Below are 57,671 nucleotides of genomic sequence, written 5' to 3' on the forward strand. Positions count from 1 at the left end.
TGATGCCGGCCAGCACCGCGGGCTCGATCCCGAGCGCCGCGCCGAGCGCCATCGCCTCCGACACGCCCATCATCGAGATGCCGAGCAGCAGGTTGTTGCAGATCTTCGCGATCTGGCCGGTGCCGGTGCCGCCGCAGTGCACGACGTTCTTCCCCATGTCGAGCAGCACCGGGCGGACCTGCTCGAACAGCGCGGCGTGAGCGCCGACCATGAAGGTCAGCGTGCCGGCCTGCGCGCCCGCGGTGCCGCCGGACACGGGGGCGTCGGCGAGCGGATGGTTTTGCCGCGCGGCCGCGTCGGCAATCGCGCGCACCGTGCCGGGGTCGATCGTGCTGCAGTCGATCAGCGTCGCGCCGGCGCGCGCGCCCGCGAGCACGCCGTCGTCGCCGAGATAGACCTGCTGCACGTGTGTAGCGGCCGGCAGCATCGTGATCACGAGCGCGGCGCGCGCCGCCGCGTCGCGCGGCGAGCCGGCGGCCGTCGCGCCCGCGCGCACCGCGGCGTCGACCGCGTGCGCGTCGAGATCGAACACCGTCAGCGCGTGGCCGGCCTTGAGCAGGTTGGCGGCCATGGGGCCGCCCATGTTGCCGAGCCCGATGAATGCGATTTCCATGTTCCGGCTCCTCGCGTCAGCGCAGCGCGATCGTGGTGTTCACGCCGCCCGACGTCGCATCGTCGTCGAACCAGCGCGCGGTGACGGTCTTGGTCTGCGTGTAGAACTGCACGACCTGCTTGCCGTACGGGCCGAGATCGCCGAGCTTCGAGCCGCGCGAGCCCGTGAAGCTGAAGTAGGGCACCGGCACCGGGATCGGGATGTTGATGCCGACCTGGCCGACGTCGATTTCGCTCTGGAACTTGCGCGCGGCCGCGCCGCTCTGCGTGAACAGGCCGACGCCGTTGCCCATCGGGTTGCGGTTGACGAGCGCGATCGCGTCGTCGAGCGTGTCGGCTTCGAGCACGACCACCACCGGCCCGAAAATCTCTTCCTTGTAGATCGACATCTCGGTCGTCACGTTCGAGAAGAGCGTCGGGCCGACGAAATTGCCCTGCTCGTAGCCCGGCACCTTCACGCCGCGGCCGTCGAGCAGCAGCGTCGCGCCGGCCTTCACGCCTTCGTCGATCAGCCCGGTGATGCGCGCGAGCGCGGCCTTCGACACGACCGGGCCGACGTCGGTGCCGGCCTCGTGCCCCGCGCTGACCTTCAGCAGTTTCGCCTTCTCGACGAGCTCCGGCAGCCAGTCGCGCGCGGCGCCCACCAGCACGACCACCGACGTCGCCATGCAGCGCTGGCCGGCCGCGCCGAACCCGGCGCCGACGAGCGCGTTGATCGTCTGCTCGCGATGCGCATCGGGCAGCACGACCGCGTGGTTCTTCGCGCCCATCATCGACTGCACGCGCTTGCCGTGCTCGCTGCCGAGGTTGTACACGTGCGTGCCGACGCGCGTCGAGCCGACGAACGAGATCGCCTTCACGTCCGGATGCGTGCACAGCCGGTCGACCGCGACCTTGCCGCCGTGCACCACGTTCAGCACGCCAGGCGGCACGCCGGCCTCGATCGCGAGCTCGACGAGCTGCATCGTCGACAGCGGGTCCTGCTCCGACGGCTTCAGCACGAACGTGTTGCCGCACACGATCGCCATCGGGAACATCCACAGCGGGATCATCCCGGGGAAGTTGAACGGCGTGATGCCCGCGCACACGCCGATCGGCTGGCGCAGCGTGTAGGTATCGACGCCGCCCGCGACGTTCTCCGCGAACTCGCCGAGCTGCAGCGTGCCGATCGAGCACGCGTGCTCGACCACTTCGAGGCCGCGGAAGATGTCGCCCTGCGCGTCGGGCAGCGTCTTGCCCTGTTCGGCGGTCAGCGTCTTCGCGATGCGTTCGAGGTTGCGGCGCACGAGGTCCTGGAACTTCAGCATGATGCGCATGCGTGCGCCGATCGGCGTGGTCTTCCAGGTCTGGAACGCGCGCTGCGCGGACGCGATCGCGGCGTCGACCTCGTCGACGGTCGCATACGGCACGCGGCCGATCGTTTCCTGCGTCGCGGGGTTGACGATGTCGCCCCATTCGCGGGTGCGCGATTCGACGAACTGGCCGTCGATCAGCAGTTTGGCGGTGGGCAGCGCGACGGTGGCTTGAGGTACGGCGGCGTTCATGAACGATCTCCAAATGAAAAAGCGGCAATGCGAGGAAAGAAGGCGCCCGCGGCCGCCGCGCATGCGCGCCGGCCGGCAGGTCAACGAATGGGGAGCGGGGCGGGGCGCGCGGTCAGTCGCGCCCGCTGCGCATCAGCCCCGTGCAGATCAGCGCGAACACGCCGAGCCCGACGAGGTAGGCGATCACGTAATGCGGCTGGCCGCCGCCCGTCTTCAGCAGCGACGTCGCGATCATCGGCGCGAAGCCGCCGCCGAGCACGCCCGCGAGCTGCACCGACAGCGAGATCCCGCTGTAGCGGATCTCCGCCGGGAACTGCCTGGCGAACAGCAGCGACTCCGGCGCATACAGGATCGGGAACACCACGCCGAGGCCGAGCACGATCGCCCACCACGCGAGCGACGTCTGCCGCGTGCCGAGCATCATGAAGAACGGCGCGACGAACGCGCACATCAGCACGAGGCCGATCGCGAACATCCGGCGCTGGCCGATGCGGTCGCTCAGGTGGCCGCACAGCGGCATCGTCACGAGCGACAGCACCGCGCCCGCCGTGATCGCCTCCAGCATGGCGGCTTTCGGCAGGTGCAGCTGCTGCGTCGCATACGCGAGCGCGAACGTGACGACCATGTAGAACCACGTGTTCTCGGCGGCGCGCGCGCCGACGATCGTCAGCACCTCGCGCGGATGCCGGCGGATCGCTTCCAGCACCGGCGACTTCACCGCCTTGCCCTGGTGCTTCATCTTTTCGAAATCCGGCGATTCCGGCACCTTCGCGCGGATGAACGCGCCGAGACCGACCAGCGCGATGCTCGCGAGGAACGGGATGCGCCAGCCCCACGACAGCATGTCCGCGTCGGGCAGCGCCGCCACCGCGGTCATCGCGAGCGACGACAGGATCAGGCCGAGACCGACGCCCGTCTGCGGCAGGCTGCCGAACAGCCCCTTGCGGCCCTCGGGCGCGTGCTCGACCGCCATCAGCACCGCGCCGCCCCATTCGCCGCCGACCGCCATCCCCTGCAGGAAGCGCATCGCGATCAGCAGCGCGGCCGCCCAGTAGCCGATGCTGTCGTACGACGGGATCAGCCCGATGACCATGCTCGGCACGCCCATCAGCAGCAGCGTGACCATCAGCATCGACTTGCGGCCGATGCGGTCGCCGAAGTGGCCGAACACGATGCCGCCCATCGGCCGGCCGATGAAGCCGACCGCGAACGTGCCGAATGCGGCGAGCGTGCCGACCACCGGGTCGAGCGACGGGAAGAAGATGCGGTTGAAGACCAGCGCGGCGGCGGTGCCGTACAGGAAGAAGTCGTACCACTCGATCGTCGTGCCGGTCATGCTGGCCCAGCCGGCCAGCAGGTGGTCCTTCGCGGTTCGGGTGGGCGCGGGCGCGGCAAGCTCCGCGTGCTCGTCAAGGGTGGATCGGGTCTGCATGGCGTCTCCATCGTTATTTGCCCGCGGCTCGTGGTCCGTGGGTCACGGTCGAGTATAGTTATGCGCAGAATCCTGTAGTACCGACAAAGAATCCGGTTGGATGTGCAAATTTGCATATCGACGGCCGGCCTGAGACCCTCCCACCTGAACCCGCCTGCCGATGCGACACCACCCCGAGCCGGTATCCGGCAACCTGAACTGGGACGACCTGCGGTTTTTCCTGGAAGTGGCGCGCACGCAGCGCGCGAGCGGCGCCGCGAAGCGCCTGGGCGTCGACTACACGACCGTCGCCCGGCGCATCCGCACGCTGGAGGAGGCGATGGGCACGCTGCTGTTCGACAAGTCGCGCTCCGGCGGTTTCGTGCTGACCGCCGAAGGGCAGCGGCTCGTCGCGTATGCGGATGCGATGGAGACGACCGTGCAGTCGGCCTGCGACCAGGTCGCCAATACCGGGCATGCGCTGTCGGGGCACGTGCGGATCGGGTCGACGGAAGGCTTCGGGTGCTTTTTTCTGGCGCCGCAGCTTGCGCAGTTCCGCGCCGCGCATCCGCACGTGACGGTCGACCTGCTGCCGGTGCCGCATTTCGTCAGCCTGACGAAGCGCGAGGCCGATCTCGCGATCACGCTCGAGCGGCCCGAGCGCGGGCCTTATGTGTGCACGAAGCTGTGCGACTACCAGTTGCGGCTTTATGCGACGCGGGCGTATCTGGCGAGTCATGCGCCGATTGCGGGCGTGGGCGATCTCGCCGCGCACGCGTTCATCAGCTACGTCGACGATCTCGCGTTCAGCAGCGAGCTGCTGTATCTGGAACGCGCGGTGCCCGGAGCGACGGCCGGGCTGCGCACGACGAGCGTGATCGCGCAGTATTTCGCGGCGCTGCAGGGCGGGGGGCTGGCGATCCTGCCTTGCTTCATCGCCGCGCAGCAGCCGGCGCTCGTGCCGGTGCTGGCGGATGAGGTGGTCGTGACGCGGTGCTTCTGGCTGACTTGCCGGGAGGATTTGAGGAAATTGCGGCGGGTGACCGCGCTGTGGGATTACCTGCGGGCGGCGGCCGATGCGAATCGCGCATTGCTGGCGGGGGAATCGGGGGAGTTGCGGTTTGTTGGAGCGCCTGACATGCTGGCGGGATTCGCTTGATGCGAATCGCGGTATCGCCTTCGGTGATCGATTCAAAGAAGAACCCATTTTGGCGATAATCGACTTTCGCTAATGGGAGTGTGAATGTTCAATCGAATCATCGCGCGCAAGGCCGCTTCTGCTTGCCCCACATCGGAAGTGCATCACCGCGCTTCGCTGGCAAGCGTCGAACACAGAGTGCTCCGATGGTGAGTCGGCGCGACGTCCAAGAAAAATGGATGCAAGTAGAAAGACATGACGACAAGTGAAAGTGCGGTAGACGAAAGCGTGGCAGATCGCGTTGGCGACGTCGCAGGGTTTTGGCGCAGGACGGCGGCGTTTGCCATCGATTGCATCGTGCTTGGGCTGATTGGACTGGCGCTGGCCATTTTGTTCTTTGATCAGTTGGCCGCAATCGGACAGTGGGGGCGGTTGATTGGGTTTCTAATCGGCTCGACTTATTTCGGTTTGATGGAAGGCCATGCCGGACGGTGCCAGTCACTCGGAAAGCGGGCGTTAAAAATCAAGGTCATCAGATGTGACGCGGGCGGGATTGCAACGCTGGGCGTGACACAAGCGTGCCTGCGCTATGCAATCGTTGCCGTTCCGACCGTTCTCGGCGGTATCGCGTTTGTCGACCTCCCGGCGCTGAATGCGCCTCATGCAGCATGGGTCTCACGGGTCAATTCATTTGCCGTATTTCTGTGGGGCGCAGCGCTTGTATACCTGCTCGCGTTCAACCGGCCTAGCCGACAATCGTTGCAAGACCTGGCAGTCTCGAGTCTCGTCGTTCGAGTCTCCACGAAGCAGGCACGAGTTGTTCCGGTTCGCAGAAAGCACTGGATCGCGCTGGGCGCCTTCGCCGGCCTCATACTGCTCGCGAGTCCGTTCGTCAATCGATTTCTTGCGTCGAAGCTGACGGAACTGGAGCAAATCCAGCGTGCAACGTTGACGGTCCCTTCGGTCATGCGAAGCGGAGTCACGATGAGTAGCATCAGGCATGTCGGATCGTCGGGCGATGCGCCTCGCACGGTTACCACTATTTCCGTTGTAAGCGGCTCCCCGATGCTGCAAACCGAACAGGGTACGCATGCGATCGCGCGCGCTGCTTTCGGCGCGTGGCCGATGCTCGCAAACCAGGACGTCGTTACGATTGTTTCCGTTCGCGGCGCCGACCTCGGCATTGCCTCCTGGCGAACACAGTTTGTCGAAAGTTGGCCGGGCCGCCAATGGCCATCGAAGATGACGTCACCATGAGCGTTTCGTCGGTCGGTTGATGCGCTTTGCATGACACCCACGCCGTAGCCGATCTTCGCGCACCGTCGTCGGATGCAGTGCGGCCAGATGCGGTCACTGGTACTCGGTGTCGGAGGCCCAACACCTGAAGGAACTGGAGCAAGAGAACAGCAAGCTCAAACGGCTGTTGGCCGAATCGATGCATTGACAATGCCGCCCTCAAAAACTTGCTGTAGCGAAAGTAGCTAAATTGAATGGCCGCCTTCTGGGAGGCCGTTTGGCCGCAGGGAGGCGGTAGCGGGGGCTCACATCACCTCCGAGTTCATCGATGTTCGAGAGGCGTCGCGCGGGAGGGAGTGAGTTCCGACCGGATTTACTTCATGACGCGCGCGAAGACCTCGCTCAGTTCGGCATCTTCGACCACCGGCGCGATATCGAGCTCCATCAGGTCGCTCCACATGTACGCGAATTCGGTCAGCGTTTTCGCATCGTCGGTCTCGAGCAAATCGAACCCGCCGCTCAGATCCGCTCGCGTCCATCGGCCGAGCAGCTTGACGCCCGCCGGCGGAAGTCCGCCGGTCTTCTGGAACCGCTCGATGGCTTCCGCCCGGGATAGCGTGTCCGGGGCCCATGTGAACGTCAGCATGAATTTCATGGCTACCTCCCGACTGAACGAATTGGCTGAATTCATTTTAGGCAATCGAATTCATCCACTGCCAGGGGGACAGGCATCTGCAAGGGGGATTTCCGTAGCCGGGGTTTCGGCAAGATGTCACTTGATTCGAGCTGCCCGCGGTGTCCAATCAACCGGTGAATCGACGAAACGGGCGCTCGCTGGCCTGACCTGCGTTGCGCGCGTCGAGCGGCGTGCGGGGCCGTGCGAACCCGGTGGCGGGGCCGCCATGTTGTAAAGTTGCCTGTCGCATCAGCGACGTCCGGCAATCCGGCACGGAACCCCGAATCGATTCGAAGTTTCCACGACCACGACACATGCGTTCACTCCTTCCGTCTCCTGGCACCGTCCTCTTGCTGATCGACCTGCAGCGAGCGATCGACCATCCGAGCTGGGGGGAGCGAAACAACCCTCATGCGGAGTCGCAAGTTCGTCGATTGCTCGTCCATTGGCGCAGCCAGGGCTGGCCGGTATGGCACGTTCGGCACGACTCCACGAACCCGGAGTCTCACTACCGGCCGGGCCAGCCGGGACACGCATTCAAACCGGAGGCCACTCCGGTAGCCGGCGAACCCGTCATTCCGAAACAGACGAACAGCGCGTTCATCGGAACCGATCTGGAAGCCCGGCTTCGGGCCGGCGGCCACGACGCGCTGGTCGTGGCTGGCGTCATCACCAACAATTCGGTCGAGGCGACCGTTCGCATGGCCGGCAATCTCGGCTTTCGCACGTGGCTTGTGGCTGACGGCTGCTTCACGTTCGCCCGGCCCGACTGGAACGGAACGTACCGAAGCGCCGACGACGTTCACGCGATGTCGCTGGCCAATATGCATTCCGAATACTGCACGGTCGTTACCGCGGATGCGCTGCTAGGCACGTCCAGCCAGGCCGAGTGAATTCCGGAGGGCGGCATTCGCAGGTCGATCACACGTTGGCGTCGCAGCGCCATGCTACGATCGACCCGATCCGACTTCCACCCGGTGCGCAATGACGACGCTATACGAATTGCTTGGCGTGCACGAGGACGCCTCCGACGAGGAAATCAAGCGCGGCTACCGGAAGGCCGCGATGAAAGCGCATCCCGACCGCAACGTCGGACGCGAAGCGTTCGCGCATGCGCTGTTCCAGGAGATCAAGGAGGCTTACGCGATTCTCTCGGACCCCGCGCAGCGCCGTGTCTACGACACCGTCTATGCGGAGGAGATGCTTCGCCACGCGCGCGTGCGCGAAGAGGAAGAGCGGGCGCAGGCGGAGCGCGATGCGGAATACGCACGGTTCGTGATGCTGGCGATGCGCTTTGCCGAGCAGGGGCACAACCGCGACGTCGTGCTCGGTGTGTTGCTCGGCCGCGATTGCGAAGCGCCGCTCGCCGAGCGCATCGCCGGCAGCGTGGTCGAGCTGCATGCGTCGCGGCAGGCGGGGGCGTCACGGGATGCGGAGCACGATGAGCCGGTGCCGCAACACGACGAGAACGCGGCGCAGATGTCGTCGGCCCGGGACGAACGAGAGCCGGACGGAATGTCGCAACCCGCGCCGGAGCCAGCGTCGAAAGACGACATCCGAAAGAGCGACGAACGCGCGGCACACACGGATTTCTTCAGCGTGCTGTGGCACAGCATGTTCGGGCTGCGCCAGTGAATCCGCATGCGATCGATGCCGGTTTCTAAAAATCCCCTTTCCTCGAATCACGTCGCGCAATGACGGCTGCCGGCTGCCGGCCGGCCTGCGTTGCCGTAAACGTCTGGCGATTCCTCCCGCTCTCGGTCAAAGCACCGAGCCATTTTGGGCACACCGATTGCTGCCCTACGGACAGATGTAACCGGCTCTGACCGACCGGTTGTATCGAATCCTGTCCCGCTTCGGCTGCATTCGCATGGGCGCGTCCGATCCCGCAAGTTGCTCGTTATGGAGGGTCGCGCACCGTGATACGTGTGCTTACACGTCTCGACAGGTTTGCACGTCCGTCGCGGGTATTGTGAATTCATATTGCCCATAGCAAGGAGGCTGCGATGCAGATACGTTCAATCATCTCCCACGCCGCACTGGCGGCGGTCATGGCAGGCGGCGCCGCGCTGAGTGCGGGGACCGCGATTGCGCAGGAAGGCCCGGCGACCGGCCCGTCTAGTCAGGCGCACTTGATACCGGCCGGCGTCGACATCACGATCGGCATGCATGGCGACCGCTATTGGGATGGCCATCGATACTGGCGGCACGAGGAATGGGTGCATGAACATGCGCGCGAAGAACGCGACCCGTGGCGTCGTGACGAAGAGGAGCGGCACATGCGGCTTCGTGACGAAGAAGTGCATCGCGATTATTGATCGCGCATGAGTCGAAGGAGTCGAGGCAGGCGTCGCCGCGTTCGTTGACGGACGTCAAGCGCCGTCAGCCTCGATCGGAAGTCCACCGACCGCACGTCAGCACCGCTCCCGAATACGGGCGTTCGAAAACCATCTGCGCGGCGCGCACGCCGCGCCCTGAATCCGCGGCGACTGATCAAGTCGTCCGCCTGGAAATGTCTGTTCCTGATTGCGCATAAATGCGGCGGCTTTTTGGCCGTTAGTGCCGGAGCGACCTGCGCAAGCCATACCGAATCGGCCTGGCGCGCACGCGTCGCGATTTCGGATTCCGGCTCATGACAATCCTCACCATGATCAAGAACATAAGCATTCGGGTACGCCTTGCGCTGGCGATGAGTTTTCTTGGTGCACTGCTGGTCATCGGCGGCCTGATGGGTATCGCCGGCGTATCGATGAGCAACGACGACATGAAGGACATGTATGCCGGCCGGCTGGCTTCGTCCGAGGCTCTGGGGCAGGCAAACGTCGCCCTGTCGAGGACCCGTCTCTGGCTGTATCGCATCGCGCTCGATCCGACCGGCCCGGATGTCCCGCAGGAAACCCGGACGTCCCGTGACCTGCTCACCGCGTCGAAGCGGGCGTGGGACGCGTATCGTGCGCTGCCGGCCTCCAGCCCCGACGAAGCGCAGCGCGCGGCCGACGCGAATACGAAATTCGACGCATTCGTCAGGAACGGCCTCGAGCCGATGTTCAGCGCGATTGCCACGGGCGATGCGGCGAAGATCACCGAAGTGTGGCGGCACATACCGCCGGCGTTGTTCGCCGACGTGTCCGACGGCATGGATTCGCTTGACCACATTCAGGTCAATGCCGCGCGCGCAACGTACGATGCCGCGCAGGCCCGCTTCCACTGGTTCATTACGGTCGCCATTGCCGGTGCGCTGATCGCGCTCGGTGCGGCGGCGCTCGCATGGTGGTCGCTGCAGCGCGCGATCGGCATGCCGCTTGCCCAGGCGCTTGGCCATTTCAGGGCGATTGCCGACGGCGACCTGACGACGCGGGTCGAGGTCCGTTCAGGCGACGAGATGGGGCAATTGATGACGGGCCTGCAGGCGATGCAGCACAAACTGGTTCAGATGATGGGCGTGGTGCGCGAGGGCGTGCGGTCGATCAATGCCGCCACGCATGAAATCTCGGCCGGCAACGCGGACTTGTCGCAACGGACCGAAGATCAAGCGGCATCGCTGGAGGAAACCGCCGCCTCGATGGAGGAGCTGACGTCGACGGTTCGCCAGAATGCCGACAACGCGAAGCAGGCCAATCAGGTGGTGTGCAGTACGGCCGTGCTGACCGAGCGGGGCAATCAGGCGACGCGGGAAGCCGTACAGACGATGCGGGGCCTGTCCGAATCGTCCGGCAAGATATCCGAAATCATCGGTGTGATCGAAGGAATCGCGTTCCAGACCAATATCCTGTCGCTGAATGCGGCCGTCGAAGCAGCCCGGGCCGGCGAGCAGGGGCGCGGGTTCGCGGTGGTCGCCAGTGAAGTGCGCTCGCTGGCCCAGCGCAGCGCAACGGCTTCGAGAGAGATCAAGGATCTGATCACGGACTCGCTGAACCGCGTCGAAACCGGTGCGCGGCAAGTCAATCGCGCGACGGAGACGATGGCGGAAATTCTGGCTTCGGTGCGACAGGTCAGCGACCTGATGGGTGAAATTACCGCGGCGTCCCAAGAGCAGTCGAAGGGTATCGAGCAGGTCAATCAAGCGGTGGCCCAGATGGATCAGGTGACCCAGCAGAACGCGGCGCTGGTCGAGGAGGCGTCAGCGTCGGCGCTATCGCTGAAAGAGCAGGCAGGGCAACTGGAGGCCGCCATCTCGGTGTTTCGCGTCGGTGCCGCGTAGAACCCCGGGGCCGGGTTCGACCTGCCGCGTCTCGACGAGCCTGGTGCGATCGGTCCGCCTGCGATCGCACCGATCGCTGGGTTGATCGACGTCACGATCCACCCCATTGCTTGCCGCACCATCGTTTCGAAACATGCAACGATCGAACCGGTTGGTTTGACGGAAATCGCGCAAGCCAGAACCCCCAAACCCCTCCGATCCCGTGCAACTCCCTATGCATATGAATGCGCTGCCCGTCACGGATTGGTGCTTAAATGTACCGGTACTGCGGCATGACGCCCGCCGAGCCTCCGTCCGGCTTCGCCACTCATCGGTGTAAACCCGGATGCGGAAACCCGCGCGCCGTCACGATATAACGAATCAGACGTCCCAGACGCGACCAAGAACCACACGTCAGGTTTTCACCTTGAATACCGAACCGCAAAGCCCGCGCTACAGCCTCGGCCTCGCGGCCGAAGTGCTCGCGTCCGAGCAGAGCGTGCTGCGGCTGATCACGCGCAACACGCCGCTGCCCGAACTGCTGGCCGAAGTCTGCTGCCGCGCCGAGGCGCTGCTCGGCGCGGGCGCATCCTGCACGATCATGCTGCTCGACGACGACGGCGTGCACATCCGCGTCGGCGCCGCGCCGTCGCTGCCCGCCCATTACGGCGCGGCGATCGACGGCGTCGAGATCGGGCCCGTCGCGGGCTCGTGCGGCACGGCGATGTACGAACGCCGGATGGTCGCGGTCGAGGACATCGCAACGGACCCGCTGTGGGACGCCTACAAGGGCCTCGCGCTGCCGCTCGGCCTGCGCGCGTGCTGGTCGGTGCCGTTCCAGGACGAAGCGGGCGCGGTGCTGGGCGCGTTCGCGGTCTATCACCGCGTGCCGCGCCGGCCGACCGACGAGGAAACGGCGCTGCTGCGCGACATCAGCAACAGCGTCGGGCTCGCGGTGCACCAGGACCGGATGGCCCGGCAGCTTGCGCGCAGCGAGGAACATCACCGTCTCGTCGTCAACAGCCTGAACGAGGGCATCCTCGTCGTGTCGCAGGACGGCACCGTCACCGCGAGCAACCCGAGCGCGCAACGGATGCTGCGCGCGCAGGGCAGCATCGTCGGCCGCCGGTTGTGGAGCCTGGTGACGAGCGCGTTCCGCGAGGACGGCACGCCGATCCCGCCGGACGACTGGCCGAGCCGGCGCGCGCTCGCGACCGGCGCGCTGCAGCTCGGCTATACGATCGGCCTCGGTCTCGCCGACGGCGACACGATCTGGGTCAGCGGCAACGCGGTGCCGATCGTGAAGCCGGGCGACGCGCAGGCCGGCTCGGTGCTGATCTCGTTCAACGACGTCGGCCCGATGCGCGAAGCGCAGCAGAAGCTGCGCTACCTCGCGACGCACGACGCGCTGACGGGCCTCTACAACCGCCGCTGGCTCGCGGACCGGATGCGCGAGCTGTTCGGCGCGCGCGGCGGCGCGGCCGAAGCCGCGCGCGTCGCGATCCTGTTCATCGATCTCGACGGCTTCAAGAAGGTCAACGACACGGCCGGCCACGATGCGGGCGACGCGCTGCTGCGCAGCGTCGCGTCGCGGCTCGCGGGCTGCGTCGGCGCACGGCACGCACTGACGCGCGTCGGCGGCGACGAGTTCGTGATCCTGGTCGACGACTACGACGCACCGGACGATCTCGCCGCGCTCGCGCGCCAGGTGATCGACGCGATCGCGCGGCCGTTCGACGTGGCGAACAACGAGTACTACCTCGGCGTGTCGATCGGCATCAGCCTCGCGCCGCGCGACGGCGACGACGCGGCAACGCTGATGCGCAACGCCGATTCCGCGATGTACGACGCGAAGCAGCATGGGCGCAACACCTTCACGTTCTTCACCGCGCAGCTGAACCAGCGGCTGCAGCGCCGTTTCGCGATCGAGCAGTCGCTGCGCCGCGCGCTCGCGTCGAACGCATTGCGGCTCGCGTACCAGCCCGTCGTCGACGGCCGCAGCGGGCGCACGGTCGGCGCGGAGGCGCTGCTGCGCTGGACCAGCGCGGAGCTCGGGCCGCTGTCGCCGGCGGAGTTCATCCCGGTTGCCGAGGATACGGGCCTGATCGTCGCGATCGGGCAGTGGGTGCTCGAAACCGCGTGCCGCCAGGCGGCCGAATGGCGCCGCACGATCGCGCCGGACCTGATGATGGCCGTCAACCTGTCGCCGCGGCAGTTCCACGAAGGGCTAGTCGAATCGGTCGACCGCTGCCTCGCGAAGGCGGGGCTCGACCCGTCCGCGCTGGAGCTGGAGATCACCGAAGGGCTGCTGATGTACGACACCGACACGGTGCTGCCGATGCTCCGGGCGCTCGCGGACATGAACGTGCGGATCTCGGTCGACGATTTCGGCACCGGCTATTCGTCGCTGTCGTACCTGAAGCGCTTTCCGCTGCACAACCTGAAGGTCGACCGCTCGTTCGTGTCGGGCGTGCCGGAACACCGGGATGCGGTCGCGATCACGCAGGCCGTGGTCGCGATGGCGCATTCGCTCGGGATGAAGGTCACGGCCGAAGGCGTCGAGACCGAAGCGCAGTCGTCGTTCCTGCGGCAGATCGGCTGCGACAAGCAGCAGGGCTACCTGTTCAGCCGGCCGCTGGAGCCGGCCGAATACGCGCGCCGGCTCGTCGCGCCGTAAGCCACGCGATGCCGCGCGATGCCGCGCGCGGCGCGCCCCGGCGTCAGGCGGGCGGCGTGCCTCCGTATGCGCCGCCTTGCTGCGCCGGCGCGGCCACGTCGATCGCGACGCGGTTTTTGCCGTCGCGCTTCGCACGGTACAGCGCGCGGTCCGCGGCCTCGAGCAGCGACGTCGCCGGCGCATCGGCCGCCGGCACGACGCTCGCGCCGCCGATGCTGATCGTCACGTAGCGGCCGGTCGACGACTGCTCGTGCAGCAGCTTCAGCGCCTCGATCGCGAGGCGGATCTTCTCGGCGAGCAGGCGCAGGCCGCCCGGCGACGTGCCGGGCAGCACGACCGCGAATTCCTCGCCGCCGAAGCGCGCCGCGAGATCGCCCGCCCGGCCGAGACAGCGCTCGACGGTGGCCGCGATCTGCTTGAGCACGTCGTCGCCGGACACGTGGCCGTAGGTGTCGTTGTACAGCTTGAAGTTGTCGACGTCGATCATCAGCAGCGACAGCACCGCTTGCTCGCGCGCGCCGCGCCGCCATTCGGCGCTCAGGTACTCGTCGAGATAGCGCCGGTTCGACAGCCCGGTCAGGCCGTCCGAGTGCGTGAGGCGGCGCAGTTCGAGGTTCGCCTGCAGGAGCTGCTGCTGCGACTGCCGCAGCGCGCGGTAGGCTTCGTCGCGCTGCAGCTGGTTCACGTACGAGCGCGAGTGGTAGCGGATGCGCGCGACCAGCTCGATGCGGTCCGGCAGCTTCACGAGATAGTCGTTCGCGCCGGCGGCGAACGCCGCGCTCTTGATCTCCGGCTCGTCCTTCGTCGACAGCACGATGATCGGCACGTCGCGGGTCGCCGGATTCGCGCGGTACGCCTTCACGAGGCTCAGCCCGTCGGTGCCGGGCATCACGAGGTCCTGCAGGATCACGGTCGGGCGCGTCTGGACGGCCGCGATCATCGCATCGCCCGAATGCGTGCAGTAGTGGAAGTCGATGTCGTCTTCGTCGGCGAGCGCGCGGCGCACGGCTTCGGCGACGATCGTCTGGTCGTCGACGAGCAGCACCATCACCGGCACGTCGGTGGCCGGCGGGGTCTGCAGCGCCTTGCGCGCGGCTTCGAGCGCGGCGTCCGCGGCGTCGGCGGCGGGCGTTCCGCCGTCGTCGCACGGGCTTCGCGTGGTGTCACTGGTCATGTCGATACCTGTTTCTGCATATGCTTGTCGCGCGTGTTCATGGGGTTCGGGCCCGGGCGAGCGCCATCAGCTCGCCCGCGATGCGCTCGAGCGGCAGGATCGCGCGCGCCGCGCCGAGCGTCGCGGCCGCCTTCGGCATGCCGTACACCGCGCTCGTCGCTTCGTCCTGAGCGATCGTATGGTAGCCCTTCATGCGCATCGCCTTCAGGCCGATCGCGCCGTCGCGGCCCATGCCGGTCAGCAGCACGCCGATCACGTCGCCGGGCCAATGCTCGGCGACGCTGCCGAAGAATACGTCGACCGACGGCCGGTAGGGCGTCTCGACCGGCTCGCGCGTGTATTCGAGCGTGCCGTCGCGCGCGATGCGCAGGTGGTCGTTGGTCGCGGCGAGCAGCGCGACCGACGGCTGCGGCCGGTCGCCGTCGCGCGCGATGCGCACCGTGAGCGGCGTCTGGCCGTCGAGCCACTGGGCCATGCCGTCCGCGAACGCCTGGTCGACGTGCTGCACGATCACGATCGGCGCGCCGAAATCGGCGGGCAGGCCGCCGAGGATCGTCGCGAGCGCGGTCGGGCCGCCGGCCGACGCGCCGATCGCGACGAGCGGCCCGCCGTCGCCGCGCGCCGCGCCGGCTGCGCGCGCGGCGCGCGGCGGCTTGTCGAGCAGCCGGCCGATCTGGTCGATCTTCGCGAGCAGGAGCCGCGTGGTGTCGCCGTTCGCGCCTTCGCCGAGGCGCGGCGTGTCCACCGCGTCGAGCGCGCCGGCGCCCATCGCCTCGTACACGCGCCACGCGTTCGCGCCGATGCTGCTCGTCACGACCAGGATCGCGCACGGCCGGCCCGACGACATGATCCGCCGCGTCGCCTCGACGCCGTCGAACTTCGGCATGATCAGGTCCATCAGCACGACGTCCGGCGGCTGCGCGGCGCACATCTCGACGGCCTGCGCGCCGTCGGTCGCGACCCACAGCACGCGGTGCTCGGGCCTGAGCGCGATCGCGCGACGCATCGCCTCGACGGCAAGCGGAAGGTCGTTGACGATGCCGATGTTCACGGGCGGGCTTCTCCTATCAGGTCGCGTACTGCATCGAGCAGGGCTTCATCGTGGAAACTGCTTTTGGCGAGGTAGTAGTCGGCGCCGGCATCGAGCCCGCGCCGGCGGTCTTCCTCGCGATCCTTGTACGACACGATCATCACCGGCAGCGCTTTCAGCGCGGCGTCGCGCCGGATCAGCGTGACGAGCTCGATGCCGTCCATCCGCGGCATGTCGATGTCGGTCACGACGAGATCGAACGCCGCGCCGCGCAGCGCGTTCCAGCCGTCCATCCCGTCGACCGCGACCGTCACGTCGTAGCCGCGTTTTTCCAGCAGTTTCCGTTCCAGCTCGCGCACCGTCAACGAATCGTCGACCACCAGCACGCGCCGGCTGCGCGCGACGGCGGCATGCTGCTCGCGCTGCACGCGGTCGAGCCGGCCGCCGCGCACGAGCTTGTCGACCGAGCGCAGCAGGTCCTCGACGTCGATGATCAGCACCGGCTCGCCATTGTCCATCAATGCGGCCGCCGCGATGTCCTTGACCTTGCCGAGCCGCCGGTCGAGCGGCTGGATCACCAGCATGCATTCGCCGAGGAAGCGGTCGACGGCGACGCCGCAGGCGTCCCACTCGTCGCCGATCACGACGGTCGCGACGCCGTCGCGCGCCGGGTCCGGCGCGCGTGCGCCGAGCAGCTGGTGCGCGGTGACGAGCCCGATCGCGCGGCCGTCGAAGCGGAAGTGCTGCTGGCCTTCGAGCATGTCGATGTCGTCGCGTGCGAGTTCGAGCGTGCGGCGCACGTGCGCGAGCGGGATCGCGTATGTCTCGCCGCCGACCTCGACGAGCAGGCTGCGCACGATCGAAAGCGTCAGCGGCAACTGCAGCACGAAGCGCGCGCCGTGCCCCGGCTCGGTGAAGATCCGCACCGCGCCGCGCACCGCCTTCACCATGTCGTGCACCGCGTCGAGGCCGACGCCGCGGCCGGACACGTCGGTCACGCGCTCGCGCATCGAGAAGCCGGGCAGCAGCAGGAAGTCGAGCAGTTCATGGTCGGACAGCCGCGCCGCGGTGCCCTCGTCGGCGAGCCGGCGCCGCACGACGGCGGAGCGCAACGCGTCGAGGTCGATGCCGGCGCCGTCGTCGCTGACGGAGATCAGCAGCTGGCCCGCGCTGTGGCGCGCTTCGAGCGTCACGCTCGCCTCGGCCGGCTTGCCGCACGCGACGCGCGCGTCGGGCGTTTCGACGCCGTGGTCGAGCGCGTTGCGCAGCAGGTGGCCGAGCGGCGCGTCGAGCATGTCGAGGATGTCGCGGTCGACCTGCGTCGTCTCGCCGACGATCGAGAATCGCACGTGCTTGCCGAGCGAGCGCGCAAGGTCGCGGACGATGCGCGGATACGCGTGCGCGGCGTCGCCGAACGGGCGCATCCGGCAGCGCAGCGCCTCGTCGTAAAGCTGCTGCGCGAGATGGGTGCTGCGGCGGTCGAAACGGTCGAGTTCGTCGATGCGCGCGCCGAGCTGCAACTGCAGCTGGCCGAGCCCCTGGCGCACGTCGTTCAGCGCCGCGAGCGCGGCCGGGTCGAGACGCTCGGCGAGCGTTTCGCCGAGCACGTCGAGCGCGCGCGCGACGTCGCGCTGCATCCGCTTGATACGCAGGATCGACCCGGTGAACGGCTTGAGCCAGTGCGATTCGACCAGCGACTCGCCGGACAGGCTCAGCAGGCGGTCGAGCTGTTCGGCGCGCACGCGCAGCATCCGCTGCGGATCGTGGCGCGCGTCGGGGTGGGGCGTCGACGGCGGCTGCGCGTTTGCGTCGTGCGACGGATCGGTTGGCACGTGCGGCGGCGCTTGCCGGTCCGGCGCGGCGCGGGGCGCATCGGATAAGTCGTCCGTTTCCGGCATCGCGAGTATCCGGCCCGCGTCGCGCGTATCCGGTGCGCCGTCCGGGTCTCGCCCGGCCAGCCGCGCGGCCAGCGCATCGATGTCCGCACGCGCGACCGCCGTCGCCGGATCGGCGTCGCCGATGCGCAGCAGCAGGTCCACGCCGTGCAGCAGATCGTCGATATGCGCGGCCGTCAGCGTCAGCGTGCCCCGTTGCGCGGCAACGAAGCATTCCTCCATCGCGTGCGCGACCTTGACGCCGTCGTGCAGGTCGATGATGCGCGCCGCGCCTTTCAGCGAATGCGCGGCGCGCATGCACGCTTCGAGCGCGGCGGCATCGGCGCTCGCGTGCTCGAGCGTGAGCAGCCCGCTCGCGAGCGCCTGCGCCTGGGTCTGCGCTTCCTCGCGGAACAGGTCGAGCAGCGACAGCCGCGTCAGGTCGTCGTCGGTGCTCATCGCAGGCTCCGGGCGAGCGAGTCGAACACGCGGTCGGCGTCGAGCAGCCCGAGCGTCGTGTCGCGCCACGCGAGCAGGCCCTGCGTGTGCCTCGCGGCGGCGTGGGCGAGCGTCGTCGGCGCCGGCAGCAGCGCGGATGCCGCGAAACGCAGCACGCCCTCGACCTCGTCGACGGGCAGCGCGACCGTGTCGCCGCGATGCTCGACGACCAGCAGCCGCGCATGCGCGTGGCGCGACGCATGCCGGCCGGCGGCGTCGTGCTCGAGGCCGAGAAGCGCGCCGAGCGACGCCGCGATCGTCAGCGTGCCGCGGACGTTGACGAGCCCGAGCACCACGCCGTTGCGCCGATGCGGCAGCGGATGGATCGGCCGCGGCCCGTCGATCTGGCGCAGCGCGGGGACGGGCAGCCCGAGCCATTCGTCGGCGATCCGGAATGCGAGCGCGGACTGCGGCGCGTTCGCATCGCCGGCGCGCGCGTCCGGCGGCGCCTCATGGGCGTCATGAGCCTCATGGGCCGTGCGCGCGGCCTCGGCGAAATCCGCGTCGGAGAGCGGCCGGTCCAGCAGCGTCGCGGCGGCCTGCGCGAACACCGGGCAGTTCAGGCAGCGCGCGTGCGCCGCGAGGCGCGGGCACGAACCGTCGCCGTGCGTGCCGATGCGGTTCCAGCAATCGTCGATGCGCCGCGCCGGCGCGCGGTCGTCATGAGCGGCGTGAACCATCGGTTCCTCCGCGATCGTTCGTCAGGCCGGACGTCGGCGTGCCGCGCAGCGCGCTTGCGCGTTGTGCGCGCGCCATCAGCTGCCGCGCACCGTCGGCGTCGCCGGCCGTGTCGCGCAGCGCGGCGAGGTGCGTCAGCGCCTCGTAGTGGGCCGGCTCCAGATACAGCGTCTTGCGATAGAAGTCCTGAGCGTCGGCGTCGAGGCCGCGCGCATCGGCGATCAGCCCGAGCAGGTAGAACGCGTCCGCGTGCGGCCCATGCACGATCGTGAATGCGTGCGCGGCGCGCTCGGCCTCGTCGAGCCGGCCCGTGTCGGCGAGTTGGCGCGCGTCGTCGAGCGTCGGCGCGACGCCGGCGGGCGACGGGGCCGGCGCCGCGCGAGGCGGCAAGTGGCTGTCGGGCAGGGCGGCCCGGGTGTGCGCGACCGGTGCCGGTGCCGCGGGCGCAGGCATGTGCACGGCGGCGGAGCGTCGGGCCGCTGCCACGAACGACGCTGTCGCCGGCCGCGTCGGCTGCACCGGCTGAGCGCGCACGGCGTCCGGTGCCTTGCCGTCCGACGCTGCGACGCCCGCCGTCGTCGGCGTCACCGCGCCCGGCGGCGCGCGATGGAACGCGAACGCGAGCGGGATGCGCGCGGGCGTCAGCGGATGGCGCATCATCAGGCCGGTTTCGGCCGGCCCGACGAAGATCGTGCCGCCCGCCGCGAGCTGCTGGTCCAGCAGCCGGATCGACTGGTCCTGCGCATCGCGGTTGAAGTAGATCAGCACGTTGCGGCAGAAGATGAAGTCGTAGCGCGCGTCGGCATCGAGCGGCAGGTCGAACAGGCTCGCCCGCACGAACCGGACCGGCTCCTGCACGCGCGCGTCGAGCTGCCAGCCGCCGGCCGTCTCGCGGAAATGGCGGTCGCGGAATTCGAGCGGATGGCCGCGAAACGAATTGCGGCCGTAGAGGCCGTCCCGGGCGCGCTCGATCGCGCGCGCGCTGATGTCGATCGCGTCGACGCTGAAGCGCGACGGGCCGATGCCGGCGTCGAGCAGCGCCATCGCGATCGAATAGGGCTCCTCGCCGGTCGAGCACGGCGCGCTCAGCACCCGCAGCGCGCGCGCCGGCTCGCGCACGAGCCGCGCGTCGGCGAGCCGCGCGAGCGCGGCGAACGCCTCGCGGTCGCGGAAGAACCAGGTTTCCGGCACCACCAGCGTCTCGATCAGCGCCAGCCGCTCGTCGGCCGACGCGTTCAGCAACTGCCAGTAGGCATCGATCGCGCCGTCGCCGGCGGGCGGGCGCGCATCGCCCAGCGCGACGCGCGCGCGATCGGCGACGGCGCGCGCCAGCGCATTGTTGCCGAGCGTGGCGGGGTCCATGCCGGTTTCGCGCGAGAGCCACGCGTCGAAGCGGGGATCGTCGGCGTTCATCGCGGCCGTCATCCGGAGATCGCCTGCGGCAGCGGCTGCGCGGGCGGGAACAGCAGCGCGCGGGCATCGTCGTCGAGCATGCGCCGGACGTCGACCCATTGCACGAATCCGGATGCATCGCCGGCAACCGGCCCGAGCCAGCGTGCATGCGGCGTCGCGATCCCGCTGTCGGCGAACCGAGCGGGGTCGATCCGGCACGTCTGCGTTGCACGCTCGACGATCAGCCCGAGCATGCGCCCGGCCGCGCCGCCCACGTCGGGCTGCATATCGGGCTGCATGTCGGGCTGCGCATCGGGCGTGCGGTAGCGCACCACGACGAGCCGCGTCGAGCGCAGCCGGCGCGCCGCGCGCCCGAGCGCGAGCTGCGCGACGTCGATCACGGGCACCGGTTCGCCGTGGCGGTCGATCGCGCCGGCGATCCACGGCGGCGCGCCGGGAATCGACTTCACCGGCGCGAGCGCCAGCACTTCGACGATCTGCGCCGCCTCCAGCGCATAGCGTTCGCCGTCGAGTTCGAACAGAAGGAAGAGCATCGCGTCGTTCGGCGCGTCAGCCGTCGATCTTGAAGCGCGACACGCCGGTGCGCAGCTGGTTCGCGACCAGCGTCAGGTCGTCGATCGCCTGCGACGACTGGCGCAGCGATTCGGCCGTCTGCTGCGCGGCTTCAGACAGTTGCGACAGCGCCTGCGTGATCTGCTCCGCGCCGCTCGCCTGCGTCTGCATCCCTTCGTTGACCATCTGAAAGCGCGGCGCGAGCGTCTGCACTTCGTGGATGATCTGCGACAGCTGCCCGCCGACCTGCTGGATATCGCGCATCCCGCGCCGCACTTCCTCGGAGAAGCGGTCCATCCCCATCACGCCGGCCGACACGGCCGACTGGATCTCCTTCACCGTCTGCTCGATGTCGTCGGTCGCGACCGCCGTCTGGTCCGCGAGCCGGCGGATCTCGGTCGCCACGACCGCGAAGCCGCGGCCGTATTCGCCGGCTTTTTCCGCTTCGATCGCCGCGTTCAGCGACAGCAGGTTGGTCTGGTCCGCGACCTTCGTGATGGTCGCGACGACCTGGTTGATGTTGACCGCCTTCTCGTTGAGGATCGCGAGCTTCGCGTTCACCGAGCCGGCCGCCTCCATCACGCTGCGCATCATTTCCTCCATGTGCGCGAGGCCGCTCTGGCTCGCGCCGGCGAGTGCCGCCGACTGCTCGGCGACCGACGACACCTCGTTCATCGTGTGCAGCAGGTCGCGCGACGTCGCGAGGATTTCGCGGGAGGTCGCGCCGATCTCGGTCGTCGTCGCGGCGGTCTCGCTCGCGGTGGCCTGCTGCTCCTTCGACGTCGCCGCGATCTCGGCGACCGACGTCGTCACCTGCAGCGACGATTGCTGCGCCTGCGCGACGAGGTTCGCGAGCTCGTCGCTCATCCGGTTGAAGCCGTCCTGCAACGTGCCGAATTCGTCCTGGCGACGCAGGTCGAGCCGCTGGCTCAGGTTGCCGGTGCGCATCGCGTCGTGCACTTCGACGAGGTGCGCCATCGGCCCGGTGATCGCGCGATACAGCGCGTAGCCGAGCGCGAGCGCGGCCAGCAGCACGACGCTCAGCGCGGTCGCGACGGTGACTTCCGCGCCGGTCACCGACCCGTGGATCAGTTGCGCCGAATCGTCCGCCTGGGCGTGGTTTTCGTCGACCAGCGTGTCCGCGGCGTGGATCACGCGGTCCCACGCCGCGCTCAGGCGCGCGAAGCCGGCACGTGCGGCCGCGCGGTCGTCCGCCGCCGCGCGGGTCAGCTCGTTCATGAGCAGCAGGTACTGGTCGTACGCGGCCCGGAATTCGCGGAACCGCGCGCGGTCGTCGTCGCGGAACAGCGTGGCCTCATACCGGGTCGACGCCTGATCGAGATGCCGCAGCGCGTCAGGCATCCGGTCGAGATCGCGCTTCGCGGCGTCCGCGTCCGTATCGACGAAGATGGCCCGCTGCAGGATGACGTAGCTTTCATTGGCGGCCGCGCGCAGCGACGTCGACTGGAACAGGCCCGGCACCGAATCCCGCTTGAGGCTGTCGGCCTCGTCGTCGATGGCCTTCAAACGGCTGTATGAAATCGCGGCCATGACGAGCATCAGCACGAAAATCGTTCCGAAGCTGAGCACGATGCGCGTACCGAGCGTGAACCGCCCGCCGCGCAGCGGGGCGGGCAGCAGGGGGATGCCGGCACGGGGCGTCGTTGTGGCCATGGGGGGCTCCCGGAGGATGGTCGGTCGTAGGACGCCCGCATGCTGTCATGCGGGGCGTCTGATCGCAATCGAATTTTCCGCGCATTGATCGCGCTTTTTCATGCCATTAAAGATAGGTGATTGTTCGGACGATTGTCGTAATTCGATTGGCAAGAACGTGCGGGTTTTACGCGCAGGCGTCGGCGGGCTTGCCCAGTAAGACTATTGCAATGAAAGCAGCGTGCGCGTCGGTGAATACGTGCCGCCTGAATCCGATCGGCAGGCGGTGCGATATCGCATTCGATCGGGAATGGCTGCCGAATCGGCGGGGCGTTCGATAAAATGCGGCGCCGACGCAACTATGGAGGCAGCACGCGCGATGAAGTATGGAAAGGGACGTGACGACGCGATGGGTACGTATTCGCGCAGCTATCTGGTCACGCTCGGCCTTGCGTTGGCGGTGCCGGGCTGCTTCGGGCTGTCGCTGTACGACGCGATGAACGGCGACTGGGTCCCGTTCGCCGTCGCGTTCCTGGTCGGGTGCGCGCTTGGCGGGCTCGTGATGATCCTGGTCGGTCTGTTCGGCTCCGAGCGCACGGCGGGCGGCTGGGCGGACGCCACGTCATCCCATGACGCCGCGCTGATCGTGATGGTCGTGGCGATTCCGCTTCATTTCGTGCTGCGTCGCTTCTACAAGCGGCGCTAGCGCGCAGCCAGCGCCGGCCGTCAATGGCTGCGCGCGTACCCCTGGATCAGCGCCCGCATCATCCCTTCGACCGTCGCGTCGCGCAGGTCGTCTTCCTGCTCGACGTCCTCGACGAGCGCGGCATAGGCGGTGGCGAGCGTCACGCGGTCGACTTCGTGGCGCTGTTCCATCAGCGTCACCATGCCGTCCTTCGCCAGGTGGGCGGAGAATGCACGGCTGCCGATGGTCTCGTATACGTCAATCATGGCGGCTCTCCCGAGTGCTGCGGATGTTTTCCAGTGTAGTTGCTGCATGGGGGCTCCGCCATGCGGGCGGCCCGCCCGGCAGGGCGGGAGCGGCGTGTTCGGACGGCCGCCGGCGCGCGGCGAATCGTCGGACGAAGTGCGCGGCGGACGGCTTCTGCGGTACGCTGGCGACGCAGATGCCCGCGAGCTTCGACATCGCGTGCGGCGGCGCTGCCCGAACCGACGGACAGGCGCGACGCGGCCGACGCGCGACGGATGCCCGCGTCCGTTTCCGTTATCGACGAACCGACGAGAGGACCATGACTGCACGACTCACGCCCGACATCGCGTCGAAATTCGCGTCGCTCGCGCTCGCGCACCTGACGCGCGAATATCCGAACCGGCTCACGCATTCACTCGCCGGCCCGCAGGACGTGCAGGGGCCGCGCGCGCTGCATCCGATCTTCTACGGCAGCTACGACTGGCATTCGTGCGTGCACGGCTACTGGCTCGTGCTGCATCTGCTCGAACGCTACCCGAAGCTGCCGGAGGCGGAGCGCATCGTCGCCGTCGTCGACGCGCATTTCACCGACGCGCACGTCGCGGGCGAGCGCGCGTATCTCGCGCTGCCGCATAACGGCGGCTTTGAGCGGCCGTACGGCTGGGCGTGGCTGCTCGCACTCGCCGCGCAGCTCGAGCGGCTCGCGCTGAAGGGCGCGCTGCCGCAGGCCGCGCGCTGGGCGAAGGCGTTCGCGCCGCTGACCGACGCGTTCGTCGCGCGCTTCGAGGTGTTCCTGCCGAAGGCGACCTATCCGGTGCGCGTCGGCACGCATTTCAACACCGCGTTCGCGCTGGCGCTGGCGCTCGAGTTCGCGCGCGACACGCGTCGCGACGGGCTCGCGGCGCTGATCGCCGACACCGCGAAGCGCTGGCACCTGAACGACGCCGCGTGCCAGGCGTGGGAGCCGTCCGGCGACGATTTCCTGTCGCCCGCGCTGATGGAGGCGGAGCTGATGCGGCGGGTGCTCGCGCCGGCCGAATTCGATGGCTGGTTTGCGCGCTTCCTGCCCGATCTTGCGCGCGGCGAGCCGGCGACGCTGTTCGTGCCGGCGACCGTGAGCGACCGCAGCGACGGCAAGATCGCGCATCTCGACGGCTTGAACCTGAGCCGCGCGTGGTGCCAGCGCGCGCTCGCGAAGGCGCTGCCGGAAGGCGATGCGCGCCGCGCGCGCCTGCTCGACACGGCCGACCGTCACCTGGACCGCGCGCTCGCGCATGTCGCCGGCGACTACATGGGCGAGCACTGGCTCGCGACGTTCGCGACGCTTGCGCTGGAGGCATAGCGCGCGAAACCCCGCTGACGGCAAGGTCATGCGCGCGCGGCTATACTCGCCGCTCGGGCCGTTTCTCGCATCGCGTATCGCGCGAAGCGGCCATCCGCCAGTTCGCTGCATCGTCATGAACAAGCTCATTGCCTACGTCGCCGCTATCCACGGGCTTGCCGGCCCCGTGTCGATCGTCTCGCACACCACGTCGCACGACCGCTGGACCGACGACGACGTCGAGGTCACGCGGGACGAAACCGAATACCGCTTCGACAACGGCGCGATCGTGCGCCGTTCGGTCGAGCAGGATCGCGCGCCGTCCGACCTGCTGTGCGCCGAATGCTGGATCGACTACGACGTGATCCGCCATCCCGATGCACTGGCGATCAGCCCGTCGCGGCTGACGTTCGACAACGCATGCCGCGAAACCTTCTGGCTGCGCTATCAGCTCGCGTGAGCCTGAACGGCTGCGCGAGCCTGCATCGGCCGGGGGGAGGCGTCGCCGCCCGAATCTTCTGCACCGCCTCCGGCAGGTCGTTGAGCGTCATCCGAGCGGCGGCGCATGCACTGCGAGCTCCTTTGGGTCGGGCTACTGAATATGGAATGAAAACAAGTTGGAATAATCTCAATTGGCTTTAAAAAAATTCTGATAAGTTCGAAATTCTCATAGCATAACTGACTATATTCATCACAAACCGTCAATTCTCATCTCGAAAATTGCACAGTGTTTCGTTGCGAGGTAAAAGAACGCTTTCATTCCTTGCACGAGTCGTTGATGAAAAGCGAACAAGACCATGACATGGTCGGTTTGGGCGACACCATCGACCCCGGTGGCAACGTCAGGTTGACGCTCCCCCGGTCGCATACGCTGTCCATTTCCGGCGCGGCGCTGCCGACTTATGGCGTCGACGGGCTGCCGGTATTCGTTCCGGTGCGATTGCAGGGGAAAGAAACGATCGGTCGCATCGACGAATGTCGTTATCTGGTGACGCTGCGAACCGACGACGCCTATGCGTTCTCGCCGAGCCGGACGGCTGACCTCGAACTCGACACGATGGTGGGCACCGAAGCGACCGTATTGATCGAGCTCGAAGGCAAACCGGGCCTTGTGAGCCATGCCGGACTCGGCAACATTGGTGCGGACACACGCGAAATCACGGGGCTGATCGAGGCGGCACGGCTTGCCGGTCAGGATCGTGACTCGATCCTGTATGAACTGGAGCTTCGGCCATGGCTCTATCGTGCGACGCTGACCCAAGACTGCCGCCTGTTTCAGGACATGAGCGTGGTCGAGATCACCGACGCGGTTCTCGCCCAATATCCGTACCGGGTCGACAAGCGTCTGGCCGGTGTGTCGCGCGGCATCTACCCGAAGCGGGACGTGCAGCGTCAGGCGTTCGAGACGGACTGGGCATTCCTGCAACGCCTATGGGAAGAATGGGGGATCTGGTGGTGGTTCGAGCACGACGATGGTCATCATCGCCTCGTGCTGTGCGACACGATGGGCGGTCACCTGCCGCATGACGACGCCTACGAAACGCTGCGCTATCTGCCGCCGGACGGCAAGCGTATCGACGAGGAACACATTCATGCGCTGTCGGTGACAAGCCGGCTCACGTCCGGACGTGTCACCGTGACGGACTACGACTACACCCGACCGCATGCGAATCTGACCGCTATCGCGGAGGACCCGCGCGACACCGCGAGCGCGGACGGCGAGATCTACGATTGGGGCGATTACAGCCAGCCGCTGACCGGCGCGCAGGGTCTCGACGGCCAGCCGAACGATACCGATGTGGAAGCGCGCCATTTCGCACGCGTGCAACTCGAGGCGAAGCGTTGTGCGGGACTACGCGCCAACGGAAAGGGCAACCTGCGCGGGCTGACGGTGGGCCGCACCTTCACCCTGACGGGCTACCCGCAGCAGGCGGCCAACCGCGAATACGTGGTGGTGTCGTCCACGCTCGACATTGAGGAAGTGGGAGACCGCACGGGAACCGGGCAGACCTATCGCGCCGAGGCGCAGTTTGAACTGCTGCCGGCAAACGAGCCGTTCCGGCTCGCGCGAAGCGTGCGGAAACCGCGCCTGTCCGGCCCGGAGAAGGCCATCGTCGTCGGCCCGGCCGGACAGGAGGTCTGGACGGACCAATACGGCCGGGTCAAGGTGCAGTTCGGGTGGGATCGTCACGGCAAGCTGGACGAGCATTCCGGAATCTGGCTGCGCGTGCTGTCGCCGTGGCAGGGCATTGAGATGGGGGCGACGTTCCTCCCGCGCGTCGGTCATGAGGTCGCCGTGGAGCACTACTACGGCGACCCGGATTTGCCCGTGATCGTCGGCAGCGCCGTGAATGCGTTCCACCAACCGGCGCTGGACCTGCCGGACAACCAGGCGGTAACGGTGCTGCGCGGCCGGGAGTTTCAAGGCACGGCGTCCGGCCATCTGGCGATCGACGATACGCAGGGACAAATCCAGACGCAGATCGCGAGCGATGCGGGTGCGTCCCAACTCAGTCTCGGGAATCTCCGGCGCATCGTGAGGAAGAAAGGCCGCGCCGATGCGCGCGGCAAGGGCTTCGAGCTGCGCACGGATTTTTGGGGCGTGGTGCGGGCGTTGAGGGGCCTGCTCGTCACGACGGACGGCCGAGCCGGCGGCCCCGGCCACGCGAAGGATGCGCGCGAGGCGGTCGGCCGGCTCACGCAAGCGCGCGAGTTGCAGGAGAGCCTGTCCGGACTGGCGCAACGGCATGAGGCACAGCAGCTTGACGCCGACCAGAGCGACGTTGCGAAGGCCATCAAGGCGCGCAACGATGCGATTCGAGGGAAGCCGTCCGGCGGCGAACACGATTTTCCGGAGCTGGCGGAAGCCGACATGGTGCTGTCGGCGGCGGCGGGAATCAGCGTCGCGGCGGAACGCAGCGCCCATATCGCGAGCAACGAGGATGTCGCCGTGACGAGCGGCCGGCATGTGGGTCTGGCGGTCGGCCGGTCGCTGTTCGCGAGCGTGGCGAACCGGTTTTCGTTGTTCGTGCACAAGGCCGGGATGAAGCTGATTGCCGCCGCCGGCAAGGTGCGCATCGAGGCACAGACCAATGGCATCGACATGACGGCCAAGCAGGCGGTCACGATCACGAGCACGACCGATCGCATTCATCTCCATGCAGCGAAGGAGATTGTGCTGCACGTGGGCAGTACGGAAGTGCGCATCAGCGAACGGGGCTACGTGGTGCGCACGGCCGGCGAACACACGGTCCATGCAGGCAGTCATCAGGCCGACGTTCCCCAGACGCGGCCGATGCGCTTGCCGGTCACGCCCGACAATCCGGGGCAGTTTGCCGCGCACTTTGTGTTGATGGAACACGCCAGCGGCTTCGCGCTGCCGCAGCAGCCTTACCGGATCACGCTCGACAACGGACGCGTGATCGAGGGGGTGAGTAACGAGCGTGGCGAAACGGCGCTGGTTACCGACCATGACATCACGTTCGGGACGGTCGAACTGCTTGCGGCAAGCGACCCGGATAAGGTGATTGCGGTCAATCATGCGGCGATCGTGCGCGACATCGCGACGCCCTATACCGCCACGGCACCGAATGCCGACAAGCGGACCGCGAAAATCAGGGGCAAGACGGCGAGCACGCCGGAGCAGGGGGCAACGTCCGAGAATCAACAACCTATGTTCGCGACTTGCGACCCGCTCAACTTCGGGCTGCGCTTCCATCACTTCATCAATGGGGCCAAGCAGAGCGATGTGCGAGCGAATCGGCCGCGCAACGATGTCGTGTATCCGGTGACGAAGGCTTATACGGCGGCGATCAAGGACATTCTTCGTCGCATCCAATGGGGGAGGTACAAGACGCTGGATGGTTCGGTTCCGCTTGAACTGAAGGCTGGTGTTGCAAAGGCGGTCGGCCGAGTTCTTTCTGATGCCTTGGGCGAGGGACCATTTGGTTTGCCGAAGGGCTACGCTGACGAGTCGGAGGGTGGGATGCCGCGCATCGATATTGTCAGCGCGCAGCAAGGGCAAGCCCGATACAACATGCGCCCCGATGTCAGTGCGGCGTTCTCAATCAAATATTGGGTAATAGCCGTTCAAGAAGCAGAAATCAGAAAAATTGTCGCCGCATCGGATTTTTCAGACTCCCTAGACGGCCAACTGAAGGCATTGGCCGACACGCTTTACCACGAGGCGCGGCATTGCCAACAGACGTTTTGGATGGTAGCGCTACTTCAGCAGCACGATAATGATTACGCGGCGCTGTCTCAGGTAATGAAGGTATATGAAGACAACGTGCCGCGCAAAATTTATTCAACCACAGGGAAAATACAAATCCCTGGCGATGATCGGGTTGTCGCCGGATTGCATCGAATGTTGATGTTCCACTACTACTGGATGATTTCATACATGCAAGACCAAGCGGGTGGAACTTATGTGAAACCCGATGTGCCAATTGCGCAGGCCGAAGTGTGCAAGTTGCTAAATGTGTCGCCCGAGACGGCGGCAAAGATGGTGAGTTTCGAAGAAGGCTACCGGAGCCAGTTACATGAAGAAGATGCCTATGCGTGTGCGGATGCGGTGCAGGCCTATTGGGACCGTGGTGATCGCGCTCTTGTGTTCAACCCAGGTACATGCACAGACAAGTATGAGGCTGCCCTCAGAGCCGTTGGCGCAAGGAGTTGAGATGCAACATCAAGCGGAAGAACAGCGTGCGATGGTGCACAGTATCCTGAAAAATGCAATGGCGATCCTACGCGATGATAAGCCATTTGATCCGTCAGGTACCGTCTTTGGTCGCATCATCGACACCGAGCCACACTATCGATCGGAAGGGCGGCGCTATCTTTACACCAACCCGGTATCACGTTCGACGACGATTGCGCTTTCGACATTCGACGACCCCGAAGATTACAGCGCAGACCGATCGAAGGTGAAAATCGTCCCGACTGGAGTAAGAATTCTCCTTGACCCGATGATCGCTGATCTTCCCGATACGGAAATCAAGTCCCTTCTTCAATTGGAGGATTATTGGGTGGATTCACAAGATGAAAAAAAATATGGGAATGAAATAATGGGGCGCACGCCTGATGCCCCTAACGCTCAGACGTTTCGCTACCGAGCAAAAGACATTCCCGGCAGCAAATTTCCCGTCGATGTCGAACTCTTTTATGCCAATCCGTTGGATGGGTCGTTTCCGCAGATGCTGGGCGAAATCAGAATAAGCCGGGCCTACACGATTTTGACGCCTGAAGAACGCAAACAACGTCGCCTTGAAGATCGGCAGGCAAAGCGGCAGAAATACGGGGAGATGAACCTGTGCACGGGCATGCTGTGTCCTGAGACCGGGTTATGGCAGGGATACACCAAGACCTCTAGCCCGAATCGCTTGGTGGTCCGGAAAGGGCAAAGATTTCCCATGGTCCGCACGTTGACGCATCAGGAGGAACACGAACAGCGGCGGCCTAGCGAGCTCGTAGCAGGCCAGTGGATGTGGCTGAGGGAGGAGTCCGAGCCTCCAATATGGTGGATGATTGATCCGGAATCGGCGGCATGAGCTGCAAGGTAGCCTAAATTCAATTTCGAAATGAGCGTATCCATGTGAAATCCCACCTGTCGATTTTGCATGTCTAGGCATACGGGCTGTTTGAGTTTCGCCCGAGACGGCGGCAAAGATGGTGAGTTTCGAAGAAGGCTACCGGAGCCAGTTACATGAAGAAGATGCCTATGCGTGTGCGGATGCGGTGCAGGCCTATTGGGACCGTGGTGATCGCGCTCTTGTATTCAACCCAGGTACATGCACAGACAAGTATGACGCTGCCCTCAGAGCCGTTGGCGCAAGGAGTTGAGATGCAACATCACGCGGAAGAACAGCGTGCGATGGTGCGCAGCATCCTGAAAGAGGCGATGGCGATCCTGCGAGATGACAAGCCATTCGATCCGGGAAACACAGTCCTCGGACGGGTATACGCGGCAAAACCACATCTTCCTGCTGAAGGAAAACTTTACCGTTATGTCAATCCAGTGTTACCTGACACGAGAATTGAATTTTCCACTGGTGACGATCCTCAAGATTTGAGTGCTGATCGCTCCAAGGTGAAGATCGTCCCGGCGGGCATGACGATTCGGTTAAGCCCGATGCTCGCTGGCCTACCCGACACGGAAATCAAGGAATTGCTTCAACTGGATGACTATTGGGTCGATTCAAACGGAAATCGTCACTATGAAAACGAGATACCAGGACGTCATCCTCAAACCCAAAATTTGCAAAGTTTCCGTTATAGAAATAAGGATACTCCAGGCAGTAAATTTCCTATCAATGTCACACTTTTCTACGCAAATCCGCTTGACGGATCATTTCCGCCGATGCTGACCGAAATCGAGATAAGCCGCGCCTATAAAATTTTGACGCCCGAGGAACGCAAACAACGTCGCCTTGAAGAACGGCAGGCAAAGCGGCAGAAATACGGGGAGATGAATCTGTGCACAGGCATGCTCTGCCCTGAGACCGGGTTATGGCAGGGATACACCACGACCTCTAGCCCGAATAACTTGGTGCTCCGGAAAGGACAAAGATTTCCCATGGTCCGCACGTTGACGCATCAGGAGGAACACGAACAGCGGCGGCCTAGCGAGCTCGTAGCAGGCCAGTGGATGTGGCTGAGGGAGGAGTCCGAGCATCCAATATGGTGGATGATTGACCCGGAATCTGAGGCATGAGCCGAAGGGGGGCGCTTTCGAAGCATTGCTAGATTCTCCGCAAACCGCTCCACTCTTACTTAGCCGAAGTTAGATTTAAAAATGAGCGCATATCTGTGTGAAATCAACGCGGGTCCGGCGCGACGCGCGCTGAAGCAGCGCGGGAAGGGCAGCGCGCCGATCCCGGCGCTACGTCCGCGCAATACCGCCACCACCCCGCGCCCGCAGCGACGCATCCAGCTTGTCCAGCATCTGCCGCCAGCCGACGCCGACCCCCTTCGGCGCAAGCTCGGCCGGCACGCGCTCATGCGTCAGCACGACCTCGCACAGGCCGTCGCGATCGAACAGTTCGATCGTGACGAGCGTTTCCTGCTGGCTCATGTACGACGAGACCCACGTGAACACCAGCTTCGACGGCCGGTCGAGAACCCGGTATTCGCCGGAGTGCACGTATTCGATGCGCGCGGAACGCATGTAGATGTGAAAGCGCCCCCCGACGCGCGGCTCCAGCATCGCGTCGCAATGCTTCATCGTGCCGGGCAGCATCCACGCGCACAGGCCGTCCGCGTCGAGCCACGCGTCGAACACCTCGTCGCGCGACGCATGCAGCAGCTTGCGGACCGTGATCGCATTGCCGCTCATGGCTGAGGCGGCTTCCGCTTCCGTTTGCCGGCGAGATGCCGGTCGAGCGCGTCGAGCCGCTCGCTCCAGAACTCGGCGTAATGGCCGAGCCACTGCTGCGCTTCCTCGAGATTCGACGCGTCGAGCTGGCACGCATGCTCGCGCCCGCGGATTTCGCGGCGGATCAGCCCCGCCTTCTCGAGCGTCTTGACGTGCTTGGAGACCGCATTGAGGCTCACGTCGTAAGGCGCGGCCAGTTCGCCCACGGTGAGGCTGCCGTCGCGCAGCCGTTCGAGCATCGACCGCCGGGTCGGATCGGCAAGCGCGCTGAAGATGGCGTCCAGCCGGTCGGCCGAACGATCGTGTGGATTCATGGAAGCACTCATGACGGGATTATATTCAACCAAAAGGTTGACAATCAACCTTTTGGTTGAATAACATCGGATCGGTCCTGACAGGAGGATTCCGATGCTCAAGTTGCTGCAAATCGATTCGAGTCCGATGGGCGATGCGTCCATTTCGCGTCGCTTGACGCAGGAGTATGCGCGTAACTGGCGGCGTGCACATCCCGATGGGCGCGTCGTGGAGCGCGATCTGTGTCGCATCGTGATTCCGGCGATCGACGCGGCGTGGACCGCGGCGAACTTCACGCCGCCGGCCGCGCGGACCGAGCAGCAGAACGAGATGCTCGCGCTGTCGACGGCATTCACGACGGAGCTGCGCGACGCCGACGAATACGTGATCGGCATGCCGATGCACAACTGGGGGCCGTCCGCGAGCTTCAAGCTCTGGGTGGACCACATCGTCAGGCAGGGGGAGACCGTCGAAGCGACGCCGCACGGGCCGCGCGGGTTGCTCGGGGGACGGCGCGCGACCTTCATGATCGCGGCGGGGGCGCTTTACGGGCCGGACGCGGCGCGGGCGCAGCGGAATTTCATCGTGCCCTGGCTGCGAACGCTGTTCGGCTATCTGGGCGTCGAAGACGTGCGTTTCGTGATCGCGGACGGCGCGGTGGACGTGCGCACCGGTAAGGTCGATCGCACGGTGTTTCTGTCGCCGCATCTCGACGCGGTGCGTGCGCTGTTCGCGTGAGCCGAGCGGGGCGCCGCGCAGCCGTCGGCTGCGCGGCGCCCGTCGGCATCACTGATAGAAGTTCAGCGTCACCATCGCCGAGCGTCCCGGGGCCCACGTCGCGTAGATCGGATACGCGCTCGCGTAGTACTTCTTGTCGAACAGGTTCTGCACGTTCAACTGAACGTCCATCGTCTTGTTCACGCGCCACGTGGCGGCCGCGTCGAAGCGTGCATAGCCGGGCGTCCACTTGCTGACCGTCGGCGTCACCGACGCGTAGGTCTTGCTCATCACCGTCGCGCCCGCGCCGAGCGTCAGCTTCGGCATCACGTCGTAGCTCGTCCACAGCGTGAAGTTGTGCTTCGGCACCATCACCATCGGCAGGCCCGACGCGCCGGGGCTGCCGGGGCCCGCATCGGTCGTGACCGCATTCATGTACGTGTAGCCGCCGAACAGGTGCCACTTGGGCGTCAGGTTGCCCGCGAAGCCGAGCTCGACGCCGCGCACGCGCTGCGTGCCGGCATTGATCGTGTGGCCGAGCCCGTCGCTCACGCGCGCATTGGTCTTCTCGGTCTGGAACAGCGCGGACGTCAGCGACAGCTGCTCGTGGAGCACGTCCCACTTCGCCCCGATCTCGATGTTGCGCGAGCGCTCCGGCGACAGGTCGCGGTTGGCCGCGGTGATCTGGTCGGTGCCGCCGCCGAGGCCGCCGTTCGCGCCCGGCGGGTTCGACGACGTGCCGTACGACGCATACAGGCTCACGGTCTGCACCGGCTTGAACACGAGGCCGAACTGGTAGCTGAACAGGTTCGACGTGTTCGACAGGTCGGCGGCGCCGGCCTGCTTCGCGGTGATGTCGTAGCGGTCGAAGCGCAGGCCGGCGTTGAAGCGCCACCGCTCGGACAGCTTCACGGTGTCGAACACGTACGCGGACGCGGTGGTCGTGCGCGTGTTCGTCGTCGCACCGGGGAAGCCCTTGTCGCCGTTCAGCACGATGCTGCCGGTCCACGGCATGTTCGGGCTCCAGCCGCCCGCGAGCGGCGTGCAGTTGCCGGCGACCGAGCACGGGCCGCCCGTGCGGATGTTGTGGCCGGCCGCGTCGGTGACGAGATAGCCCTCGTAGCGGTTCTGCTCCTGGCCGAACTCGACGCCGGCCGTCAGCGTGTGCTGCATGCCGAACAGGCTCGCGCGGCCGGTGACTTCGGTCTGGTTCGCGAAGCCGTTGGTCGCGTACTTGCCGCTCTTCGCCTGCAGGCCGAGCAGGTTCGGATTCGACGCGAGGATCTGCGGATTGGTCGCGACGAAGTCGAGCGTCGAGCGCCCGAACATCGTCGTGTTCTTCAGCTTCCAGTTGTCGTCGATGCGATGCTCGACGCGGATTTCGCCGGTGTCGGTCTGCCCGTAGCGGTAGTCGCGCGTGTTCAGCCCGAAGAACCGGCCGCGATCGGTCGGTACCGGCGTGCCGCCCGACGCGCGAAACGGCGCGCTGAAGTCCGGCATGTCGTACGCGTTCATGTGGTAGTAGCTGAGCGTGACCGTGGTCGGCGTGTTCAGCCCGAACACGATCGACGGCGCGACGCCCCAGCGCTTGTTGTACACGTCGTTGCGGCCGGCCTGGTTCGCGTCGTGGCCCATCACGTTCAGGCGCACCGCGGTCGTGTCGTTGAGCTTGCGGTTCGCGTCGACAGTCGCGCGCTTGTAGCCGTCGGTGCCGAAGCCGATGCTGCTGTTGATGAAATCGTCGTTCTTCGGCGTTTTCGTGACGATGTCGATGCTGCCGCCGACCGAACCGCGGCCCGCGTAGACGGAATCCGAGCCCTTGATCACGCTGATCTGCTCGACCGCGAACGTCTCGCGGTTCTGCAGCCCCGAGTCGCGCATCCCGTCGACGAAGATCGAGTTGCGCGATTCGAAGCCGCGGATCACCGGGCGGTCGGCCGACGGGTTCGCGGCCGCGTCGCCGCCGAGGAACGTGATGCCGGGCACCGAGCGCAGCGCGTCGGCGAACGTCGTCACGTTCTTCTCCTTGATGAGCTGCTCGGGGATCACCGTGACCGAGCGCGGCGTGTCGAGCAGCGGCGCGGTGAACTTGTACGACGGCGAGCGCTTCACCTGCATGTCCGACAGCGCGGACGACTGGACCGCGATCGCCGGCAGCGTGGCGGCGGAATCGGCGGCGGCGTTGGCGGCGGGCGTCTGTTGCGCGCCGGAGGCGGGCGCGGTTTGCGCGGTGGCGAGAAGCGGCGTCAGGAAAACGGAGCAATACAGCGCGGACACGAGGGCTCGCGGGCGCGTGTTGAACTGGGCAGGCATACGAGAGGCAGCGGAAGTATCGGTGATCGGCGGCGTGCAGGCGGCGGACGCGGTCCGGGGCAATCCTGCACGCCAATCTTAATGCGTATGATTCGCATTTGCGTCTGCGATTCTAGGGATTGTCGCCAAATATGTAAACAGTTGATTGGTTTTTGTACTAGAGCGGTTGGCTCGCTCGTGCACGATAGCGAGCGTCTTTGCACCGGGCGCAACACCACTTTCCATCCGCGCGTTCGCCCGGCGCGGAGGGGACTCGATACACTTTCGCCTCGATTTGACGAGGCCCGGTCACGCGGCCGTGAGAAATGGAGACAGGATGGATACGAACGGCGCGGCGGTAGTCACGTACCGCGGAAATGCGATCGAGAACACGCACGCGGCGCACGTCGCGGTGGTGGATGCGCACGGCAGGCTGCTGTACCGGCTGGGCGACCCGTTCCGGATGACGCTCGCGCGCTCGGCGGCCAAGCCGGCGCAGGCGTTGTCCGTGCTCGAGACGGGCGGCCCCGACCGGTTCGGCTTCGACGAAGCGGACCTGGCGCTGATGTGCGCGTCGCACAGCAGCGAGGACCGCCACGTCGAGCGAACCCGCGCGATGCTGGCCAAGGTGCACGCGCAGGAATCGGACTTGCGGTGCGGCGGGCATGCGCCGCTGTCCGACGCGGTGCTGCGCTCATGGATCAGGCGCGACTACACCCCGACCGGGGTGTGCAGCAACTGCTCGGGCAAGCATGTCGGCATGCTGGCCGGCGCGCAGGCGATCGGCGCGGCGATCGCGGACTACCATCTGCCGGACCATCCGATGCAGGTGCGGGTGAAGCGCGTCGTCGCCGAAGCATGCGGGCTGCACGACGACGAGGTCGAGTGGGCGATCGACGGCTGCAACCTGCCCACGCCGGCGTTTCCGCTCGATCGCCTGGCCCGCATCTACGCGGGCCTCGCGGATGCCGCGGACGCCATGGAGGCGACGGAAGCCGGCAATGCGCCGCACGCCGCGCGCATCGGCGTGCTGGCGCGGATTCATCACGCGATGACGCGCCATCCCGAGATGGTCGCCGGCGACGGCCGCTATTGCACCGTGCTGATGCGGGCGTTCGGCGGCAGCGTCGTCGGCAAGCTCGGCGCGGATGCGTGCTACGGGCTCGGCGTGCGCGCGTCCGGCGAGACGCGGCGGCTCGGCGCCGACGGCGCGCTCGGCATCTCGGTCAAGATCGAGGACGGCAACATCGACGTGCTGTACATGCTCGTCAGCGAGATCCTGGAACGGCTGCAGATCGGCACCGCGGCGCAGCGCGAGCAGCTGGCGGCGTTCCATCGTCCGCCGATGCTGAACACGCAGGGCGTCGAGACCGGTCACGCGACGTTCCCGTTCGAGCTGCAGGCGGCCTGACCTGCATGGCCCCGGCGACGGCGCTCAGCGCCGTGCGCCGCGGATCTTCTGCATCTGCGCTTCGGAAAGCTCGCCGACCTGGGCCAGCCGTTCCGCCAGGAATTCGCGCAGCACCCGCAATTTCGCGGAGCTGCGCCGGTTCGCCAGATACGCCATATAGATGAACTCGCCGGTCAGCTTGTTCTGCAGCCGATAGCGGGGCAGGACGACCTCGAGCTGGCCGCTCGCCAGCAGATCCCGCACCAGCCAGATCTCGAATTCCGCGATGCCGAGCCCGGCACGAGTGGCGTCGAGCAGCAGTTCCGAGTGGTCCGAGACGAGGTTCCCCGCCGGCAGGATGCTGTGCCGCGCGTCGGCCCCGACCAGCTCCCAGCGCGGGTCGCCTTCCGGGTGGACGTAGCGCAGGCAATTGTGGCTCGCCAGTTCGTGCGGCTCGGCCGGACGTCCGCAGCGATCGAGATAGGCGGGCGACGCGCACAGGATGCTGTCGTTGCGCGACAGCCGCTGCACGACCAGGTTGTCGAGGTAGTTCTCGCCTTCGTGGATGTCGAGGTCGAAGCCGCCGGCGACCAGGTCGTTGTGGTTGTCGGTCAGCCGCACGTCGAGCTGGATCGTCGGGTACTGCGCGAGAAACGGCGCGACCAGCGGCGCGAGATGACGCCGGCCGAACGCGACCGGCGCGGTGAGCTTGAGCGGGCCGCTGGGCCGCGCATTCAGCTCGGCGACGACGCGCAGCGTGTCGTCGAGATCCGCGATCAGCGTGACGGCCCGTTCGTGATAGATGCTGCCGGCTTCCGTCAGCGTCACGCTGTGCGTGGAGCGGTGCAGCAGCGGCACGCCGAGCGCCTCCTCGATCGCCGACACCTTGCGCGCGACGGTGGACGTCGACACGCGCAGCTCCTTCGCGACCGCGGAAAAACTCCCTGTTTCGACCACCCGCACGAATGCGCGCATCGCGCCGAAGTGATCGACGCCAGCCTCTCTCGGCCCCTTCTTCATGCCTGCCTCGCTGTTGCATGTGACGCAAAACCGAATTCGATAATAACGAAATGAGTATTTTTTTGCAAAGACATAGAATGCGAACGCGTCGCGCAGGCGGCAGGCCGGCGAAGACCGGTTCGGCTTCGCGGCGCATCAACCGAGGGCCTTTTCGATGCCGGCGTCCGCCGGCGTACGGGACCAAACTGGAGACACACGATGGCAGGCATCGACTTCCGCGTCGAAACCGATCTTTTAGGTAAACGAAATGTTCCGGCGGACGCCTACTACGGCGTCCATACGCTTCGCGCGAAAGAGAACTTCGATATTTCCGGCCGCAGCATCGCGTCGTTTCCCTACCTGATCATCGCGCTGGCGGCCGTGAAGGAAGCGGCCGCCGACGCCAACTGCGAACTCGGGCTGCTGCCGCAGGCGTACCGCGACGCGATCGCCGCGGCGTGCGTCGAGATCCGCGAAGGCCACCTGCACGACCAGTTCGTCGTCGACATCATCCAGGGCGGCGCGGGCACGTCGACCAACATGAATGCGAACGAGGTGATCTGCAACCGGGCGCTGGAAATCATGGGGCACGCGCGCGGCGAGTATGACTATCTGCACCCGAACGAGCACGTCAATCTCGCGCAGAGCACGAACGACGTCTATCCGACCGCGCTGCGGATCGCGACGTGTTTCGCGATCGAGCATCTGCTCGAGGCGATGGTGCACCTGCGCGACGCGTTCGACGAGAAGGCCCACGCGTTCGCCGGGCTCCTGAAGCTCGGGCGCACGCAGCTGCAGGACGCCGTGCCGATGACGCTCGGCCAGGAGTTCTCCACCTATGCGGTGATGCTGACGGAGGACATCGCGCGCCTGCAGGAGGCGGGCGCGCTGATTCGCGAGATCAATCTCGGCGCGACGGCGATCGGCACGGGGATCACCGCGCATCCGGACTATGCGGCCAAGGCGCTCGCGGCGCTGCGGCGCATCACCGGCGTCGACCTGAGCACCGCGCCGAACCTCATCGAGGCGACCCAGGATTGCGGTGCGTTCGTGCAGATCTCCGGCGTGCTCAAGCGGATCGCGGTCAAGCTGTCGAAGACCTGCAACGACCTGCGGCTGCTGTCGAGCGGGCCGCGCGCCGGGTTCGGCGAGATCAACCTGCCGCCGATGCAGGCCGGCTCGTCGATCATGCCCGGCAAGGTGAATCCGGTCATCCCGGAAGTCGTCAACCAGGTGGCGTTCGAAGTGTTCGGCAACGACCTGACGGTGACCTTCGCGGCCGAAGCCGGCCAGCTTCAGCTCAACGCGTTCGAGCCGGTGATCGCGAGCGCGCTGTTCCGCAGCTTCGGCCACCTGACGGCGGCCTGCATGACGCTCGCCGACAAGTGCGTGAAGGGCATCACCGCGAACCCCGAGCGGCTGCGCGAAACGCTGGAGCGCTCGGTGGCGCTCGCGACCGCGCTCAATCCGTACCTCGGCTACAAGCGCGCGACGTCCGTGGCCGCCGACGCGCACGCGAGCGGCAAGACCATCCGCGAAGTCGTGCTCGGCCGCCAGCTGATGACCGAGGCGCAGCTCGACGAGGCGCTGCGGCCCGACGCGCTGATCCAGCCCCGCGTCTACTGAACGCGGCGGCGTCGTCGCCGCAGCAGCCGCCGCGCCGGCGTTCGCGCGCGGCGGCTGCGCAATGCCCATTCAATTCCAATCACATCGGAGACACATCATGAAACACGCCAGCGAGCGCCCGGCCGACACGGCCGGCGGTGCCGCGTCCCATCATGCCGACCGGGATGCGCTGTTCGCATCGCACGAAGCCGGCTATGCGAAGCAGCTGAAGCCCAGGCACGTGCAGATGATCGCGATGGGCGGCGCGATCGGGACCGGGCTGTTCCTCGGCGCCGGCGGCCGCCTGCAGCACGCGGGGCCCGCGCTCGCGCTCGTCTATCTCGTCTGCGGGATCTTTGCATTCCTGATTATGCGCGCGCTCGGCGAGCTCGTGATGCATCGCCCGACCAGCGGCAGCTTCGTGTCCTATGCGCGGGAATTCATGGGCGAGCGGGCGTCGTTCGTCGCGGGCTGGATGTACTACCTGAACTGGGCGACCACCGGCATCGTCGACATCACGGCGGTCGCGATCTACATGAAGTACTGGGCGGTGTTCTCGGACGTGCCGCAATGGGTGTTCGCGCTCGGCGCGCTCGCGATCGTGTCGACGGTGAACATGATCGGCGTGAAGATGTTCGGCGAGATGGAGTTCTGGTTCTCGCTCGTCAAGGTCGGTGCGCTGGGCGTGTTCCTGCTGGTCGGGAGCCTGTTCCTGGCCAGCGGCCGGCCGCTCGACGGACACCTGCCGGGCCTCCACCTGATCGCGGACGGCGGCGGGATCTTTCCGCACGGGCTCCTGCCGGCGGTGCTGATCGTGCAGGGCGTCGTGTTCGCGTATGCGAGCATCGAGCTCGTCGGGGTCGCGGCGGGCGAGACCGCCGATGCGCGCAAAGTGCTGCCGAAGGCGATCAACAGCGTGATGTGGCGCATCGCGCTGTTCTACGTGGGCTCGGTCGTGCTGCTGGTCACGCTGCTGCCGTGGTCCGCCTACAGCGCGCACGAAAGCCCGTTCGTGACCTTCTTCGGCAAGCTCGGCGTGCCTTACGTCAGCACCGTGATGAACGTCGTGGTGCTCACGGCCGCGATGTCGAGCCTGAACTCCGGGCTCTATTCGATGGGGCGCGTGCTGCGCGCGATGGCGATGGGCGGGTCCGCGCCCCGGTTCGTTTCCAGGATGAGCGCACGCGGCGTGCCTTACGGCGGCATCCTGTTCACGGTCGCGATCAACGCGATCGGCGTGCCGCTGAACTACATCGTGCCGGCGCAGGCGTTCGAGATCGTGCTGAACATGGCGTCGCTCGGCATCATCGCGACGTGGGGCTTCATCGTGATGTGCCAGATCCTGTTCCGCCGCAAGGTCAAGCGCGGCGAACTGAGCGACGTGCCGTTCCGGATGCCCGGCGCGCCGTTCACGTCCTGGCTCACGCTCGCGTTCCTGGTCGCGGTGCTGGTGCTGATGGCGTTCGACTATCCGGGCGGCACCTGGACCATCGCGATGATTCCGGTCGTCGCGCTCGCGCTGACGGTCGGCTGGCGCCTGGCGAAGCGCGGCTCGGTGCGCGAGGCGGCGGCGATGCATCGGTCCGTGGCCGATCGGGTGAATCAAGCCTGATTTCGCAACGGCAGGGGAGACGGCAGCCTGCACGGGCTGCCGTCGCGCGCAGCAGCGCATTTTCTCGATTCGTCAAAGTGATTTGGAAAAGCAATCCGGCGATGTGCTTATTCCATACCATGATTCGTTCGGTAAATTGAATGGCGATCATTCGCAAACGTTTTGCCGATCGTCATGAATATCCCGTCGTGCAATCTCGCGGTCGATAATTCGCGTGACGCGAAAGGCAGGCGCAAAGCCTTGCCGGCTGGTGATCCCGGCAGTTCCTGGGCAAGCGCAACCGTGCGTTAACGGCAAGCCGCAAAGGAACTTTAGGATTTTCGTCCTGAAATTAATCATTTCGATTTACGCGCGAATCGATTCGCGCATGGTCATCCGACGGTCATAAACCATCCCCGATAATTCGGCGCTCGGCCATTCATTCAACAGAACGCACGAGCGTTTGAAGCCGGATCGCTACGGGGAGCTGTACACATGACCATTCGTCATCGCATCACGTTGCTTGTCGTCCTGACCTTTCTCGCGTTGTCGGCGATCGGCGCCTATGCCGTCTACCAGACGCGCAAGAGCGCATCCGAGGTCCGGCAGGTGACGCAGGGCATCGTGCCGAGCGCGCTCGCGTCCGCGGACGTCGTGTCCGACGTGAAGAACATCCAGATCGCGACGATGACGCTGATCTACGCGCCGGACGCCAACACCGCCGCGCAGGCGCGCGACGAGCTGAAGGTGAAGGAGGCGGCGCTGCGCGCGGCGCTCGACGTGCAGGCGAAGTCGGCCGCGAGCCATGCGCAGGAAGGCCTCGTCGCGCAGGCGAAGGACAGCGTCACCAACTATTTCGCGGCGATCGACGACACCGTGAAGATGAAGGCCGACGGCAAGGCCGAGATGGCGCAGGCCTATCTGTTCGCGAACGTCGCGCAATATCGCGACGAGCTCGAAGGCATCGTCGAGACGCTGCGCGTCGAGAAGAACCGCCAGAAGGACGACGCGATCAGCGCGCTGAACGGGATGCTGGCGACGACGGCCACCGCGATCGCCGGCGTGGCCGGCACGGTGATCGTGCTGCTGACCGCGCTCGGCTTCGTGCTGTACCGCCAGATCACGCGCCCGCTCAGCCGGATGCAGACGATGATGAGCGAGATCGCGACGAGCCAGGACTTCACGCGCCGCGTGCCGGTCGGCCGGATGGACGAGATCGGACACTCGATCGTCGCGTTCAACGGGATGATCGAGAAGATCCAGGAGAACGCCGCGCAGCTCAAGCAGAAGACCGCCGACATCCAGGCGATGCTGCAGAACATGCAGCAAGGCATCCTGACCGTCGTCGACGGCGGCGTCGTGCATGCCGAATACTCGGCGTACCTCGAGACGATCTTCGAGACGCAGGACATCGCGGGCCGCGACCTGATGGCGCTCGTGTTCGACGATTCGAACCTCGGTTCGGACGCGCGCTCGCAGGTCGAGGCGGCCGTGCATGCGTGCCTCGGCGAGGACAGCATGAACTTCGAATTCAACGAGCACCTGCTCGTCAACGAGGTCGCGAAGCGCATGCCGGACGGCCGCGACAAGTGGCTCGACCTGAGCTGGTCGGCGATCACCGACGAGACCGACACGATCGTGCGCCTGATGCTGTGCGTGCGCGACGTGACCGAGCTGCGCGAGCTGACCGCGCAGGCCGGCGAGCAGCAGCGCCGCCTGGAGATGATCGGCGAGATCCTGTCGATCAGCCAGGACAAGTTCCACCAGTTCGTGAACAGCGCGAAGGGCTTCCTCAGCGAGAACGAACGAATGATCCGCCAGCACGAGCGCGCGGATCACTCGATCGTCGCGGCGCTGTTCCGCAACATGCATACGATCAAGGGCAACGCGCGCACGTACAGCCTGCAGCACCTGACGAACATCGTCCACGAGGCGGAGCAGGCCTACGACACGCTGCGCCGCGCGGACGCGGGCCCCGAGTGGAACCGCGATGCGCTGATGGACGATCTCGCGCGCGTGCGCGATGCGGTCGAGCATTACGCGACGATCAACGAAGTCACGCTCGGCCGCAGCGGCGAGCCGGCGCAGCGTGCGAGCGAGCACTACCTGATGGTCGAGCGCGCACACATCAGCGAGAGCCTGCGCGTGCTCGACGGCGTCGATCCCGCGAATGCCGCCGACTGGCGCGCCGCGCGCGATGCGGTGCGCCGCATGCTGAGCCTGCTCGGCACCGAGAGCGTCGGCGATGCGCTCGGCGGCGTGCTGGAATCCCTGCCGTCGCTGGCGGCGGAGCTCGGCAAGGCGTCGCCCGTCGTGCGGATCGACAGCAACGGCTATCGCGTGCGCAGCGAGATCGGCGGCACGCTGAAGAACGTGTTCATGCACCTGCTGCGCAACGCGATCGACCACGGCATCGAGTCGTCGGACGAGCGTCGCGCTGCGGCCAAGCCCGCCGCCGGCACGATCGACATCACGGTCGACGTTGCCGACGGGATGCTGCAGTTCACGCTGGGCGACGACGGCCGCGGCCTCGCGCTCGACCGGATTCGCGGCATCGCGTGCGAGCGCGGCTGGATCGATGCGGACAACGCGCGCATGCTCGGCGACGAAGTGGTGGCCGAGCTGATTTTCCGGCCGGGCTTCTCGACGGCGCGCGAGGTGACCGAGGTGTCGGGGCGCGGCGTCGGCATGGACGCGGTGCGCAGTTTCCTGAAGCGCGAGGGCGGCGATATCGCGCTGCGCTTCGCCGACGACCGGCGCGGGGCCGCCTATCGCGCGTTCCGCACGATCGTGTCGCTGCCGGCCGCGTTCGCGGTGGAGGGCGCCGGCGCGACGCAGGACCACGCGCGCGCCGGCTTCGCGGACGCCAACGCGACGGAGTGATCGTGCAGGCATTGACGCATATCGGCGCCGTGCTGGCGGGCGCCATCGTCGCCGCGATCATTGCGGCGGTCGTGTTTCGTGTGCATCGCGCGCGGCTCGTCGCGCGGCTGGCCGCCGACGCGGATGCATTGCGCAGGGCGCTCGCGCAGGCACAGGCGCACGCCGGCGAGGCGGCGGCCGCGCATGCGGCGCAGGCCGACGCATGGGCGCTGAAGGAAGCGGAGCTGGCCGACGCGCTCGCGCGGCAGACGGCCGACGCGGACGCGCAGCGCGACGCACGGCAGGCGGTGTCGGCGGAGCGGGACGCGCTGTCGCAGCACGCGGCGCGGATCGCGCACGAGGCCGCGCGCCTGCGCGGGCTCGCCGGCACGTTCGAGCGCTGGCACGAGCAGATGATCTCGCTGACCGCGCAGAACCAGGACATGCGCGCGAAGAACCTGGAGCTGTCCGCGATCGTCGCGCACGTGTCGATCGTGTCGCTGAACGCGTCGATCGAGGCGGCGCGCGCCGGCACGGCCGGCCGCGGGTTCTCGATCGTCGCGAGCGAGGTGCGCGGGCTCGCCGCGCGTTCGCAGGAACTGTCGAACAGCTATCGCGACAGCCTGAACCGCAACGACCTCGTGACCGCGGCGACGTTCCAGGACATCCAGGCGGGCGGCAAGATGATCACCGCCGCGCTCGCGACCGTCGAGACGCTGGCCGGGCAACTGAATGAGCGGCTGGAAGGAGCGGCGGCGTGATCGGCGCACAGGCGAAGGCGAGCTTCGAACGGATTTTCTTCGACGCGGCGCGCACGCGGCTCGCATCCGGCGGCGGCGCGTGCGACATCGCGCCGGCGGCGGACGAGCCGCCGCGCGCGCGCCGGGAGCGCCCGCAGCCGGCCGCGCCGGCCGCGCAGGTCGCGGTGCTGACGATCTCGGCGCTGCATTTCCGCCTGCTGCTCGCGCTGCGCTTCAACGACGATGACGCGACGCGGCGCTATTACGCGGGCGGCGCGGAGGCGGGCGGTGCGCAGCCGTCGCTGCAGGAGGCGTTCATGGAAGTCGCGAACCTCTGCTGCGGCGCGATGAACCAGGCGCTGACCGTCCATTTCCCGGATCTCGGCATGTCGACGCCTTACCTGCTGAGCGACGCGAGCATCGAGTATTTCACCGCGCTGGCGCCCGGCCATGTCGCCGCGTTCGACGTGACGCTCGGCGACGGCGTGCGGGTTCGCGCGACGCTGTGCATCTGCGCGAACGCGCCGGTCGATTTCCATGCGCCGGCGACGGCGGCGGTGGATGCCGGCGGCGAGCTCGAACTGTTTTGACCGGACCGTTCCGGAACCCGAACCCAAGGAACCCGCGCCATGACCGAAGGCAAACCCGTCAGCAAGGTGCTCGTGCTCGACGACAGCCGCACCCATGCCGACGCGATCAAGCGCTTCTGCGACGACCACAACCTGATCGGCCTGACGGTGCGCCGCAACCGGCTGCTGAAGGTGCTGCGCTCGAACATCGATCTCGGCGCGATCCTGCTCGCCGAGGATTACGGCGGCTCGTCCGCCGAGAGCGCGATCGTCGCGACGCAGATCGACGCGCTGCGCCCCGAGCTGCCGATCATCCTGCGCCGCGACGCGCAGGCGTCGCGCGACGGCCTGCCGGACGCGCTCGCGCGCGTCGCGTGCGCGACCTACGTCGCCGACGACATGACGCCGCTGCGGCGCGTGATCGACGAATACATCTTCAGCCTCGACTATCCGAACGCGCTCGTGCGCGGCATCTCGGAGATCACCGAGGCGCGGCTCGACAGCGTGTTTCCCGGCATGACGATCAGCCGCGACACGCCGTGCATCGTGCGCGACCGGATCATCTTCGGCGAGGTGTTCAGCCTGATCGCCCTCGAAAGCGCGTGGTGCCGCGGCTACATGCTGCTGCAGACGAGCGAGCAGCCGCTGCTCGACATGCTCGGCGGCGTGCGCGCTGACGGCCGCGCGCCCGATTTTCGCGACGTGAACGGCGCGCTCGGCGAGCTCACCAATCTCGTGTGGGGCGCGTTCAAGGACCGCTACCTCGGCGATGCGGAAGCGCTCGCGCGCCATCCGGTGCAGGTGCCGCTGATCGTCAATCACAAGCAGAAGTTCATCTCGTTCGGCGGCGATTGTCCGCAACTCTGCTTCAAGTACCGGATGACCGATCCGGCGTCGGGGCAGGAAGTCTGCATCGACCAGCGCTTCGTGTTCAGCCTGAGCTGGTCGCCGGAGGATTTCCGCGAGGTGGTGCAGGACGTCGGGCCGATGGTCGAGTCGGGCGAACTCGAATTGTTTTGAAGTTTTCAGATAAAAGTTCAGCAAGAAAAGGGGAATGACGCATGGCAAAGATTCTGGTGGTTGACGATTCGGGCACGGTGCGCGACGAAGTCGCGGGCTTCCTGCGCAATCACGGGCTGGACGTCGCGACGGCGGTCGACGGCAAGGACGGGCTCGCGAAGCTGAAGACGACGCCCGGCATCCGGCTCGTGATCAGCGACGTCAACATGCCGAACATGGACGGCCTGACGATGGTCGAGAAGATTCGCGGCGAACTCGGCAATGCGGCGGTCAACGTCGTGATGCTGACGACCGAAAGCAGCCCGGCGATGAAGGAACGCGGCAAGGCGGCAGGGGTGAAGGGCTGGATCGTGAAGCCGTTCAAGGGCGATGCGGTGGTCGAGGCGTTGAAGAAGCTGGCGGGGTGAGGCGTGCTGCCGGGCCGCTGCAGCGCGGCCTAATTGTTTGTCGGACACCGGATGGGCGTTGCTGCATTCAGCGTGCCTGATCTGGCCGCGAAGGCGAATGCCGCGCTCGTCCACAGATATGCGCTTCGCCCGGAATCCCGCACATTCTCGGTGTAATCGAACGTGCGAACGGGCACCGTATCGGGCCCGTAGGGCAATCGGGCGAGGAAGCGCGCATCTTCGGTTTCACGGAAGCCTTTCCATTTCAGGTATTCGGCCCGCTCGAACCAGTTCGGCAGGTCGCGGATGCCTGCGACCGCCTCCATCGAAGGCTTGTCGAAGAAAGCCGGCGAGGCCCCGCCAAGTCGATTCGAGTGCCTGAAATGCGGGGTGGTGCAGGCTCGCATCGAGCTGCCGGCCGAGTTGTTCGTCCAGGTCTGCCAGACACCAGTCGAGTAAATCCGGATCCACGCAATTCATCGCATTCGCATTTTTTCTTGAACGCGTGCCGGAAACTACGGCGGTTTTGATGGTCTGATCGCTCTGAAATCCTACACTCGTTGGACGTTGTATTGGGTATGGCCGGACATCAGCGGAGAGCGGCGTATAACATGGCGATCATCTCAAAAACAGCGCATACGTGAACAACTGTTACGTTTCGATCAAATACAACAATCCGCTCGAATAATAGGAGCCCGCGCTTCCCGAGTCAGGGGGCGTGCGGCTATCGTTTGTCGCTCAATCCATCATGCATCGCGCGCAAGCAACGATCCTGCCCACGACGGCAGTGCGTAGCAGTGCTATCTGGACACGGGGTGAACAACAATGGCCAGCCTGTTTGACGATGCGAAGCGGTTCGTGTCGGACCTGAGAGATGTATCGGGGCGTCAGACGTATTTCCTCGACGTGCCCGGCACTGATTCCGCGGCCGCGCTGTCGGTCGTGTCGGTTTTCGCAACCGAGCGGATGGGCGCGCCTACCGAGGTGCGTGTCGCGCTCACGCATCCGCTGCAGCTCGCTCGCACCGAGTACCTGAATCGCGACGCGGCCTGCATGATCGTCCCCGACGACGGCGCGCCTCGCCGGTTCTCCGGCTTCATCGCCCGCTTCTCGACGCTGCAGACCACGCGCGACTTCACCAAATACGAAATCGTCCTGAAGTCGCACTTCGCGCGCCTCGAGGCCGTCACCACCAGCCGGATCTACCAGCACCAGACCACCCCGCAGATCATCGAGGCGGTGCTGCGCAGTCATGGCCTCGAGGGCCACCAGTTCGCGTTTCGCCTGCGCCGCGAGTATCCGCAGCACCTGTTCCGTTTCCAGTACAAGACCGACGATCTGTCGTACGTGCAGATGCTGATGCAGAAGGCCGGCATCTACAGCTATGTGGTCGAGACCGAGCACGGTGACCAGGTCGTGTTCGCCGACGACGTCGATCACTATCTGTGGGATCCGCATCTGACGGTTCCTTATCGTGAGGTGGCAGGGCTCGAGGCGGCCGGTACCGAGGCGGTGACGGCGCTCAGGACGCACACGGTGACGGTGCCGCAGGCGTTCAGCGTGGCCGACTACAACCCCGAGCAGGCGTGGGAGCGCTTCAGGGACGAAGCGAACGTCGCGCCGCAGGACCCGACCACCTACGGCCAGCCGTATGTGTACGGCACGCACCATCTGGACCAGGCCGGCGCGAAATGGGAAGCGCAGTTGCGCCACGAAGCGGCGATCGCCGAGCAGATCGTCTATGAAGGCGAGAGCAACGTGCTCGCGCTGCAGGCCGGCCGCGTGCTGGACCTGGACACCGTGCTACCCGACGCGCCCGACGGGCAAGTCGTGATCGAAGTGACGCACAGCGGCGCACGCGATCGGGCCTACACGAACAGTTACAAGGCCATCCCCGCCAACCGGCGCTTCCGGCTCCGGCTCGAACCGGAGAAATGGCCGAAAATCGCCGGCACGCTGAGCGCGCGGGTGACGAGTCCCGACAAGTACAAATACGCGTACCTGACCGCGGCGGGATACTACACGGTGCGGTTCGACGTCGACTTCGCGGACTGGCCGTCGGGCGGGGAGAGCGTGCCGCTGCGGCTGGCCAAGCCGTTCGCGGGCAAGCTGCAGACGGGCTTCCACTTCCCGGCGCTGGACCACGACGAAGCGGTCGTTTCGTTCCGGGATGCGGACCCCGACAAGCCGGAGATCATCGGCTTCCATCACCACAGTCAGGCGCGCGACCTGGTGACGAACGATCGCCGCTGGCTGTCGCGCAACGTGATCCGCACGCAGAGCAACAACAAGCTGCGGATGGAGGACTGGGCGGGGCAGGAGGGCATCAAGCTCAGCACCGAGCACTCGGGCAAGTCGCAGTTGAATCTTGGCTATCTGGTGAACCAGAAGCTCGAGTGCAGGGGCGAGGGTTTTGAGTTGCGCACGTCCGCTTACGGAGCAATACGTGCGGGTCGAGGCCTGTTCTTCTCCTCGATCGATCGTCCGAACGCGACGGGGCAGCAGCTCGACATGAAGGAGGCGTTGCAGCAGCTTGGGGCCGCGCAATCGCAAATGCAGCAGCTGACCCAGGCCGCCCTGACCGCGCAGGCAGACGCTGCCGATGCCCGGGCCATGAACGATGTGCTGCAGAACCAGATCAAGGATCTCCAGCAGGCGGTGATGCTGTTGTCCGCCAGTGCCTCGATTGCCGTCACGTCGCCCGAGACGATCCAGCACAGCGCCGGAGCGAACCTCACCCTGACTGCCGGCGAAAACGCAGATATCGGCGTCATGCGGAAGTTCACGGTAGCGGCTGGAGAGCTGATCAGTCTCTTTGCAAGGAGGATGGGTATCAAACTGTTCGCGGGCAAGGGAAAGGTCGATATCCGGGCTCTGGAGGACGAAGTCTCGCTCAGCGCTTTGAAGGATGTCACCGTGACCAGCACAAATGGCAAGCTGATCCTCACAGCGAAAGACGAAGTCTGGATCGGTGCGGGAGGCTCCTATATCAAGATCAACGGTAACCGTATCGAGAATGGTACTGCCGGCGACATTATCGAGAAGTGTGTGTCGTGGGACATCGACTCGTCCGGAAGTTCGACGCGCACTGCGGCGCTGGCGACCGTACAGGACTGCGATGTGCCCCGTCATGGCGCGGCTTCGCGCCACGAGGCACTTGTGCCAATGGATGGGTAACGCGATGGAACGCATCCAGCTCGATCGACGTGCGCTCGAACGTTGTGGCTACGCTGTCATCGATCCGCTACAGGTGGATCTGGAGCGCCTGAAACGCTTTCCCCTGGAGTCGTTGGCGTCGGCGATCCATGCCGAACGGGCCTCTCAACTGCCATACGTTCTGCACCTGAATGCGCTCGGCGTTGCCGACCGGGATGATCTGTTTGTCGAGATCGTGGATCGAGAATCGGCTGGAGAGGAACCGCTGTTCAGCCTCCTGATCGAGAGTTCGCATACACCGGGCAGCGTTATCCGTCATTTGCGACGCGTGACGACTGTCCATTCGCCTGCGGAGCGCAAGCCGTACCACCTTCGGTATCACGACGCCTACACGTTGATGCAGCTTTACTGGATATTGGACAAGGATCAGCAGAAGGTGCTGATGGGGCCGTCGTCCGCCTGGTTGTTTCCGCTCGAACGTTGGTGGCGCCTGCGGCCAGACGCTGATGCGTTGGTCACACCGGGTCTTCGACTACGCGACGATCAATGGCAGCAATTGCAGCGCGTAGGCAGGATCAACGTGGCACTGGAGCGACTGGGTACCTCGGCCGACCAGCGCACCGCGCTTGGAAAACAGCTTGATTCGTTGCTTGCGTTCGCGGAGTCGTTTGGTCTGACCGATGAGGAAGACGCGATCGCTTTTGCGATGCAAGGCGTCACGCATCACCCCGAATTCCATCGCCATCGCATCATCGCGCGAATCCTCGCGCAATGCGAGGGGCACCCACGACGTTACAGTCGCGTGACCTTGGGATTCAGCGAGGCCGACTGGCAACGTATCGCTACGGACCTGTCCTCGCCATCCGTCTGATTCAATTACCCCATCGCGTACCCATGACTCTTCCACCCTGTCCGTACTGTGAAAAAGAAGGCTTGCCGATCCTGTTGACACGCTATGGCATCGCACCGGAGAAGGCATTCATGGCCAGGCCCGGAAAGTCGCCCGTCACCCGGCCCGCACCGAAGGCGGCGTCTTCCGTCGGCGACCCGACGCCCGCCATTGCGCTGGGCAAGACCACCGAGGCGCATTACACCGTTCGAAGTTTGCGAGGCGGCTATGTGTACGTCTACTACGAGGTCAGCAAATCGTGGGAGGCCTACGCGGTCGATCAGGAGGGGCGGCTGGCGCAGGTTCCGGTAGAGAGTTACGTGCCCCCGGAGGCAAGGCCTTTCCATCAAGGTTGCGTACAGAACATGCAGAAGGTGGCGAGCGCCTCCCTGATCACCATTCGCGATCCGAAGACTGCCGGAAAGGTATGGTTCGGCTTTTCCGACGCATGGTGGACGCCTGCGGTTCGCAAGGACAACGAGTCTGAAGGGATTCGCCGGCTGCATATGCGGTGCGTCGATGTTCAGCGCTGGTACAACGACGGTCAGCCCGCGAAGGCGCCCCCGCATGCCAGTGCCGTCGCCAACGTCGATGCGGTCGTTGCCGATTATGCGATGTCCGATGAGGATAGCCGGCGTCTGTTCTTCTGGAGTCCGTTTCCGGCTTTGTGGCAGCGCTCGCTCCAGTTGCCCCGCGCGGCCGTTCTGAAGGCTGAATCTCAGCGATTACTGAAGGACAAGGGGCTGATCGTCGTGCTGGACGATCCTGTTGCCATCCTCCAGGAAATTTCCGCGTATATCGACAAGCGCTGGTTCAGCTTCGTTTCGCAAAACGATGCTGAAGATCCGGTACATCCCGATCAGACTTGGCATCGTAAATCCGCACTCAGTTCGTCCCTGGAGGCGCTCAAGCTGCATGTCGAGCGGGAAGCGGAGGTCAGTGTCTATGGCGAAGCAAGGCAGGCGCGTCGGAACGTCGAATGGATCGACGGCGGCGATGGCAAACGCGTGTACAACACGGGGCTGCTGGTGCCGGAGTATCGCAAGGCGGCGAAGACGATCCTCGACGAGAAGGTGACGCAGGCCCAGCTGGAGGCGGCTCGGACCGAGCGCTGGGGGGCACATGAGAAGCTGTTCGATCCTGCGCAGCGGAAGGCCTTCGAAGCGCGCTTTGAAAAGGCGTCCGCGCTGCACGATGCGCAGTACACCACACCGTTGGCCATCGCGCATGCAGCATGGCTTCGCAGCGCGAAGCTGCGTGCCGTTCTCGACCATCATTTCGACATGCGCGATATCAACAGCGGCGCCGCCTTCTCGGGCATGACGTTGTCGTGCATCCGCGGGACGGGCGGTTTGGGCGCCTGCATGAACGTTTATAGCGATTGGTTCGACGAATCGATCGATAAAAGTCCGCTCTGGCGAGCGCTGAACCTGAATCATCGATCGCTGCTGCAGTCGGTGGACGAGGTGTCGAGCGGTTCCGGCGAGCCGTTCAGCAATCCGGATGACTGGACCAACCTGTTCGTCGTCTATTCGGCTGCCGCCAGCAAGATCAGGGAACTCGGCGCGGCCATTGGTGCGCTCGGCGTGAGACGCAACGCGGTCATGAGTTCCGATGTGTTGCCTGCGCTGCTGCAGGAGCTGGGGGGGCTGCCAACGAACATCCTGCGACAAGGCGGAAAGAAGGGGACGGCCATGCGGGCGACGCTTGGCATGCGCAGCGGCCAGCCCATTCGCGTGGTGGAGGTGGCGGCTACGCGACGCGATCTGTACAAGACCATCCTCGATGTGATCCTCAAGTCGCAAGCGGGGCGGGGTATTTCTCTGGGTAATTTGCAGTACTCGCTTGCCGATCAACTGCGCACGTTCGAGATCGAAGGCGTGCCGCTGGACGAGAAGGTGCGGTTCTGGACCCTGGTATTCGACGAGGAGGCACAAACCAGTCTGGCGAACGGTCGTGCCACGCCCGCGCAGCGTGGCGACGCGCTTGGCAAGACGGTCAAGGTGGTTGGCGTCGAGAAGTTCGCGGAAGGTACGGTCGGCAAGGTCATCGAATCGGCTGCGCATCCGGGGGTACTGGCGGGCGTCGGGCTGACGCTGGCGATGGTGGGGCTCACGCAGGCGGCGAGTGCGGATGCGTCGATGAAGCATCTTGGGAGGCGGGCGACGTTGAAGATCGCTGCGCTGTACAGCGCCGGGGCGGGGAGTTTGCTCGATCTCGTGCGGGTGGGGGCGCGGGCGGTGGCGGGGAGAAGGGTTCCGATGCTCAGTCCGTGGCTGGGTGCGCGATTGGGGCAGAAGGGGTTTCTGATCTGGGAAGGACTGGGTGGGGTGGCGGGTGGGGTTGGGACGATCCTGCTCGGGGCAATTGATGTTGGAAACGCTGTGGAAGCCTTGCGCCGAGATCAAAAAGGTTTGATAGCGCTATACATAGTTAATGCCGGTGCGGAACTTTATGTCGGTTTCCGCACTGCTATTGCAGGCATCAAATTTATCTTTCGACTGGGTACGCTCCTCGCAGGATTTAATCCAGTTGTTTTTGGGCTCACAGTCGTTATCCTCGTTACCAGTGTCATCATCGAGATTGAGAAAGATCCACCGGCCATGGATTGGGTGCGCCAATGTCTCTGGGGCGAGGAAAACAATTACAGAGATGCGGCTGAAGAAATGGACAACTTTAATAAGGCATTGAACGGATGAGACCCTGGATGGCTTGGCTGCTGGTACGGAACAACGGCATCGTGATGTCGGGTCGATATTTGCGTGAGCCGGCGTGGACGCCGAGCAAGCAATTCAATCAGTCCGTGCTTGAGAAAAAACGACGTACTGGTGTCGAGCCGTGCACGCTCGGTAGCATCATTGAGTTTAACGAAAATTATATGGATGTGGTCGATTGGGCCTATCAAAAAGTCGGCCCGATTGAGATTATTTCAATGATTGTGATGTTGATTCCAATGTCATTTTCGTTATTTGTTTATTTAAATACATTTTCTGGCTGGAACAAGGACCCGATATTTTACAATACGGTGGCGACTTTTTTTTGCCTTCCTTTCGTCATCTGGTTCGGTCGGATACTATTCAAGACGTTCACAGGCTGCACTCACTATCCCGTTCGCCTGGACCGAAAGAACCAGATGGTCCACGTTTTCCGTCACAACGGGGAAGGCGGCGTGAGCAGCTACCGCTGGCGCGATATTACGTTCGGGATGATCGGTGGCGGGGCCTTGCAGCGAGACTTCGTCCAAGGGGTAATGGCCGGATACGTACGACGTCCTGACGGCAGCTACGACTACTTCCGGCTGGGCGTGATGTGGCCGACGGAAGAGGGCATGCGCGGGCAATGGGAGTACTTCCGGCGCTATATGGAAGAAGGCCCCGATTCGTTGCCCGAGCCGGAAATCCTGCTGCCGATCGAAGGCAAGCGGGAATCGTTCCGCATGGGCGCGCAACTGTGCTGGTTCCTGGCCGGCCCGATGCTCGGTCCGGCGATCTTCCTTGCGCCGCTCACCGTACCCGGCAGCCTGCTGCGCTGGTTCATCATGCACGTCACGCGTCGTCTGCCGCGCTGGCCGCAACACATCTTGGATATCTGTCCGATTTCTGCTGACGACAAATACGCACACAAGCCGCCCAAGTCGCTGGACGTGTCTCTGGACCTGGCGTTCTTCGTAACCGCCGGTGTACTCGCACTCGACGCCACACTGATTTGGTGGTTCGTCGATTGGCTGTCGCAGCCGGGCTATCACTGATAGGGATGAACGGATGAAGCCCTGGATAGCTTGGCTACTGGTGCGGAACAATGGCATCGTGATGTCGGGCCGATATTTGCGCGAGCCGGCGTGGACGCCGAGCGAACAATTCAATCAGTCCCTCCTTGAGAAAAAGCGACGTACTGGTGTCGAGCCGTGTACGCTTGGCAGTGTCATTGCGTTTAATGAAAATTACATGGACGTGGTTGATTGGGCCTATCAGAAAGTCGGTCCAGCTGAGGTTATTTGGGCTGTTATGATGCTGGTTCCTATGTTATTTTCATTTTCGTTTTATTTTGATGCATTTGTTGGGCGTAACCCGGACCCACTATTTTACAATTCAGTGGCGACTATTTTTTGCCTTCCTTTTGTCATCTGGTTCAGTCGGATCCTATTCAAGACATTCACCGGCTGCACTCACTATCCCGTTCGCCTGGACCGAAAAAGCCAGATGGTTCACGTATTCCGTCACAACGGAGAAGGCGGCGTGAGCAGCTATCGCTGGTGCGACATTACGTTCGGGATGATCGGTGGCGGGGCGTTGCAGCGCAGCTTCGTCCAAGGGGTCATGGCCGGATACGTACGACGTTCTGACGGCAGCTACGACTACTTCCGGCTGGGCGTGATGTGGCCGACGGAAGAGGGCATGCGCGGGCAATGGGAGTACTTCCGACGCTATATGGAAGAAGGCCCCGATTCGTTGGCCGAGCCGGAAATCCTGTTGCCGATCGAAAACAAGCGGGAATCGTTTCGCATGGGCGCACAACTGTGCTGGTTCCTGGCCGGCCCGATGCTCGGTCCGGCGATTTTCCTTGCGCCGCTCACGGTACCCGGCAGCCTGCTGCGCTGGTTCATCATGCACGTCACGCGTCGTCTGCCGCGCTGGCCGCAACACATCGTGGATATCTGTCCGATTTCTGCCGACGACAAATACGCACACAAGCCGCCTAAGTCGTTGGACGTGTCTCTGGACCTGGCATTCGTCGTGACTGCGGGTGTGCTCGCACTCGATGCCACACTGATTTGGTGGTTCGTCGATTGGCTGTCGCAGCCCGGCTATCACTGATAGGGATGAACGGATGAAACCCTGGATGGCTTGGCTGCTGGTACGGAACAACGGCATCGTGATGTCGGGTCGATATTTGCGTGAGCCGGCGTGGACGCCGAGTGAGCAGTTCGTGGAAAGTCGGCTTTATCAAAGGCAACGGTCCATATCTGAACCTTGCACGCTCGGCAGTGTCGTAGCGCTCAACGAAAATTATATTGACGTTGTTGATTGGGCTTACCAAAAGGTTGGGCCGCCCGAAATTATCTGGGTGTTTGTATTTTTGTTGCAAGCGGGCTTTTTGGCTTATCTCTATGTCGATACAATTTTCGGTCCATCAAATCAGAGTGCATTATTCTATAATTCGTTTGCTACTGTTGCATTTCTTCCAGGCGTTATCTGGTTCAGTCGGATCCTATTCAAGACATTCACCGGCTGCACTCACTATCCCGTTCGCCTGGACCGAAAAAGCCAGATGGTTCACGTATTCCGTCACAACGGAGAAGGCGGCGTGAGCAGCTACCGCTGGCGCGACATTACGTTCGGGATGATCGGTGGCGGAGCCTTGCAGCGAGGTTTCGTGAAAGGGGTCATGGCCGGATATGTACGGCTTCCTGACGGAAGCTACGACTACTTTCGGCTGGGCGTGATGTGGCCCACGGAAGAGGGCATGCGTGGGCAATGGGAATACTTCCGGCGCTATATGGAAGAAGGCCCTGATTCGCTGCCCGAGCCGGAAATTCTGCTGCCGATCGAAGGCAAGCGGGAATCGTTTCGCATGGGCGCACAACTGTGCTGGTTCATGGCCGGCCCGATGCTCGGTCCGGCGATTTTCCTTGCGCCGCTCACGGTACCCGGCAGCCTGCTGCGCTGGTTCATCATGCACGTCACGCGCCGCCTGCCGCGCTGGCCGCAACACATCGTCGACGCCTGCCAGATTTCTGCTGACGACAAATACGCACACAAGCCGCGCAAGTTGCTGGACGTGTCGCTGGATCTGGCGTTCTGCGTAACTGCAGCTGTGCTCGCACTTGATGCCGTGCTGATTTGGTGGTTCGTCGATTGGTTGTCGCAGCCGGGCTATCACTGATAGGGATGAACGGATGAAGCCCTGGATAGCTTGGCTGCTGGTGCGGAACAACGGCATCGTGATGTCGGGCCGATATTTGCGCGAGCCAGCGTGGACGCCGAGCGAGCAATTCAATCAGTCCGTGCTTGGGAAAAAGCGACGTACTTCTGTTGAGCCGTGTACGCTTGGAAGTGCTATTGCGTTTAATGAAAGCTACATGGATGTGGTTGACTGGGCATATCAAAAATTGGGGCCAATTGAAATAATTTGGACCTTCGGGATGCTTTTTCTTCCTTGCAGCGCAGCTTGGGATACGTGGATTTTCATGTCCGGTCCTTGGTCGGGCGATCTATATATGAAAGCTCTTCTGGTGATAATCACGAACGTGTTATCTATGCCATTTCTTCTATGGTTCATCCGCATCCTGTATAACACCTTCACCGGTTGCACGCACTATCCCGTTCGCCTGGACCGAAAGAACCAGATGGTCCACGTTTTCCGCCACAACGGGGAAGGCGGCGTGAGCAGCTACCGCTGGCGCGACATTACGTTCGGGATGATCGGTGGTGGGGCCTTGCAGCGCAGCTTCGTCAAAGGGGTCATGGCCGGATACGTACGGCGTCCTGATGGAAGTTACGACTACTTCCGGCTGGGCGTGATGTGGCCGACGGAAGAGGGCATGCGCGGGCAATGGGAGTACTTCCGGCGCTATATGGAAGAAGGTCCCGACTCGTTGCCCGAGCCGGAAATCCTGCTGCCGATCGAAAACAAGCGGGAATCGTTTCGCATGGGCGCACAACTGTGCTGGTTCCTGGCCGGCCCGATGCTCGGTCCGGCGATCTTCCTTGCGCCGCTCACGGTACCCGGCAGCCTGCTGCGCTGGTTCATCATGCACGTCACGCGCCGCCTGCCGCGCTGGCCGCAGCACATCGTCGATATCTGTCCGATTTCTGCCGATGACAAATACGCACACAAGCCGCCCAAGTCACTGGACGTGTCTCTGGACCTGGCGTTCTTCGTAACCGTCGGTGTACTCGCACTCGACGCCACACTGATTTGGTGGTTCGTCGATTGGCTGTCGCAGCCGGGCTATCACTGATTTGTTTGCAGGGCGTGCGAATTGCCGTTCGTCCAGCGAATGACTTTATCGAAAAAGGGGGAATGTGATGTTCGATGCAATTCGTCTTGGCGACGCTACAGACCATGGCGGCAGGGTCATCAGTGCGTCGTCGAACATGCGTATCGACGGCCGTCGTGTCGCGCGGAAGGGCGACAGGGTGACATGTCCGAAGCACCCGGACGTCAACCCCAATCTGATCATCGACGGCT

General features: G+C 65.1%; 48 protein-coding genes (2 of these 48 running past the window's edge). 30 read left to right on the plus strand and 18 right to left on the minus strand.

The window, feature by feature from the left end; genetic code table 11:
* From mmsB to HWX31_RS23965, 3 genes are all read right to left on the minus strand, one after another.
* A protein-coding gene (gene mmsB, locus HWX31_RS23955; protein ID WP_174965267.1) for a 3-hydroxyisobutyrate dehydrogenase crosses the window boundary here: on the minus strand, positions 1 to 613 show its 5' portion. It extends 284 nt beyond the left edge of the window; only the first 613 of its 897 coding nucleotides appear in the window; it begins with the start codon at positions 611 to 613; the stop codon falls past the left edge of the window.
* A 16-nt stretch (positions 614 to 629) separates the two neighbouring features.
* Positions 630 to 2,156 carry a CoA-acylating methylmalonate-semialdehyde dehydrogenase gene (locus HWX31_RS23960; RefSeq protein WP_174965268.1) on the minus strand — a complete coding sequence of 509 codons (1,527 nt, stop codon included), beginning with the start codon at positions 2,154 to 2,156 and terminating at the stop codon, positions 630 to 632.
* Between the two features lie 112 nt (positions 2,157 to 2,268).
* A complete protein-coding gene (locus HWX31_RS23965) occupies positions 2,269 to 3,588 on the minus strand; it encodes an MFS transporter (RefSeq protein WP_174965269.1) in 1,320 nt (439 codons plus the stop codon).
* 160 nt (positions 3,589 to 3,748) lie between these two features.
* Here HWX31_RS23965 and HWX31_RS23970 point away from each other — a divergent pair, with 160 nt between their 5' ends.
* Entirely contained in the window at positions 3,749 to 4,726 is a 978-nt protein-coding gene (locus HWX31_RS23970) for a LysR family transcriptional regulator (RefSeq protein ID WP_174965270.1), read from the plus strand.
* 234 nt (positions 4,727 to 4,960) lie between these two features.
* Complete coding sequence (locus tag HWX31_RS23975) at positions 4,961 to 5,962, plus strand: RDD family protein (protein ID WP_174965271.1); 1,002 nt, start codon at positions 4,961 to 4,963, stop codon at positions 5,960 to 5,962.
* A 352-nt stretch (positions 5,963 to 6,314) separates the two neighbouring features.
* Here HWX31_RS23975 and HWX31_RS23980 read toward each other — a convergent pair whose 3' ends face one another.
* On the minus strand, positions 6,315 to 6,596 hold the full coding sequence (locus tag HWX31_RS23980) for a DUF3303 domain-containing protein (protein ID WP_059616803.1): 282 nt from the start codon (positions 6,594 to 6,596) through the stop codon (positions 6,315 to 6,317).
* 371 nt (positions 6,597 to 6,967) lie between these two features.
* On the opposite strand from HWX31_RS23980, the gene HWX31_RS23985 reads away from it, so the two are divergent.
* The 5 genes from HWX31_RS23985 (at position 6,968) to HWX31_RS24005 (ending at position 13,474) form a co-directional block, all read left to right on the plus strand.
* Positions 6,968 to 7,510: a cysteine hydrolase family protein gene (locus HWX31_RS23985; protein WP_341829971.1), complete on the plus strand. Its 543-nt coding sequence runs from the start codon at positions 6,968 to 6,970 to the stop codon at positions 7,508 to 7,510.
* A 91-nt stretch (positions 7,511 to 7,601) separates the two neighbouring features.
* Entirely contained in the window at positions 7,602 to 8,252 is a 651-nt protein-coding gene (locus HWX31_RS23990) for a J domain-containing protein (RefSeq protein ID WP_174965273.1), read from the plus strand.
* Between the two features lie 416 nt (positions 8,253 to 8,668).
* Positions 8,669 to 8,935 carry a hypothetical protein gene (locus HWX31_RS23995; protein WP_244143820.1) on the plus strand — a complete coding sequence of 89 codons (267 nt, stop codon included), beginning with the start codon at positions 8,669 to 8,671 and terminating at the stop codon, positions 8,933 to 8,935.
* A gap of 314 nt (positions 8,936 to 9,249) precedes the next feature.
* A complete protein-coding gene (locus HWX31_RS24000; RefSeq protein WP_244143821.1) occupies positions 9,250 to 10,818 on the plus strand; it encodes a methyl-accepting chemotaxis protein in 1,569 nt (522 codons plus the stop codon).
* A 406-nt stretch (positions 10,819 to 11,224) separates the two neighbouring features.
* Positions 11,225 to 13,474, plus strand: a complete 2,250-nt coding sequence (locus HWX31_RS24005; RefSeq protein ID WP_174965275.1) for a putative bifunctional diguanylate cyclase/phosphodiesterase — start codon at positions 11,225 to 11,227, stop codon at positions 13,472 to 13,474.
* A 43-nt stretch (positions 13,475 to 13,517) separates the two neighbouring features.
* On the opposite strand, the gene HWX31_RS24010 is transcribed toward HWX31_RS24005, so the two are convergent.
* The 7 genes from HWX31_RS24010 to HWX31_RS24040 are packed head-to-tail and all read right to left on the minus strand — an operon-like array spanning position 13,518 to position 22,367.
* Complete coding sequence (locus HWX31_RS24010) at positions 13,518 to 14,648, minus strand: diguanylate cyclase (RefSeq protein ID WP_174965276.1); 1,131 nt, start codon at positions 14,646 to 14,648, stop codon at positions 13,518 to 13,520.
* 37 nt (positions 14,649 to 14,685) lie between these two features.
* Positions 14,686 to 15,699, minus strand: coding sequence for a chemotaxis response regulator protein-glutamate methylesterase (gene cheB, locus HWX31_RS24015; protein WP_175933972.1), 1,014 nt, complete (start codon positions 15,697 to 15,699; stop codon positions 14,686 to 14,688).
* Positions 15,696 to 18,011: a hybrid sensor histidine kinase/response regulator gene (locus HWX31_RS24020; protein ID WP_174966079.1), complete on the minus strand. Its 2,316-nt coding sequence runs from the start codon at positions 18,009 to 18,011 to the stop codon at positions 15,696 to 15,698. The genes cheB and HWX31_RS24020 overlap by 4 nt, the downstream gene beginning before the upstream one ends.
* Positions 18,008 to 18,730: a chemotaxis protein CheW gene (locus HWX31_RS24025; RefSeq protein ID WP_174966078.1), complete on the minus strand. Its 723-nt coding sequence runs from the start codon at positions 18,728 to 18,730 to the stop codon at positions 18,008 to 18,010. The genes HWX31_RS24020 and HWX31_RS24025 overlap by 4 nt, the downstream gene beginning before the upstream one ends.
* On the minus strand, positions 18,711 to 20,141 hold the full coding sequence (locus tag HWX31_RS24030) for a CheR family methyltransferase (protein WP_174966077.1): 1,431 nt from the start codon (positions 20,139 to 20,141) through the stop codon (positions 18,711 to 18,713). The genes HWX31_RS24025 and HWX31_RS24030 overlap by 20 nt, the downstream gene beginning before the upstream one ends.
* An 8-nt stretch (positions 20,142 to 20,149) precedes the next feature.
* Positions 20,150 to 20,674: a chemotaxis protein CheW gene (locus HWX31_RS24035; RefSeq protein WP_174966076.1), complete on the minus strand. Its 525-nt coding sequence runs from the start codon at positions 20,672 to 20,674 to the stop codon at positions 20,150 to 20,152.
* Positions 20,675 to 20,690: 16 nt separating this feature from the next.
* On the minus strand, positions 20,691 to 22,367 hold the full coding sequence (locus tag HWX31_RS24040; protein WP_174966075.1) for a methyl-accepting chemotaxis protein: 1,677 nt from the start codon (positions 22,365 to 22,367) through the stop codon (positions 20,691 to 20,693).
* 388 nt (positions 22,368 to 22,755) lie between these two features.
* Here HWX31_RS24040 and HWX31_RS24045 point away from each other — a divergent pair, with 388 nt between their 5' ends.
* Positions 22,756 to 23,052, plus strand: a complete 297-nt coding sequence (locus tag HWX31_RS24045; protein WP_174966074.1) for a hypothetical protein — start codon at positions 22,756 to 22,758, stop codon at positions 23,050 to 23,052.
* 20 nt (positions 23,053 to 23,072) lie between these two features.
* Here the strand turns inward: HWX31_RS24045 and HWX31_RS24050 are convergent, their stop codons facing one another.
* Positions 23,073 to 23,297 carry a hypothetical protein gene (locus tag HWX31_RS24050; protein WP_010089051.1) on the minus strand — a complete coding sequence of 75 codons (225 nt, stop codon included), beginning with the start codon at positions 23,295 to 23,297 and terminating at the stop codon, positions 23,073 to 23,075.
* A 299-nt stretch (positions 23,298 to 23,596) separates the two neighbouring features.
* Between HWX31_RS24050 and HWX31_RS24055 the strand changes: the two genes are divergently transcribed.
* From HWX31_RS24055 to HWX31_RS24075, 5 genes are all read left to right on the plus strand, one after another.
* On the plus strand, positions 23,597 to 24,619 hold the full coding sequence (locus HWX31_RS24055; protein ID WP_174966073.1) for a DUF2891 domain-containing protein: 1,023 nt from the start codon (positions 23,597 to 23,599) through the stop codon (positions 24,617 to 24,619).
* A gap of 115 nt (positions 24,620 to 24,734) precedes the next feature.
* On the plus strand, positions 24,735 to 25,058 hold the full coding sequence (locus HWX31_RS24060; protein WP_174966072.1) for a hypothetical protein: 324 nt from the start codon (positions 24,735 to 24,737) through the stop codon (positions 25,056 to 25,058).
* Between the two features lie 318 nt (positions 25,059 to 25,376).
* Positions 25,377 to 29,276 (plus strand): type VI secretion system Vgr family protein, encoded by a 3,900-nt coding sequence (locus HWX31_RS24065; protein WP_244143822.1) that lies wholly within the window; start codon positions 25,377 to 25,379, stop codon positions 29,274 to 29,276.
* Position 29,277: 1 nt separating this feature from the next.
* Positions 29,278 to 30,147: a hypothetical protein gene (locus HWX31_RS24070; protein WP_174965997.1), complete on the plus strand. Its 870-nt coding sequence runs from the start codon at positions 29,278 to 29,280 to the stop codon at positions 30,145 to 30,147.
* Between the two features lie 155 nt (positions 30,148 to 30,302).
* Positions 30,303 to 31,310: a hypothetical protein gene (locus tag HWX31_RS24075; protein WP_244143823.1), complete on the plus strand. Its 1,008-nt coding sequence runs from the start codon at positions 30,303 to 30,305 to the stop codon at positions 31,308 to 31,310.
* Between the two features lie 168 nt (positions 31,311 to 31,478).
* Here HWX31_RS24075 and HWX31_RS24080 read toward each other — a convergent pair whose 3' ends face one another.
* Both HWX31_RS24080 and HWX31_RS24085 read right to left on the minus strand, forming a co-directional pair.
* Positions 31,479 to 31,931, minus strand: a complete 453-nt coding sequence (locus HWX31_RS24080; RefSeq protein ID WP_174965998.1) for an SRPBCC family protein — start codon at positions 31,929 to 31,931, stop codon at positions 31,479 to 31,481.
* The gene (locus HWX31_RS24085; protein WP_059554246.1) at positions 31,928 to 32,284 is read right to left on the minus strand and encodes an ArsR/SmtB family transcription factor; all 357 of its coding nucleotides are present in this window, start codon (positions 32,282 to 32,284) and stop codon (positions 31,928 to 31,930) included. Before HWX31_RS24085 ends, HWX31_RS24080 begins: the two co-directional genes overlap by 4 nt.
* A 94-nt stretch (positions 32,285 to 32,378) precedes the next feature.
* Between HWX31_RS24085 and HWX31_RS24090 the strand changes: the two genes are divergently transcribed.
* On the plus strand, positions 32,379 to 33,002 hold the full coding sequence (locus HWX31_RS24090) for an FMN-dependent NADH-azoreductase (protein ID WP_174965999.1): 624 nt from the start codon (positions 32,379 to 32,381) through the stop codon (positions 33,000 to 33,002).
* A gap of 48 nt (positions 33,003 to 33,050) precedes the next feature.
* Here HWX31_RS24090 and HWX31_RS24095 read toward each other — a convergent pair whose 3' ends face one another.
* Positions 33,051 to 35,294 (minus strand): TonB-dependent receptor, encoded by a 2,244-nt coding sequence (locus HWX31_RS24095; RefSeq protein ID WP_174966000.1) that lies wholly within the window; start codon positions 35,292 to 35,294, stop codon positions 33,051 to 33,053.
* Positions 35,295 to 35,610: 316 nt separating this feature from the next.
* Between HWX31_RS24095 and HWX31_RS24100 the strand changes: the two genes are divergently transcribed.
* Positions 35,611 to 36,684, plus strand: coding sequence for an asparaginase (locus HWX31_RS24100; RefSeq protein ID WP_174966001.1), 1,074 nt, complete (start codon positions 35,611 to 35,613; stop codon positions 36,682 to 36,684).
* Between the two features lie 24 nt (positions 36,685 to 36,708).
* On the opposite strand, the gene HWX31_RS24105 is transcribed toward HWX31_RS24100, so the two are convergent.
* Positions 36,709 to 37,683, minus strand: coding sequence for a LysR family transcriptional regulator (locus HWX31_RS24105; protein WP_174966002.1), 975 nt, complete (start codon positions 37,681 to 37,683; stop codon positions 36,709 to 36,711).
* A 198-nt stretch (positions 37,684 to 37,881) separates the two neighbouring features.
* Between HWX31_RS24105 and aspA the strand changes: the two genes are divergently transcribed.
* The 7 genes from aspA (at position 37,882) to HWX31_RS24140 (ending at position 46,456) form a co-directional block, all read left to right on the plus strand.
* A complete protein-coding gene (aspA, locus tag HWX31_RS24110) occupies positions 37,882 to 39,288 on the plus strand; it encodes an aspartate ammonia-lyase (RefSeq protein ID WP_059715316.1) in 1,407 nt (468 codons plus the stop codon).
* A 97-nt stretch (positions 39,289 to 39,385) separates the two neighbouring features.
* Positions 39,386 to 40,879 (plus strand): amino acid permease, encoded by a 1,494-nt coding sequence (locus HWX31_RS24115; RefSeq protein ID WP_174966003.1) that lies wholly within the window; start codon positions 39,386 to 39,388, stop codon positions 40,877 to 40,879.
* A gap of 474 nt (positions 40,880 to 41,353) precedes the next feature.
* Complete coding sequence (locus tag HWX31_RS24120; protein ID WP_174966004.1) at positions 41,354 to 43,741, plus strand: ATP-binding protein; 2,388 nt, start codon at positions 41,354 to 41,356, stop codon at positions 43,739 to 43,741.
* The gene (locus tag HWX31_RS35020) at positions 43,738 to 44,481 is read left to right on the plus strand and encodes a methyl-accepting chemotaxis protein (RefSeq protein ID WP_415494295.1); all 744 of its coding nucleotides are present in this window, start codon (positions 43,738 to 43,740) and stop codon (positions 44,479 to 44,481) included. Before HWX31_RS24120 ends, HWX31_RS35020 begins: the two co-directional genes overlap by 4 nt.
* A complete protein-coding gene (locus HWX31_RS24130) occupies positions 44,478 to 45,050 on the plus strand; it encodes a hypothetical protein (protein ID WP_175933973.1) in 573 nt (190 codons plus the stop codon). The genes HWX31_RS35020 and HWX31_RS24130 overlap by 4 nt, the downstream gene beginning before the upstream one ends.
* Before the next feature lie 39 nt (positions 45,051 to 45,089).
* On the plus strand, positions 45,090 to 46,049 hold the full coding sequence (locus tag HWX31_RS24135; protein WP_174965982.1) for a chemotaxis protein CheX: 960 nt from the start codon (positions 45,090 to 45,092) through the stop codon (positions 46,047 to 46,049).
* A gap of 41 nt (positions 46,050 to 46,090) precedes the next feature.
* Entirely contained in the window at positions 46,091 to 46,456 is a 366-nt protein-coding gene (locus tag HWX31_RS24140) for a response regulator (RefSeq protein WP_010097353.1), read from the plus strand.
* Between the two features lie 29 nt (positions 46,457 to 46,485).
* Here HWX31_RS24140 and HWX31_RS24145 read toward each other — a convergent pair whose 3' ends face one another.
* Complete coding sequence (locus HWX31_RS24145) at positions 46,486 to 46,761, minus strand: type VI secretion system contractile sheath domain-containing protein (RefSeq protein ID WP_254597641.1); 276 nt, start codon at positions 46,759 to 46,761, stop codon at positions 46,486 to 46,488.
* Positions 46,682 to 46,915, minus strand: coding sequence for a type VI secretion system contractile sheath domain-containing protein (locus HWX31_RS35410; RefSeq protein WP_254597640.1), 234 nt, complete (start codon positions 46,913 to 46,915; stop codon positions 46,682 to 46,684). Before HWX31_RS35410 ends, HWX31_RS24145 begins: the two co-directional genes overlap by 80 nt.
* 345 nt (positions 46,916 to 47,260) lie before the next feature.
* Between HWX31_RS35410 and HWX31_RS24150 the strand changes: the two genes are divergently transcribed.
* From HWX31_RS24150 to HWX31_RS24185, 8 genes are all read left to right on the plus strand, one after another.
* Positions 47,261 to 49,612 carry a type VI secretion system Vgr family protein gene (locus tag HWX31_RS24150; RefSeq protein ID WP_174965981.1) on the plus strand — a complete coding sequence of 784 codons (2,352 nt, stop codon included), beginning with the start codon at positions 47,261 to 47,263 and terminating at the stop codon, positions 49,610 to 49,612.
* Between the two features lie 4 nt (positions 49,613 to 49,616).
* A complete protein-coding gene (locus HWX31_RS24155) occupies positions 49,617 to 50,462 on the plus strand; it encodes a DUF4123 domain-containing protein (protein ID WP_174965980.1) in 846 nt (281 codons plus the stop codon).
* Between the two features lie 23 nt (positions 50,463 to 50,485).
* Positions 50,486 to 53,179: a T6SS effector BTH_I2691 family protein gene (locus tag HWX31_RS24160; RefSeq protein WP_244143825.1), complete on the plus strand. Its 2,694-nt coding sequence runs from the start codon at positions 50,486 to 50,488 to the stop codon at positions 53,177 to 53,179.
* A gap of 8 nt (positions 53,180 to 53,187) precedes the next feature.
* Positions 53,188 to 54,228: a DUF6708 domain-containing protein gene (locus HWX31_RS35025; protein WP_244143826.1), complete on the plus strand. Its 1,041-nt coding sequence runs from the start codon at positions 53,188 to 53,190 to the stop codon at positions 54,226 to 54,228.
* Between the two features lie 13 nt (positions 54,229 to 54,241).
* On the plus strand, positions 54,242 to 55,294 hold the full coding sequence (locus HWX31_RS35030; protein WP_244143827.1) for a DUF6708 domain-containing protein: 1,053 nt from the start codon (positions 54,242 to 54,244) through the stop codon (positions 55,292 to 55,294).
* 25 nt (positions 55,295 to 55,319) lie between these two features.
* Complete coding sequence (locus HWX31_RS35035; RefSeq protein ID WP_244143828.1) at positions 55,320 to 56,363, plus strand: DUF6708 domain-containing protein; 1,044 nt, start codon at positions 55,320 to 55,322, stop codon at positions 56,361 to 56,363.
* Positions 56,364 to 56,376: 13 nt separating this feature from the next.
* Entirely contained in the window at positions 56,377 to 57,441 is a 1,065-nt protein-coding gene (locus tag HWX31_RS35040; protein WP_244143829.1) for a DUF6708 domain-containing protein, read from the plus strand.
* Positions 57,442 to 57,508: 67 nt separating this feature from the next.
* Positions 57,509 to 57,671: the 5' portion of a PAAR domain-containing protein gene (locus tag HWX31_RS24185; RefSeq protein ID WP_080400499.1), read on the plus strand. 89 nt of this gene lie beyond the right edge of the window; 163 of the gene's 252 nt are visible here — the first part of the coding sequence; it begins with the start codon at positions 57,509 to 57,511; its stop codon lies beyond the right edge, outside the window.

The sequence above is a fragment of the Burkholderia ubonensis genome (genome assembly GCF_902833085.1).
GTDB lineage: Bacteria > Pseudomonadota > Gammaproteobacteria > Burkholderiales > Burkholderiaceae > Burkholderia > Burkholderia ubonensis.

What these genes read in the sequence shown, in the direction of transcription:
- HWX31_RS23960 (WP_174965268.1), bottom strand. Translation starts at nt 2,156, where the DNA reads ATGAACGCCGCCGTACCTCAAGCCACCGTCGCGCTGCCCACCGCCAAA.
- HWX31_RS23965 (WP_174965269.1), bottom strand. Translation starts at nt 3,588, where the DNA reads ATGCAGACCCGATCCACCCTTGACGAGCACGCGGAGCTTGCCGCGCCC.
- HWX31_RS23970 (WP_174965270.1), top strand. Translation starts at nt 3,749, where the DNA reads ATGCGACACCACCCCGAGCCGGTATCCGGCAACCTGAACTGGGACGAC.
- HWX31_RS23975 (WP_174965271.1), top strand. Translation starts at nt 4,961, where the DNA reads ATGACGACAAGTGAAAGTGCGGTAGACGAAAGCGTGGCAGATCGCGTT.
- HWX31_RS23980 (WP_059616803.1), bottom strand. Translation starts at nt 6,596, where the DNA reads ATGAAATTCATGCTGACGTTCACATGGGCCCCGGACACGCTATCCCGG.
- HWX31_RS23990 (WP_174965273.1), top strand. Translation starts at nt 7,602, where the DNA reads ATGACGACGCTATACGAATTGCTTGGCGTGCACGAGGACGCCTCCGAC.
- HWX31_RS23995 (WP_244143820.1), top strand. Translation starts at nt 8,669, where the DNA reads ATGGCAGGCGGCGCCGCGCTGAGTGCGGGGACCGCGATTGCGCAGGAA.
- HWX31_RS24000 (WP_244143821.1), top strand. Translation starts at nt 9,250, where the DNA reads ATGACAATCCTCACCATGATCAAGAACATAAGCATTCGGGTACGCCTT.
- HWX31_RS24010 (WP_174965276.1), bottom strand. Translation starts at nt 14,648, where the DNA reads ATGACCAGTGACACCACGCGAAGCCCGTGCGACGACGGCGGAACGCCC.
- HWX31_RS24020 (WP_174966079.1), bottom strand. Translation starts at nt 18,011, where the DNA reads ATGAGCACCGACGACGACCTGACGCGGCTGTCGCTGCTCGACCTGTTC.
- HWX31_RS24025 (WP_174966078.1), bottom strand. Translation starts at nt 18,730, where the DNA reads ATGGTTCACGCCGCTCATGACGACCGCGCGCCGGCGCGGCGCATCGAC.
- HWX31_RS24030 (WP_174966077.1), bottom strand. Translation starts at nt 20,141, where the DNA reads ATGAACGCCGACGATCCCCGCTTCGACGCGTGGCTCTCGCGCGAAACC.
- HWX31_RS24035 (WP_174966076.1), bottom strand. Translation starts at nt 20,674, where the DNA reads ATGCTCTTCCTTCTGTTCGAACTCGACGGCGAACGCTATGCGCTGGAG.
- HWX31_RS24040 (WP_174966075.1), bottom strand. Translation starts at nt 22,367, where the DNA reads ATGGCCACAACGACGCCCCGTGCCGGCATCCCCCTGCTGCCCGCCCCG.
- HWX31_RS24045 (WP_174966074.1), top strand. Translation starts at nt 22,756, where the DNA reads ATGGGTACGTATTCGCGCAGCTATCTGGTCACGCTCGGCCTTGCGTTG.
- HWX31_RS24050 (WP_010089051.1), bottom strand. Translation starts at nt 23,297, where the DNA reads ATGATTGACGTATACGAGACCATCGGCAGCCGTGCATTCTCCGCCCAC.
- HWX31_RS24055 (WP_174966073.1), top strand. Translation starts at nt 23,597, where the DNA reads ATGACTGCACGACTCACGCCCGACATCGCGTCGAAATTCGCGTCGCTC.
- HWX31_RS24060 (WP_174966072.1), top strand. Translation starts at nt 24,735, where the DNA reads ATGAACAAGCTCATTGCCTACGTCGCCGCTATCCACGGGCTTGCCGGC.
- HWX31_RS24065 (WP_244143822.1), top strand. Translation starts at nt 25,377, where the DNA reads ATGAAAAGCGAACAAGACCATGACATGGTCGGTTTGGGCGACACCATC.
- HWX31_RS24070 (WP_174965997.1), top strand. Translation starts at nt 29,278, where the DNA reads ATGCAACATCAAGCGGAAGAACAGCGTGCGATGGTGCACAGTATCCTG.
- HWX31_RS24075 (WP_244143823.1), top strand. Translation starts at nt 30,303, where the DNA reads ATGAAGAAGATGCCTATGCGTGTGCGGATGCGGTGCAGGCCTATTGGG.
- HWX31_RS24080 (WP_174965998.1), bottom strand. Translation starts at nt 31,931, where the DNA reads ATGAGCGGCAATGCGATCACGGTCCGCAAGCTGCTGCATGCGTCGCGC.
- HWX31_RS24085 (WP_059554246.1), bottom strand. Translation starts at nt 32,284, where the DNA reads ATGAATCCACACGATCGTTCGGCCGACCGGCTGGACGCCATCTTCAGC.
- HWX31_RS24090 (WP_174965999.1), top strand. Translation starts at nt 32,379, where the DNA reads ATGCTCAAGTTGCTGCAAATCGATTCGAGTCCGATGGGCGATGCGTCC.
- HWX31_RS24095 (WP_174966000.1), bottom strand. Translation starts at nt 35,294, where the DNA reads ATGCCTGCCCAGTTCAACACGCGCCCGCGAGCCCTCGTGTCCGCGCTG.
- HWX31_RS24100 (WP_174966001.1), top strand. Translation starts at nt 35,611, where the DNA reads ATGGATACGAACGGCGCGGCGGTAGTCACGTACCGCGGAAATGCGATC.
- HWX31_RS24105 (WP_174966002.1), bottom strand. Translation starts at nt 37,683, where the DNA reads ATGAAGAAGGGGCCGAGAGAGGCTGGCGTCGATCACTTCGGCGCGATG.
- aspA (WP_059715316.1), top strand. Translation starts at nt 37,882, where the DNA reads ATGGCAGGCATCGACTTCCGCGTCGAAACCGATCTTTTAGGTAAACGA.
- HWX31_RS24115 (WP_174966003.1), top strand. Translation starts at nt 39,386, where the DNA reads ATGAAACACGCCAGCGAGCGCCCGGCCGACACGGCCGGCGGTGCCGCG.
- HWX31_RS24120 (WP_174966004.1), top strand. Translation starts at nt 41,354, where the DNA reads ATGACCATTCGTCATCGCATCACGTTGCTTGTCGTCCTGACCTTTCTC.
- HWX31_RS24135 (WP_174965982.1), top strand. Translation starts at nt 45,090, where the DNA reads ATGACCGAAGGCAAACCCGTCAGCAAGGTGCTCGTGCTCGACGACAGC.
- HWX31_RS24140 (WP_010097353.1), top strand. Translation starts at nt 46,091, where the DNA reads ATGGCAAAGATTCTGGTGGTTGACGATTCGGGCACGGTGCGCGACGAA.
- HWX31_RS24145 (WP_254597641.1), bottom strand. Translation starts at nt 46,761, where the DNA reads ATGGAGGCGGTCGCAGGCATCCGCGACCTGCCGAACTGGTTCGAGCGG.
- HWX31_RS35410 (WP_254597640.1), bottom strand. Translation starts at nt 46,915, where the DNA reads ATGAATTGCGTGGATCCGGATTTACTCGACTGGTGTCTGGCAGACCTG.
- HWX31_RS24150 (WP_174965981.1), top strand. Translation starts at nt 47,261, where the DNA reads ATGGCCAGCCTGTTTGACGATGCGAAGCGGTTCGTGTCGGACCTGAGA.
- HWX31_RS24155 (WP_174965980.1), top strand. Translation starts at nt 49,617, where the DNA reads ATGGAACGCATCCAGCTCGATCGACGTGCGCTCGAACGTTGTGGCTAC.
- HWX31_RS24160 (WP_244143825.1), top strand. Translation starts at nt 50,486, where the DNA reads ATGACTCTTCCACCCTGTCCGTACTGTGAAAAAGAAGGCTTGCCGATC.
- HWX31_RS35025 (WP_244143826.1), top strand. Translation starts at nt 53,188, where the DNA reads ATGGCTTGGCTGCTGGTACGGAACAACGGCATCGTGATGTCGGGTCGA.
- HWX31_RS35030 (WP_244143827.1), top strand. Translation starts at nt 54,242, where the DNA reads ATGAAGCCCTGGATAGCTTGGCTACTGGTGCGGAACAATGGCATCGTG.
- HWX31_RS35035 (WP_244143828.1), top strand. Translation starts at nt 55,320, where the DNA reads ATGGCTTGGCTGCTGGTACGGAACAACGGCATCGTGATGTCGGGTCGA.
- HWX31_RS35040 (WP_244143829.1), top strand. Translation starts at nt 56,377, where the DNA reads ATGAAGCCCTGGATAGCTTGGCTGCTGGTGCGGAACAACGGCATCGTG.